This is a genomic window from Spirosoma litoris (assembly GCF_054776755.1).
In genome coordinates this window covers 57672-114740 of record NZ_BAAHBI010000061.1, presented here as the reverse complement: position 1 = coordinate 114740, position 57069 = coordinate 57672, and the positions used below count along the sequence as shown (strand labels likewise).

Sequence of the window (57069 nt, the reverse complement as noted above, 5' to 3'; positions counted from 1 at the left end):
GAAATCCTGTTTCATTTCGTTGTTTCTGGCCTTGCTTTGGCCCATTCTAACAGTCGCTCAACCGTTGAGTGGACAGCGTATTTTTTCATTCCTCGACCTGCCTACTCATGCTCGGGTAGCGGCATTGGGTGGACAAATCGCTACAGCCACAAGCCCCGATGGCTCTTATCACCTCAACAATCCTGCTTTAGCCGATTCGGTTAAGGATAACCAACTGGCTATTAGTCTGATGCCGTATCTGGCAGCGGCCAAATATTATACCTTACAATATGGCTTACCCATAAAGTCGCAGGGGAAATGGGCAGCAGGTTTGCAGTATTTAAGCTATGGTCAGTTTACCATGACCGACCCGGCGGGCAATACCACAGGCACCTTCTTGGCCAATGATTACGCCCTAAGCATCACCCACGCTCGTACCGAAGGTAACTTCACCCTGGGGGCAACGATTAAAGCGGTTGGTTCCAGTATTGAAATGTATTCGGCCTTTGGTATTCTAGCCGACTTAGGTGGGGTTTGGCGACATCCAAAAAAGTATCTCACCTTCGGCTTGGTCGCTAAAAATGTGGGATATCTGGTCAAAAATTACGGTTCCCTTGACGCCGATTTACCGTTTGATCTACAGGCCGGTGTAACACTCAAACCCGAGCACGCCCCCATTCGGCTCACGTTGACCGCACACCATCTTCAGCGTTTTGATATCAGCTATAATGACCCCAACCTGAATGTACGCTATGACTTGAGCGGCAATCCTATTCCGCAAACAACCAGTGTAACCGAGAAAATAGCCCGGCACCTCAATGTGGGCGTCGAGCTGCTGGTTCACCGAAACGTCAATCTGTTAGTAGGCTACAATCACCAGAAACACCAGGAAGGCAAGCTGACAACCGGCGGAGTGGGCGCGGGTATTTCTTTCGGAGCATCCGTGCAGGCAAAAGGCTTCCAGTTGACCTACGCCCGATTTACATCGGTACCCACTGCCGGAACTAGTCAGTTGTCGCTACGAATTGATTTGGATCGCTGGCTTAAGTAACCAAATAAATCCTATCACCTAGTTGATCTCACACAAATACTAGCTACTTTTAGTCAACGAAAAGCAACTCAATATGATAGCGGAAGAAATTCACAAGCGCATCTACACAGTTGACGAATACCTTGAATTCGAAAAGAATTCAGAGGTAAAGCACGAGTTTGTAGATGGAACTCTAATTGAGATGCCCGGCGAGTCAAAGAAAGCAAATGAAATCGGAGGTAATATTTATCTGATCTTCCGCGTAGCCTTGAAAGGCTTTCCTTTCAACGTATATAACCACGACGTTAAACTCCGTACTGTTCCTGGCCGAAAATATCGTTACCCGGATATTATGGTTGTTCCGACTGATGATGTTGATGATACGCACATCGTTCATCGTGCTGTAGTAACCGTTGAAGTAACTTCAGAAAACTCCTCGGGCGTTGACCACGACGAGAAATTCCACGAGTACATTGCCCTTTCCTCTATTGAGTGCTATGTGATTGTTTCTCAAGCCGAACCACTAGTCGAAGTTTACCAACGTACGGGGAGCAAATGGGAGTACGCTTTTTACACAAGCCTAACCGATTCTTTTGACATCCGCGCACTTGGCATTACCGTGCAAGTCGGTGATGTATATGAGGGCGTTTTCTGATAATTAATTGGAACGCAAATCTTTATGATTATTAAGATGTTTCTGAATTCTTGCCACCATAATGATCATAAAAATCTGCGTTCCAATGCAATTAAAACCGCCCAATTCGCTTCTGCAAGGCGTCCCGTGAGAGAGTAATCAGATGGCCAATGGGTTTACCTGCGCGGTAGGTGATTACCCGGAGATTAATCGGCCCTTCCGGCAAATCTACGGGTTGGGTATAACGGGTTGAAAACTGATCGGGCATGGTATCGTCGATCGAATAGAAAATATCCAGACCCGGCGCTTCACTAGCTAGTTCCAATCGCAGCTTGCCATCGTTCATGCTTGTTTTTACAATGGCATCGTAGATCGCTTTCGAGTAATTGACTTCGGCCAAATCAGCCCGCTCAAAATGGCTTTCCATACGTTGCACAAAGTTTGGCCAGTTTTTGACCTCTTTCGGCGACCAATACACTTCCGACAGTGCCCAGGCCCGTGGATACGTCATGTATTCAGCATACCGCAACGTAGGTATTTGCTCAGTCCAAAGGTTACCCTGTCCACCCAGAATGTATTTGGCGTCCACGCCATCTGGAACCGGTTCGTAACTGTAACTTTTCTGGGTTCGCAGGAAGGCATAAATTGGCGGATCAACCGTTGGGTCGCCCTGATTATAATCCAGATAAGCGAACGTAGTAGGCGTCATCACCACATTATGCCCTTCCTTGGCGGCCTCTATACCCCCTTTTATACCTCGCCAGCTCATAACAGTAGCTGTGGGTGAAATTCCACCTTCCAGAATCTCATCCCAACCCAACAGCTTTTTGCCTTTGGCTGTCAGGATTTTCTCCACGCGCCCCATAAAATAACCCTGCAAATCTTCAACGTGTCGAATGTTCAGTTGCTTCATCAACGCCTGGCAACCCGGATCATTCGCCCAGTAACCTTTGTAACACTCATCGCCACCAACATGAATGTATGGGTTTGGAAAGAGCGCGGCCACTTCGGTAAATACCTTATCTAAAAAATCATACACTTTCTCATCTGATGGGTTCAGCGTATTCTCGACCTTCATTTTGAACGTCCCATTACCGTACCAATCCGAAAACGCCGTTCCTGGATTAACGCTCACGATGGCTTTGGTGCAACTCAGTTCAGGATAAGCCGCTAAAGCTGCCATGCTATGGCCAGGCACATCAATTTCGGGAACGATGGTCACGTTACGGGCCTGCGCATAGGCAACCACCTCCTGAATATCGTCCTGCGTATAAAATCCACCATAAGGCGTTGGTTCGCCGGGTTGGGGTTCGGCACGGTCGCCAAAATGGCCCGCACGCGCTACCCGCCAGGCACCTACAGAAGTGAGTTTAGGGAGAGATTTGATTTCAATTCGCCAGCCGTTATCGTCAGTCAAATGCCAGTGAAAGGTGTTATACTTCAACTTGGCCAGCTGATCGATGTACTGTTTTACTTCGGCTTTTGTGAAAAAATGGCGGCTTACATCAAACATAATTCCCCGCCAGCCAAAGCGGGGGTAATCGGTAATTTTAACGGCAGGCACCGTCCAGTTCTTCGTAACCACAACCTTACCCGCAATTTCTTTGGGCAGAAGTTGAGTCAGGGTTTGTATGCCGTAAAACAATCCGGCTGGGCGGTTAGCTGTAATCACGACTCCCTTCGGTGAGGCTTCGAGCGTGTACCCTTCCTGACCCAGTTGCGCGTTAGGGGTTTCGGTCAGGTTTAGTTGAATCTTGCCCGTTTTACCTGGTTTTGCGGCTAATCCGAAGCCCGTTGGCGTATTCAGTTGCTGACTGAGCATGTCGGCAACGGCTTTTCCTTCGGCCTGATTATAGTGAATTGTGGTTCCTTTCGTAAGTGTAAATATGCCCGCTTGAGGCTGAACACTAACAGGTTGGGGAATTAAATTAATGGGCGACTGGGCCTGCGCCGTGACAATAAAAAGACTAAAAACTAGTAGTCGACTAAGATTCATGCTGCGTGTAATTGATGATTAAGAAGTAAAGTGAATTTGATTATGATTTTAATGTACGTGTCTAAAATCCAAATTTCGTCGTTCTTTTGGCACAATTTCAGGTTTCCTGTGTTTCTATAAAAGGGAGCGCAAATACGCTCCATTTTTTCAATGACCCACTCACTCAAAGACCTTACCCCCCGGCAAATCGTTGCCGAGTTAGATCAGTACATTATCGGCCAGCAAGATGCCAAGCGAAACGTAGCCATTGCGCTCCGTAACCGTTGGCGCCGAATGAACAGCCCCGCCGATATGCAACGCGAAATTACGCCGAATAATATCCTGATGATTGGGGCAACCGGCGTTGGTAAAACCGAAATTGCTCGCCGATTAGCGAAACTGGCCGATGCACCCTTTATTAAAGTGGAAGCGTCGAAGTTTACGGAAGTGGGCTATGTTGGTCGCGATGTCGAAAGCATGGTGCGCGATTTGGTCGAGCAAGCCGTCAATATGGTGCGGGCTGCTAAGAAAGAATCGGTACAAGCCAAGGCGCAACAGTTGGTTGAAGATGCCATTCTGGATATTCTGATTCCGCCCGTAAAGCCTGCCAATGGCCAACTTGGTTTCGAGAACGAGAAAAAAGATTCGGATGCCGAGCTCAACGAACGCACCCGCGAACGATTCCGAGAAAAAATCCGATCGGGTGAAATGGACGATCGAAAAATCGAGATCGATGTCCAGCAAAGTCAAACGCCCAATATCGGCATTATGGGTGGCTCGGTTGATGATCTGTCCATGATGAATATTCAGGAGATGATTGGCGGCATGATGCCCAAACGGGGTAAAAAGCGGAAAGTAAGCATTGCCGAAGCCCGCAAAATCATGCTCGAAGACGAAGCCGCCAAGCTCATCGACATGGACGAAGTGAAAGAAGAAGCCATTCGGAAAGCCGAAGATGCGGGCATTATCTTTATTGATGAGATCGACAAAGTAGCGTCTGCTCGCTCAGGCAATGGCGGAGGTGGCCCGGATGTTAGCCGCGAAGGTGTACAACGCGACTTGCTTCCGATTGTGGAAGGCAGTGCCGTAAACACAAAATATGGCGTCATCCATACCGATCATATTTTGTTCATTGCCGCTGGAGCTTTCCACGTAGCTAAACCCAGCGATCTGATTCCTGAATTACAAGGGCGTTTTCCGATTCGGGTAGAATTGCAAAGTCTGTCGGAGAATGATTTCTACCAGATTTTAAAAGAGCCGAAGAACGCACTAACCAAACAATACGAAGCCATGTTGCAAGCCGAAGACGTTAGCCTGACATTTCAGGATGATGCCCTTCGCGAACTGGCCCGGATTGCGTTTGAGGTCAACAGCGATGTCGAAAACATTGGCGCCCGACGCCTACAAACGGTGTTAAGCCACCTCATGAACGATTTTATGTTCGATATTCCGGACGTCATCGGCGCTAATGCACAAGTTGTTATCACCAAAGATTTAGTAAATGAACGGCTGAATGGGCTGGTGAAAAACCGGGACTTGAGCCAGTTTATTTTGTAATGACTTCTGTAGCGTGGACATCCTGTCCGCGTAGCCGAAGGCTAATTTTTAAGCTGAATTTTATTAGCCTTCGGCTACGCGGACAGGATGTCCACGCTACACCAATACCACAACCTGTTTAATAGCCCGATCAATATCCGCTCGCTTTCGATCAGGTAAATCAAAACGATTAAAAGGCGTTAACTGGAGAACAAATGTTTCTTCAACGGCTTCGTCATCAATAGGTGTGTACAGTTTGTAAGCGGTCACCTTTACGGGAATCAGCCCATGTCTGGTTTTGAAGCGGGTTACAATAGAAGCCAGCCATTTCTCAACTTCTTCAATTGAAATCCCATCGGCAGGCACAAACCGGACTTCGGCGTGATTGCGATCAACAAGTGTTTGATCTTCAGGCAAAAAATGACCCTCGCAACTTGAAAACGTGCGAATAAGCCCCGTACTGTTTACCACATCGACTAGTGGGCGAATTTTGGGTTCAATAGCTTCCATCAGGGCTCCCCGTCCAATAATGCCACCTCGTCGGCTTCGTCAATCTGGTGCGAGTTCAATGGAGCTTCCTTCCGCCATAACCATCCCAGGTACACAACGGCCACAAGGGCTAATACACCCGAAACGGCAAAAGACGCATCGATTCCCGACTCCCCGTCAAAGTGATTCAATACCCAGCCCGCTCCCAAAGCACCTAACCCAATGCCCGCTTCGAGCGCGATGTACATAGTAGCCATCGCTCGTCCCCGCGTTTTCTCGTCACTTAAATCAGCCGTCCAGGCGGTTACCGTTGGCGAATTCATCCCCCACGACATACCGTAGAAAATGGCCGCTGTCCAGAATAAAAACGTGGAATCGGTTAAGATTAATAACCCCATCGAAAACGCCAGCACGATTGTCGAAATAAACAGTACCGGAATGCGGCCGTAGCGATCTGATGTTCGGCTGAATACCAACCGAATAGCCAAGGAAGCCACGGTATATACCGTAAAAAACAAACCTTTGTTTGTAACGCCCAGCGACGCACTAAACGAGGAAATTACCGTCAGGATAACGCCCGATGAAAAGGATTGCAACAGCAGAACCAGAAAAGGAGGAATGGCATTCTTGTCGAAAATTTCGTCTTTCTTCAAACGAAGTAGTCCGAATCGAAAGGGTTGTGTCTGCTTGAGAGTTTCGGGCATTCGGAGCAGGATACCGATTGACATTAGTGCAAAAGCCGAAGACGTCCAGAACATAATGTTCATGGAAAAATCGGTGGCTAACCAACTGCCAATGGCTGGCCCCAACGACATACCCATTGCCGTAAACAAACCCAGCATACCCATTGCTTCGCCCCGGCGATTGGCCGGAACCACATCGGCTACGTAGGCCGAGGTAGCCGTAGGTTTTGTTCCTGTAGAAAAACCGTGAATGAGTCGGAGCGTTAGAAAACCCCAGACCGTGAGCAAATAGGGATAAAGCAAGCCACAAACAAAACAGACAACCGAGCCAAAGGCCATAACCGGCACACGCCCGACGGTATCCGTAATTTTTCCGCTGAATGGCCGCGACACACCAGCCGTAAACGTAAAGAGCGCGATAATTAACCCAACATATTCCCGCCCTCCCATTTTTTCCAAATAGGCGGGTAACTCAGGAATCATCATCGAAAAACTGGCCGAAAACAGGAAGTTACTGACCGAGAGTAACCAAAAGGAGAACGTGTAAAGAGAGGGGCCGCTGGGGCTACGTCGAGAGAAAAGTGAACGAACGTCCAAAGTGACTGGATTTGGTTCGCTCAAATTTACAATAGTTTTGACAGGATTTACAGGATAAAACAGGATTTAAGCGTAAGAATAATCCTGTTTTATCCTGTAAATCCTGTCAAAAAACTATGCTTTTGGAGATTACTTCGGTTCTGGCGTGCTATTGCCTCCGTCGACCACAAACCGCCATTGGCCGTTGCGCTGGCGTTTCCAGACCGTTACGTAAACACCATATTGGGCACTCCGTTTTCCGGCATCGTCTTTTTTCGTGAGCATCCATTGACCAAACGTATAGCCTAAATCACCCGATGTAGCCGCATCGGCCTTCAGGACTTGCCAGGTCAAAACGGGTCCATTAGCTGGCAGGCGACTCATCTGAGCCCTCAGCGAATCAAAACCAATCGTGGGAGCGGCCCCGTCGTTGAGTTTAATCACATCATCGCTAGCATAGGTCGTAAAGGCTTTCGCCATGCCCTGTTTTTCAGACATAATACTAAAATTCTGGTCTGCCTCCCGAATCTCGTCGATGGCTTTCTGACGGATGGCGGCCGCCGGATTCATGGAGCGTGGACTATCGACCTGCGTACGGCAAGAGGCTGTCAATCCTAAAAGTAGTATGAGTGATAATGCAGACTTCATGTGCAGTAGGATGATTAGTTGTGATTTGGCGTAAATTTGCACTTGAATTACGAATTACGATGTACGAAGTACGATTTGAGTGCGTGCATCAGTAATAAATCGTAATTCGTACATCGTAATTCGTAATTCAAGTCATGTCTCGTAATTTAAAAATTGCCCTTTTCCTCACCGTTTCGATCCTGCTAACGACGTTTTCGTTTTATTTCTGGCAGGTTTTCAGAAGTCCGAACCTTCAGGTAAACGATGGCGATAAAACGTTTGCGTTGCTCATTCCACGAGGAGCTACGTTTGAGTCGGTTATGGATACGCTAAAAACGCATAAGGTTATCAATGATGAGACGTCCTTTCGGTTTTTGGCCAAATTGATGAAATACCCTGAACTTGTCAAAGAAGGTCGGTATGAAATTAAGCCCCGTATGGGCAACCGGGAAGCGCTGGTTAAACTCCGTAGTGGCAATCAGGATGCCATGCCCGTTACCTTCACCAGCATGCGGCAAAAAAGCGATCTCATTCAGCGAGTCGGCAGCAAGTTTGAATTTGGCCCCGAAGCACTCGGCAAATTGCTCAATGATCCGGCTACCTGTCAGAAATTTGGCTTCGATACCACTACGATTGTTTGCCTGTTCTTGCCAAACACTTATGAAATGTTCTGGACAATTAAGCCCGAAGCGTTTCTGGAGCGTATGGGTACCGAATACAAAAAGTTCTGGACGCCCGATCGTCAGGCCAAAGCGAAAGCGTTGGGTATGAGTCAAACGCAAGTGCAGGTACTTGCTTCTATTGTAGCTTCCGAAACCAATAAACGTGACGAGCAACCTCGCGTGGCAGGCGTGTACCTGAACCGTCTGAAACGTGGCATTAAGCTGGAAGCCGATCCAACTGTAATTTTTGCCTTGCGTGATTTTACCATACGTCGGTTATTGAATAAGCAACTGACCGTCGATTCGCCGTATAATACGTATCGGTATGCGGGATTACCACCTGGCCCAATCAATCTGCCTGCCCCAGCTACCATCGACGCCGTTCTGAACGCTGAACAGCACGATTATCTTTATTTCGTGGTCGATGCTCGTTTCAACGGCTACCATACGTTTTCTAAAACCCTGGCCGAACATCTGGCCAACGCGCGTCTATATCAGCAGGCTCTGACACGCATGAAGATTATGAAATAAAAGGAGGAAAGGGAAGAGAGGGAAGAAGGAAAACAGGTCTGACCAGTACTTCCCTTTCCCCTCTCCTCCCCTTTCTCCCTCTCCTCCCTATTTTATGATTATCCACGACGTTACGAATATTCGGGTTCGTTATTACGACACCGACCAGATGGGCATTGTCTACTACGGGAATTATGCTCGTTTTTACGAAATCGGACGAGTTGAAGCACTCCGACATTTAGGGCTGGCTTACAAGAAAATGGAAGAGGATGGCATTTCGATGCCGGTCTACGATCTTACATCTCGCTTCATCCGTCCCGCCAAATACGATGATCTACTCACGATCCGGGTAACTATTCCGCAGCTTCCCAAAACCCGACTGATGTTTGATTACGAGATATTTAATCAGGAGGGCCAACTATTAAATACGGGCCAGACAACCCTCGTATTTGTCCGAACAGAAACCGGTCGACCTTGTGCAGCCCCACCAGAACTGGTTGAAGCGGCCAAACCTTTCTTTGATCAGTAGGTTTTAAAAGTTGACAGTCGCTAAAAAGCCTTCTCACTGGGCTATTATCGACTATTTGTATTGATGGTTGTACCCCACCTGCGACTAACGACTTTTAGCTTATGTTCGACAAACTTTTAGGATTTAAAGCATTACGAGGTGTTCGGGTCTGGCTACATGCCAATCATCCGTTCAATTCAAAAACGACCTGGTATTCGTTTTTAAAACGGATGCTCGCTCAGATTACCGACAACGACACCAGCGAGCGGGCCGCTTCTGTATCCTATAGTCTTATTCTGGCCGTTTTCCCAACCGTTATTTTCTTCTTTACCCTAATTCCTTATATCAGCTTCATTCCTGATCTTCAGAATCAGATCATGAAATTCTTCCAGGAATTGCTGCCCGGCGATACATTCAGTACAGTCGATACCACAATTCAGGATATCATTAGTCGGCCCCGAAGCGGTGTGCTTTCCTTCGGCTTTTTTCTGGCGTTGTATTCGGCCACCAGTGGATTAGTTGCGCTCATGCAAGCGTTTAACTCTTCTTACCATTCGGCCGAAAAGCGGAGTTTTTTTAAAATCAGAGCCATTGCTATTGGCCTCACCTTCACGCTAGCCTTTGCCTTGATTCTGGCCATTGTTGTTTTAATTATCGGCGGTATTGTAAGCGATTACCTCCTTCATTTTGGTATTCTGAACAACATTGTTTTCATCAATCTACTCGCTATTGGCCGGTATCTGGTTGTTTTTGCTGTGTTTGTGGGGACCATTACGGTCATTTATCGCTTTGGGCCGAACGTCGACATGAACTGGATTTTTATTATGCCAGGAGCCATTACAGCCTCGGTTCTGATTGTGCTGACTACCTTCGGGTTTTCCTATTACGTCTCCAATTTTGGATCGTACAACAAAGTATATGGCTCCATTGGTACGCTGATCGCGTTGATGATCTGGATCAACCTGATCTCGTTATTACTCATTCTTGGGTTTGAAATGAACGTGTCGCTCTACAATCTTGAAGGGGATAAACACCCGAGTGTAGCGGCAAAAACAACAAACGCCACCTCAGAGACTTGAGATGACGTTTGCAAAACCTAACCCATAAATGTAAAAGCACACGCTTCGGTCAAGCACCACGAATGGTACGACCAAAACGCGTTCGGTCAGAAAATCCCAAAAATCGCGCCAATCTTACAGCTAAGGGGAAAATATTTCAAAAATTTGACCGATAACGAACTGGGCATCTATCCGTCCAAAACATAGACATCTAACTATCAGGCCATTTAGGTAATTAACGGTAGCCGCAAGGGTCGCAACTTTTTTTTTATAACTATTTTGGCAAACGAGTTAAGCCACCCACCACTAAATTCTTGCCAAACTCAATTACTTCCTTGGGTGACAGTTATTTGTATCTGCTATAATCACCAGGATTATGTGTTGCAGGCGCTGAAATCAGTAGTTGAACAGGACTATCCAACTATAGAATTGATCGTCATTGACAATGCCAGCACCGACCTTTCCCCAACCCGTATTGGCGAATTTGCTCAATTATTTCCAACCATCCGATTTATCAGGAATGCGGTCAATGTAGGCTTAAATCGAGCATTCAATCAGGGATTGGCGCTCGCTCGAGGGCAATATATCATTGATCTTTCGGCGGATGATCTATTGTTGCCCAACCGCATAAGCAGGCAGGTTAACGCACTTGAGCAATTGCCAGCTAACTATGGCGTTGTCTTTTCTAATGCCGCCTACATTGATGCAGGTGGAAAAAAAACAGGTGTTCATTATCCCGTCGACAGCAACGGCCATACGCTTGTGGATGTCCCAACCGGATTTGTTTTCACGCACCTTCTGAAAGCTTATTTTATTTGTACACCAACCATGATGATGCGTCGAAACATGCTCACTGAACTGGGCGGCTACGATGAGACACTTAGTTACGAGGATTTTGATCTGTGGGTACGATCCTCGCGGACTTATCAATATGCGTATATCGATGAAATTTTGACCTTAAAACGGCTACTACCTACTGCGCTATCAACACAGGTTATACAACTCCATAACCCCCTTCTACCCTCAACGCTAATTGTTTGTCAGAAAGCCTTTATTCTATGCGATAACCCTGATGAATTTCAAGCTCTGGCCGCTCGAATCCAAACATTTATTCGGAAAGCATTTTATGCCCAGCACTTTGAGCTGGTTGCGCAATTTGGCCAGCTTCTTCAACAAATTACGCAACCTGATCTGTTAACCCGGCTCATTCTACTACTGAGCCGATTCCACTTCCCGGTCAATCTATTTTATCGAATTTACCGCCAATGGCAACCTGTTCGTGGTTGGCGAAACCGAGAGGGGTAGTTTTTCGTTAGTAGGTTACTATGTCTGCTGAATTTATTAAGCTTTATCCAAAAAATCCTGACCCACGCCGGATTGACCATATCGTGAAAGCCCTGCGTGATGGCGCTGTGATTATTTACCCAACCGACACGATTTATGGTATGGGCTGCGATATTCATAATGCCCGGGCAGTTGAACGAGTAGCCCGCATTAAAGGCATTAAGCCTACCAAAAACGACTTCTCATTTATCTGTTACGACCTGAGTCATATTGCCGATTATGCCCGTGTAAGCAATCAGGCATTTAAGTTGATGAAAAGTCTGCTTCCTGGCCCGTTTACATTCATTCTCCAAGCAACGAATAATGTACCTAAACTACTCAATACTAACAAGAAAACGGTAGGTATTCGTGTGCCAGACAATGATATTCCGCGTCAGATTGTCCATCAGCTTGGCAACCCAATTATTACGACATCGATTCGGGATGAAGATGAAATAATTGAGTACTCCACTGATCCAGAATTAATTTTCGAGAAATTTCAGAATCTGGTCGATATCGTCATTGACGGCGGCTATGGAGGCAACGTTCCTTCAACAATTGTTGACGCTACAGATGACGAGTTCGCCGTTGTCCGTCAAGGATTAGGTGAATTAGTGCTTTGAAAAGTTACAATAAGATTCTATACTTGCACCGTAGGGTTAATACTCCTTCAAACGGAGTCTAACCCTTTTTTTGCGAATCAACTTTTAACTCATTTTTATAGTATGCGCTTTTCTTTAGCCGCGCTCTCTTTATTAGCAGTTTGTCAGCTTACCAGCTGTTCTTCGCAATCGAAACAGGATGATTCGTCAAAAACGGGAAAACTTACTACCGAAGCCAGCGCGAAACCAGCCGAAACAGCACCAGACTCGTCGGGCAAACCAGCAGCAGAACCCGTTGCGTCAACCCGCGCTGTTAGCACCGGAGACTCTACCCTCGACTCGCTGACCTTTACTCCTCCCGCTGGCCCGTTGATACCTAAATATCGCATCTTCGCTTATTACGGCAACCCGCACTCCAAAAAAATGGGGATTCTGGGCAAATACCCGAAAGAGGAAATGCTGGAACGGCTCGACAATGAAATTAAGAACTGGCAAAAAGCCGATCCAGCTACCCCGATTCAGTCAGCCTTGCATTTAGTGTCCATATCAGCGCAGGGGGCTCCCGGAAAAGACGGGGGTTACCGACTCCGTATGTCTGACAAAACGATTAAAAAGGTTATAAAATGGGGGAACGACCATAAATCTATTGTATTTCTGGACATTCAACGCGGTCACGCTCCGCTTGGTCCTGAAATGGAATACCTAAAAAAATACCTGAAACTTCCGTTTGTTCACCTGGGAATCGATCCTGAATTTTCAATGGTAACGGGTGCCAAACCAGGCACCAAAATTGGGTCTTACGATGCTGCTGATGTTAACCAGGCAGTCCAATTTTTGAGCAAGATTGTTAAGGAAAACAATTTACCTCCTAAAGTGCTGGTCGTTCACCGATTCACCCAGGGGATGATTAAAAATTATAAAAACATCAAGCTCGATCCCAATGTCCAGATTGTGATGGATATGGACGGCTGGGGACCGCCTGTTCTTAAGAAGGACTCCTACCACGATTACATTCAGAAAGAGCCAGTCCAATATACCGGATTCAAGCTGTTTTATGAGAATGACTTTCGCAAACCAGGCTCAAGAATCATGACTCCAGAGGAAGTATTGGCCCTAACGCCCAAACCGATGTATATCCAATATCAGTAAATCAAACTCTTTGATAATCCCCGGATAATTTATGCCATTTCAGAACGGCATAAATTATCCGGGGATTATTATTTTATAAAATCCAGAAAAACAATCCAGCGTATTTATAGTTAATTAATTACTGATTTTCTGACAGTTATCGTCAGTCTTACAAAAACTTACCTGCGTGTAAGCTAATTACCTAAAATATAGTATAGGCTATTCTATAATTGCTTTCGTTTTTGTTCGTTAAGTTTTTAAGTGGTTGGTTTGAGTAATGATAGTATTGTATATCTTGCAACGGTTTGCTCTACTCAACAAGGTTTCCCATCTAGGTTAACCCTTCTCAATTTTCAGTCCAGTCTTTTTCATCTTTTACATACTACCTCTATCGTACATATCTACGATTTCCCTGATTTCACTGCCCTGGATAATTGTGTCCATACAGTTCTATTGACAAACAATAGCCATGTCAATTAACCGGCATGAGGGCCTCAAAAAACCAGATTTACGCCTGATTAACAAAGCGCTGGCAATGGCTAGCGGAAAATGGAGATTGTATATTATCCTGCTTTTGGGAGAGCAAACGCTCCGGTACACTCAGCTCAGTGAGTTACTGCCCGGCATCAGCGAGAAAGTCTTGGCTGGCGAATTAAAAGCACTGGTAGCACTGGGCGTAATGAAACGAAAGGCATATGCAGAAATGCCTCCGCGCGTAGAGTATAAGTTATCAAAGAAGGGCCGGTTAGCCTTACCGATTCTGAGCCAAATTCAGGAAATCGGTCAACTATTTAATTGATGTTATTAATGCGAACCCCATTAAAGTTTAAGAATACGAGTCGATCACTGTTTTACCCAACAGTCCGTAAACGAGTTGACGCCTATTTTACCGAGAAGTCTCTGTCGCCACATGCCAATGGCGCTATGTGGGCCAAGGCCAGTTTCTTTTTAGTTGGCTATGCTCTACTCTACGTCCTGATTATGTCGAACCAGTTTACCCTCTGGCCCATGCTGGTTATGGCTGTTGTATTGGGTATGTTCGGCGCATTTATTGGCTTCAATGTCTCCCACGATGGTTTACACGGTGCATTTTCGGCCCACAGTTGGGTCAATCGGCTGTTGGGTAACAGTTTTTATCTGTTGGGAGCCAATCCGTATATCTGGAAAATTACGCACAACGTTGTTCATCACACCTATACCAATATTCCCGGTCATGATGAAGATATTGACCTTGCCCCTGGTCTCGTGCGGTTAGACGCCGGCGAAGAGCTTCGTCCCTGGCATCGTTACCAGCAGTGGTATACGTTTCCATTATACGCACTGGCGTCCTTGTCATGGGTGTTCCGGAAGGATTATGTGAAATTCTTTAAGAGCGAAATTGGTCATCACGACAATTCATGCCATCCCCGTAGTGAGTACCTTAAGTTATTTGTCTCGAAAGCAACCTATTATTTCTTTTTTCTGGTGTTGCCTTTCCTGATACTTGATTTAGCGTGGTGGCAAATCCTTATTGGCTTTGTTCTGATGCACCTGGCCGAAGGTTTAGTATTAGGCCTTGTTTTTCAACTGGCTCATGCTGTTGAAGGTACTGATTTCCCCTTGCCAGATGAACACGGTGATATTCAAAATGCCTGGGCCATCCATCAGATGCATACAACGGCCAACTTCGCACCCCGCAGTGCAATGGCTGCTTTTCTGTGCGGAGGATTAAACCGACAGATTGAGCACCATTTATTTCCTAAAGTTTGCCATATCCATTACCCCGCCATTACCAATATTGTCAAGAGTACAGCCCACGAGTTTGGCCTTCCCTATCTGGAGAACGAAAGTTTTGGATCAGCATTGGCTTCACACTTTCGACTTTTACAAAAACTGGGTCGTCAGCCCGACGATGTAACCGTATCGGCAAAAGCACATTCGATGGCCCGCCCAAACCCAACGCCGATAGCGAAGCCTATTTTATCCAGTTCACGATAGCTGCGTTTTAACAGTGTTCAGTAACGTCATTTCTTCACTCATCCTCTACTCCCATTTCCTCTTCGCTTTATGGCTTCACAACAAGACCTCGACTTCACGTATACGACCATTGATAAGATTTTTCGCTTAAGCGTGGGGGAAACCGGCGACTATAGCGGGGCTATGTATAACGGAGATTTCTCTTTGACACTGGAAGAGGCACAACGTCAGAAACATGCCTTTATTGCCGATAGCCTGCGTGTTGGCAAAGGAACGCGTATCCTCGACATGGGTTGTGGCTGGGGCCCCTTTCTGACCTTTGTCAAAGGGCGTGGGGCCAATGGTCGCGGGGTGACCCTTTCTAAAGGGCAAGCCGAAGCCTGTCGGGCAAATGGTCTGGAGGTTGAGATTAAAGATTGCCGACTGATTACCCCCGCTGATTATGGCACGTTCGATGCGGTTAGCTGCATTGGCGGTATGGAACATTTCTGTTCGGTGGAGCAATATCAGGCAGGTCAGCAGGATCAGGTATATGCCGATTTCTTTACAAAACTCAATGATCTGCTACCTGTGGGTGGTCGTTTCTACATGCAGACCATGGTGTTCGGTAAAAATATGATTCCATTTGAGGAAATCAGCCTGGATGCCCCTAAAGACTCTCCTTCCTACGCGTTGGCACTCATGATTGCTCAATTCCCAGGTTCGTGGCTACCCTATGGCCCTGAGCAGGTAATTCGCAATGCCAAACCGTATTTTAAGCTCGTATCGCAAAGTAGCGGTCGGCTGGATTATATCGAAACCATTGGCCAGTGGCGCAAACGGTTCCGAGCGTTCAACTTACAGAAGTACTTTTTGTATGCTTCGCTTTTGCCTAAATTATTGACGAATAAGCCTTTTCAGGATTTGATTGCCGTATTCAGAGTAAGCCCCAATCGGGTTTGTTTTCAGAATGAGACTATGGAACACTACCGCCTAGTGTTCGAAAAAGTGTAATCAAGAAAGATTATACAGCACTTTTGTCCACAGAAGCACGGGAAACACAAAGAATTGAAAATTTCATTTTTAGAATTTTACATCTTTGTGCTCTCCGTGCTTCTGTGGACAAATTCATTATACTAGCCCTTCATCTACTATGGCCGTTCGCGTCGCTATTCACCACCACACTCAATACGACTACGATCGGGCGGTTTTTCTGTCTCCTCATTTTATCCGGCTTAAACCAGCAGCCCACTGCCCGGCTATTATTGAATCCTATTCACTAACGATTCGCCCAACGAATCATACACTCCACTGGCAACAAGATCCCTTTGGCAATTTTATCGCCCGCGTCGACTTCTGGGAGTCCATGCAATTGATGTCCATCGATGTGGAGATTGTGGCTACGTTAGCACCAGTCAATCCCTTCGATTTTTTTCTGGATACCTACGCTAATTCGTTCCCATTTGTGTATGAGGATCAGCTCAAAAAAGATCTCATGCCCTACCTGGAGACCGAAGAACAAGGCCCTTATTTAAGCCAATGGTTACAGAAGATTGATCGATCCAACCAGAATACGATTGACTTTTTGATTAATCTGAACAAGCAGGTTAACCAGGATATAGCCTATAGTGTCCGTATGGAGCCTGGTGTACAAACACCCGATGATACCTTAAAATTAGCCATAGGTTCCTGCCGGGACTCAGGTTGGTTATTGGTACAAGTTCTGCGAAATCTGGGTTTGGCCGCTCGTTTTGTTTCTGGCTATTTGGCTCAAGTAGGCCTGGAAAAAACGAAGGAAGCCAATTCCGATAATCCTGAAGAACGCAATTTGCTTGCCTTACATGCCTGGGCAGAAGTATATATTCCCGGTGCAGGCTGGATTGGTCTCGACCCCACATCGGGCATGCTGGCCACTGAGGGCCACATTCCACTGGCTTGTACCTCGACCCCAGCAAGCGCAGCACCACTAACAGGTACGGCTGGTCTTGCAGAAACCGTGCTTACCTACACCAATACATTGACGCGTTTACCTGACAAATCATCGACTTAAAAATAAGTATTTCAACTATTTACAATCATTTTGCCGAAAAACGTGTTGAATTAAAATAACCCTTGTTGTGTGCTTGCTTACCGGCAGTAAAATGCCAATACTAATGGAAGATTACGCCAATGCAAGTAGAAACAAGGTGCTCGTCACGATTAGTACTTCTCTCCTCCAGTTTGGGGCTTCATTAGCCTCTACTTACATTTCTAACCAATTTCAGGTACGCCAGCGTACATTGATTTCTATTGCCGGATTTGTTTAACAATTTTTTCAGCCGGTATATACCAGTCTCTATTCCTCCGTTCAACTCGTCTTGTTCTCGCTACTCTATTTACTTACAGTTTCACGCAGTTAAACCAGTTTAATTATGGCTAATAATCAGAATAAAAAAGTGGCGACCAAGGCTCCTAAAGTACATGGCGCCCCCAAAGTTCCTAAGTATGAACAGCGTGAATCAGCATCGCAGTTAGAATCATTACCTAGCAAAGCTCCATCAAAAGGTAAAAAATAAGCACCATGAGTCATCCGCTAAAGTTAACAGCCCAGGAACGTCAGCGCGCGGCTCATCAGCTAGCCGAAGCCAGCAAGAAGCCTTACATTGCCAAAGGTACGATCCGAACTATCTTATTTTTAACCGAAGAGCAAGCGGCTAAACGATCTGATCTGATTCCTCAATTTGGGCGATTGCCTTTGGGAAGTTAAGAATTCGCTATGCGGCTGTGCGATTACCCAAGCCTGTCATGACAATTATCTTTAATTACCTCTTTACCCAAATCGGCGATGGCTTTATAACCCGCGTTCCGATCCGTATTCAGCGGGGAGCATTGCTGAAGAAAGGCGTCAGTCTGGATGCCCTTAATTTAAATGGCGTCGATCTTCATCAATGGGTAGGCAAGAGCTTAGAAGTTGATATTCAGGAGGGAATCCATACGATTAATGGCTTGACAGACCGATAAATAGTTGAGTAGATCAATTTCCTTCACCCTATCTCATCCAATACACGCTTACATAAACCCTGCTTATAGCAGCAAAAAATGATACAAAAATTCATTGCTCAACTCGTCAGGATGGTCCAGCAAATTGGCTTTGGTGCGCTATCCGACCGGACGTTTCGCCCGGTGATTGTTCAGTCTCAACGGCCGGATAAGTCAATTAGAACAGGGCTTATACACGACAGGCACAGATAAAAGCCTATTCTTTTTGCAAAACCCTATCTAGTTATGTTATACACCTCTGATCAAATTAAGCAACGCTTAAATCGAGTACATCAATTGTTAAAGTCTCCCTTATTTGACCCAAAATCACTTGACGATAGTTTCTGGAAAGTAGTCTTCGCCGAGCTAATCATGGTCAGCGACGAATTGTTGCGTCAATCGTCGGAGCTAGGGCACCGCATTGATTTTTACGAGGGTGTCGGCGTTACGGGCAAGATCCAGGATATCACCTCACTAGTCGAATGGATGCGGGGACGCTTGCCTAAGTCAGTTGGCGATTTGGCGAGTCAATTGGCTACTCAACGCTTAAATCGCTATTTTGATCAGGGAACAGGCTATTTCGCCAATGGTTATTTTTTCACCGGCGAATTCGATGGCGAACTTGCTTTTTACATCGATGATCAACGAATTTATTTAAATCGTCAATTGGGTCGGGCTATTGAGGAAGCCGAGCAATTTTTAGTACATCTTAATTAAAAATAAAACAGCCCGATCTAAAATCGATCGGGCTGTTTTATTTAGTTCAGGAAATCGATTAACGATTTTCTACCAGGGCTTTGAATTCATCAACTGTGATATCCTGCGAGGCAGTTGTCAGTTGAGTTTTAGCATAACCAATTACTTTATCATCAAACACCCGGTTGAAGGTGCTGGTGTAATTCTGACCGTTGTTCTTCTCATCCATCAGGTAGTTACGAGCAATACGGTCGATGGTTTTGTTCATTTCTTCGTCTTCACTACCTGCAAAACCAAACTGCTCACGTACCATCTGACGAGTTGCATTCAATACTTCTTCGAAGTCAACTTTAATGTCAGCTTTATCAGCAATTTTGTTTTTGATGAGCTGCAGTTTAACCGACTTCGTGAAGTCGTCGTATTGCTCGTCAATTTGCTCTGGTGTAAACTTACCTTCGTTTACTTCCATCAACCAGTTTTTCAGGAACTCGTCGGGCAATAAAATCGGGGTGTTGTCAATCAACATTTTCTCAATGTCCAACCGCAACAGTTGCTCCGACTCACGCCCGTAGTTGCTCTTAATGATTTCAGCTACTTTCGTCCGGAACTGCTCTTCATTTTCAACAGCACCTACGCCAAGTACTTTATCAAAGAACTCCTGATTCAGCGCGGCAGGCTCATGCCGGGTGATGTCGTCAATGGCAAATGTGAACTCACCGGTCAGATCAGCGGCTTCTTCTTTTTTCACGCCGGTAGCATTGGCGCGGGCTTTTTCATCTGGGAATGCCTGTTCCAATACGAACGTAACCACATCCCCTTTTTTCTTGCCAACAAACTCGCCTTTAGCCTCTTCGGCCATCTGGTTCATTGGGAAAGCTGTTTTGGCTGTAAACTCACCACCGCTAATTTGCTTTAATTCGCCATAGATGGTGTCGCCTTCGCCCACTTCTTCGCCATGTGCATGGGCATGAAAACGCTCCTGCAACTCGGCAATCGTTGAATCTACTTCTGCTTCACCAGCCTGAATTTCATACTGGTTTACAGTTGGCAGATCACTAAAATCAATATCGAATTCTGAGGCAAGGCCCAGCGTATAGCTAAATGCGAAATCGGTTTGACTATCCCAATCGATCGCATCGGCGGAATCACGATCTGGAACAGGATCACCTACAACCTGCAGTTTATTTTCGCGGATATAGTCACTAACGGTTTTGCTCAGCATCGCGTTGATCTCATCGACCAAAATGCTTTTACCGTACATTTTCTGAACCAGCGAAGCTGGAACGTGGCCAGGACGGAAGCCCTTAAGCTGAACTTTACGGCCGTAATCTTTTAACTTTTTATCTACTTCTGGCTTATAGTCAGCTGGGGTCAGGGTAATTTTCAGCGAAGCATTAGTGTCGCTTGCTTTTTCGAGCGTAATATCCACGTTTGTGTCGGTTTAAAATGAAAGAGCGAAAGAGTGAAAAAGCGAAAGAGTGAATTGTTACAGACAACGCTCTTTCGCTCTTTCACTCTTTCGCTTTTAAACTTTGTACGGGCGGAGGGACTCGAACCCCCATGCCTTGCGGCACCAGATCCTAAGTCTGGCACGTCTACCAATTTCGCCACGCCCGCAGGTAGCCGTCAATGAATAATGTAGAATGAATAATATAGTACGCGTAACCGCCCTTATTCATCATGCATCTTACATTATGCATCGGTTTGGGACTGCAAAAGTACGAAAAGATTTTAACTCTCCAAGAAAAATTACAGAAGGTTTTATTTTTAGCTAATCTTCGCTCATTTTTCGTTTATTATTTTGTTATCTTGGTAGTAGAGTACAACTGAAGGGCAAGGCCCACCAAAGACACCCCTATGATGAATGCAGTCGAACGTCAATCTGATACCGAGCCCGTAATTGATTTAGAGCTGGAACGGCAGGAAATCCTGAAACGCTACCGGCGATTGCTGCGGGCGGCCAAGCCAATGCTCAAGGGAGATGACGCTAAACTGATTAAGAAGGCGTTTAACACCTCGGCAGAGGCTCACAAAAACATGCGTCGCCGGTCGGGAGAACCTTATATTTATCACCCACTGGCCGTTGCACAAATCGCTGTTGAAGAAATTGGTCTCGGAACGACGAGTATAGTAGCCGCCCTCCTCCATGATGTTGTTGAAGATACGGATACAACAATTGCCGACATTGACCGGGCCTTTGGCCCCAAAGTGGCCCGAATTATTGACGGCCTGACCAAGATCTCGGGCTTTTTTGAGTACGGCTCCTCACAACAGGCAGAGAATTTCCGGAAAATGTTGCTGACACTGTCAGATGACGTTCGGGTGATTCTGATTAAGCTCGCCGACCGGCTTCATAACATGCGAACGCTGGACTCGATGCCCCGCGATAAGCAGTTGAAGATTGCCTCCGAGACGATTTATATCTATGCTCCGCTGGCGCACCGGTTAGGATTATATACGATTAAATCAGAATTGGAAGATCTTTATCTAAAGCACGTAGAGCCGGAAGCCTATAAAGATATTGCCAAGAAACTACGAGAAACCCGACTCGCCCGCGATCGATTTATTGGTCGATTTATTGAGCCCATTGAGAAAGACCTCGCCGAAACAGGGATCAAATACATCATTAAAGGTCGCCCGAAATCGATTTACTCGATCTGGACCAAGTTGAACAAATCGAAAAAACCGTTCGAGGAAATTTACGATTTGTTTGCCGTTCGGATTATCCTGGATGTACCGCCCGACGAGGAAAAAGCAGCTTGCTGGCGTGCCTATTCTATCGTTACAGACCACTATAAACCTAACCCCGATCGGTTAAAAGACTGGATCAGTACCCCTCGCACCAACGGCTATGAATCGCTTCATACAACCGTTATGAGTAAGCTGGGGCAGTGGGTAGAAGTACAGATTCGTACGGAGCGGATGAACGAAATTGCGGAAAAAGGCTACGCGGCTCACTGGAAATATAAAGGTAACGATACGCAGACCGGCGCCGGGATTGAAGCCTGGATTAGCCAGGTTCGCGATATGATCGAGTCGGCGGGTAGTGGCGACAAAAAGGCTGCCATCGAGTTTGTCGACGATTTTAGGAGCAACCTATATAGCGAAGAGGTCTTCGTCTTTACCCCTAAAGGCGATCTTCAGGTGTTACAACGGGGCGCAACGGCCCTCGATTTTGCCTTCGATATCCATACCCAGATTGGAGCACGGTGCATGGCGGCTAAAGTCAACAATACGCTTGTGCCCCTAAGTTACGTCCTGCAAAATGGCGATCAGGTTGAAGTCATTACCTCGAACCGGCAAAAGCCCAACGAAGACTGGTTACGCTTTGTCGTCACCTCGAAGGCGAAGACGAAGATTAAAGACTTAATCAAGGAAGAAAATAAGCGTTACGTGACCGATGGCCGAGAACTGGTCAACAAGAAGTTGCGCTTACTTCGGATCGAGATGACCAATGAAATCATCAATCAGTTGCGGGCCTATTTTGGTTCTAAAACAACGGATGATTTCTTCTATCGGGTTGGTAAAGGTCACATTGATGTTGGCGAACTCAAGAAGTTCAAAGCCGATAAAGAAGCCAAGGAAAATCGCACCAATAAGCTCAATACCGATGCCCTTCCCGACGCAAAGGCGTTTGTAAAAGAACTCAAGAAAATTCACGGCGAGCGGGCTGATGCCGACATGCTCCTCATTGGCGAGGACATGGATAAGATCGACTATACGCTCTCGAAATGTTGTAACCCGATTTCAGGCGATGACGTTTTTGGCTTCGTAACGATCAACGAAGGCATTAAAATTCACCGGGTTACCTGCCCTAATGCCGTCGAATTGATGTCGAATCACGGAAACCGGATTATCAAGGCGAAGTGGACTTCCCAGAAAGAACTGGCTTTTTTGGCTGGCCTTCGAATTACGGGCACCGACCGGGTAGGCTTAATTAACGATGTCACTCGCGTTATCAGCAACGAGCTGCACATTAATATGCGCTCTGTAGCGATTGATTCGAAGGATGGGATTTTTGAAGGCAATATTCGGCTCTACGTCCACGATACAAGTCACCTCGAAATTCTGATGCGCAAACTAGAGCGCGTTCAGGGTGTCTTTGAAGTCGTTCGCTTCGACTCTTAATGTGTTTCTGGTTCAAGGTTTCATGTTTATCGAATAGAACATGAAACCTTGAACCAAACTTACTTACATTTGCACTTTCACCTAATCGGAACCGGATATGCCTGCGCCGACACAAACGAATTTAGAGGCTGCCCAGATGATTTTCAGGGCTTATCTCGAACGAAAGGGCCTTAGAAAAACGCCCGAACGTTTTGCTATTCTGGAAGAGATTTACAATCGCAAAGACCACTTCGATGTAGACGAATTGTATATCTCCATGAAGAATAAGAAGTACCGGGTTAGCCGGGCCACCGTCTACAATACCCTCGACGTACTCGTTGACTGTGATTTAGTCATTAAGCACCAGTTTGGTCGAAACCTGGCGCAATATGAAAAATCGTACGGTTTCCGTCAGCACGACCACTTGATTTGCACCGACTGCCATAAAGTAATGGAATTCTGCGACCCACGTGTGCAGAATATCCAGAACATGGTTGGCGATATGCTGAAATTCAATGTGATGCACCACTCACTGATCTTTTATGGTTCCTGCGCCCGCGATTTCTGCGAGAACAAAAAGGATATTCCAAACGAGACACAGGAGGTTGCTGTAGCCATGGAAGAGTAAATGAGTACTACCAACTGTTAAATAAGATGAATCCATATTCAACATTGGTCGACTTCATGCTGACACATATAAAGCCAGAAGATATTCTTCAGTTTAGGGCTTCAGAAGATATGCATGACTATTTTTATCTGCTACTGGATAAAGAAAAAAATGGTACGGCTACCCAAGAGGAAATAGGATTAATCAACGATATTATGAATGTAGAGCATATTATGCGATTAGCCAAAGCGAAGGCAAAGCAATATGCCCACCAATAACGTACCCGTTTCGGCAACGGTACGTAAACGCGTTGCTCAACAAGCATCATACACTTGTGAATATTGTCTCGCTCAAGATGAGGGTTCATTCATTGGATTTGAAGTAGATCATATAATCAGTCGCAAACACAATGGTTCAAATGTAGAAAGCAATCTGGCATACGCTTGCCCGGACTGCAATCGAAATAAAGGAACTGACATTGCATCCATTAACTGGAATACACAGGAAATTGTGCGCTTTTTCAATCCTAGAACTGATATTTGGGCCGAGCATTTTAGGTTATCGAGTGGGTTTATTGAGCCACTAACAGTAATAGGAAAAGTGACCGTTGATATTTTTAAGTTCAACGACAAGGTTAGACTACTTGACAGGGGTCTTTTTTAATTTATTCAAGAATGATCGATGTTTTATTAGGCCTCCAGTGGGGCGACGAAGGAAAAGGTAAAATTGTGGACGTACTGGCTCCACAGTACCAGGTGGTAGCCCGGTTTCAGGGTGGTCCTAATGCGGGCCATACGCTTGAATTCAATGGCTTAAAGCATGTGTTACACCAAATTCCATCTGGTATTTTTCGCGACGATATACTCAATATTATCGGGAATGGCGTAGTGCTTGATCCGATTGTATTTAAAAAAGAAATCGACGGACTGGCGAAGTTCAACCTATCCTTAACCCAGAATCTGCAAATTTCCCGCAAAGCCTCCATCATTATCCCAACGCACCGACTCCTTGACGCTGCTTATGAACAGGCAAAAGGTGAGTCGAAAATTGGATCGACGCTACGAGGTATTGGCCCAACGTATCAGGATAAAGTTGCTCGACTGGGTTTACGGGTTGGCGATGTTGAATCACCAAACTTTCGCGCCAAATACGACAAGCTGGTAGCGATTCATAAAGTCATTCTGGATCAAAACAATTTCGATTATTCGTCGGTATTGCCACAGGCGGAAGCCGAGTTCTTTGGTGCTGTGGAGTTCATGAAGGGCTTCCAACTGAGCGATAGCGAATATGCGGTAAACGATGCGATACAAAGCGGCAAGAAAATTCTGGCCGAAGGCGCTCAGGGTTCTTTGCTTGATATTGACTTCGGCTCTTACCCATTCGTAACCTCATCGAGCACGATGACTGCCGGAGCTTGTACAGGCCTGGGCGTGGCGCCCCGGCAGATTGGCGAAGTATTCGGTATTTTCAAAGCCTATTGTACCCGCGTTGGTAGTGGCCCCTTCCCTACTGAACTTTCTGACGAAACAGGCGAACGCATTCGGGCAGAAGGTCGCGAGTTTGGCGCAACTACGGGTCGTCCTCGCCGTTGCGGCTGGCTCGATTTGCCCGCTCTGAAGTATGCGATTATGATTAATGGCGTGACTCAACTAGTGATGATGAAAGTCGATGTGCTCAACATCTTCGACGAAATCAAGGTGTGTACGCACTATGAATTGCCTGACGGGACTACGACCGAACAGATGCCCTATGATCTTTGCGATACGGCGGTAACTCCTATCTACAAATCATTTAAAGGCTGGCAGACCGACCTGACGAACATGCGCTCTTTCGAGGAAGTGCCTGCTGAGTTGGCAGACTATGTGTATTTCCTGGAAGATGTGTTAGGCTTACCGATCAATTTCATCTCGACAAGCCCTGACCGTGAAGCCATTATCCATCGGCGCGCCGTGATTGCTTAACTGATATACATTAACTATACACAAAAAATGCCCTCGTATACACGAGGGCATTTTTTGTTGAAATAATCTGATAATCACATCCTTATATTGTGTTTATATAATTTTTTAATTACTTTCACTTTCCTCTGTAACTATCTTAACTTATGCTATTCAAAAAAAATATCAGTTTTGTGGACCAAATTGTGCGGGCCATACTCATTGTAGATTTGCTAGCACCTTGTTTGTTAGGGCTTTTGTCTGAGATTGTTTCTTACCTGTTCATTAGCTTTTCGATAGTCCTTCTTATTAGCTGTGTAACGCGTTATTGTTGGATTTACGATTTATTCAACATTTCAACCAGCAAACAAGAGATCAATTATTGAATAGTTAACTAGCATTGAGCTGAAGTCGCCCCTGTTCATAAACAAGCAGGGGCGACTTTTTTGCGTATTTTTGACCAACCGAATCAGGGGTGTCTCCAAATTATGTCCGCCAAGAATTTTTATCAAACTCTTTATCAAAACGATTCGCTCTTTAAACTCCCCGGCGAATCTTGGGATACATCGACCGTTTTACAGCCGAATTCGGTTGATACAGTTCTCCCTGTATCACCGGATGGAAAAGAGCCCCTTGATTTATTAGCCGAGTTGGATACGTTGTCCGCAGAGACATTGCTGGTTCAAGTGGACTCAAAAGTGATTATCCCTGTACCAGCGGAATCCATTGCTCCTCCAATTGTTGTGCAACCTGAACCTGTTGTTTTAATTCATACGCCAGAACCATTGCCTCAACCAGCCCCACGACCGACAACTCCTTCAGTACTGCTCCCTACTCAGAAACCTCGACTACCACAGCTCAACCATAAAGTTCTTTTATTGGCCGATGAAGAGTTAGACCCCAGCAACTTATTATTTCTGGAGAAAATTTTAAAAGCTGTCAATCTGAACATCGAAGGAGTCGATTTACTCAACCTGCATGGCGTGCGAGATATGGACTTCCCCGAACTATTGCGCGGCAAATACATCAATCACTTCATTACGTTTGGAGTACCCTTTGAGCGAATAAACCTCGATATTATGATGGATCGCTATTCGCCTGTTCGGTTCGAAGGCATTACGTTCCTGATGGCAGACTCGTTGCCCACGATAGAAGCGGATCAAAACTTAAAGAAACGACTCTGGGGGGCTCTTCAGCGGGTATTCCCTCGCTAAGAGCCAACTATCAACAACAATGTATTATTCCGGCAGCATCGAATTCAAATCAGACCCATGCGTGGGGTAAGCTAATAACGTACCAGCGAGGTCTTTTGCCGAAATGCCATGCTTCATGGCGAGTGTGAACAGGTTAATGAGATCATCGCTGCCCGAGCCAAGTAAATGCGCTCCTAGTAGTTGACCCGTATCCGCATCAACAAGCGTTTTGACCCCTGTATATGGTTCGTTAATACGTCGGCTAACATACCAGTCGGTCGTTTCCTGAAATAGCACCTTTACGTTTCGCCCCTGCTCCTTGGCTTGCTCTTCCGTTAACCCAACAGACGCCAGCGTCGGTACAGTGAAAACAGCCGATGGAATTGGCGCGTCATCATAGGTACATCGATTGCCCGTTAGGATATTATCAGCAACAATCTTCCCTTCATAAGATGCCAGGGGCGTTAAGGGCGGTCCTTTATCTGATGCATCTCCACAGACATAAACTGCAGGATTTGACTCACTTTGCAGGTATTTGTTGACGGTCACCCCTTTCTCATTCACATCAACATGCGCCTTCTCCAGCGCCAGTTCGGCAACATCGGCTACACGGCCAGCTCCATGAACCGCTAATTGCGTCGAGATCGAATGAATTTTCCTACTCTGTCGATAACTAACGGTAAGATTACCCTCTTTGCCTTTTACTGATGTTACGCTTGCTTCCAGAATGATCTTAATGCCGATCGCTTCCATAGCCTTTATTAAAAGCTTCACTAAATCGGTATCAAAAGCTTCTAGTGGGCGTTTGCCCTGATGAAGAATCGTCACTTTCGCGCCAGCACGAGCGGCAATATGCGCAAATTCAAAAGCAATGTAGCCGCCCCCAATCATCACGATTTTCTTTGGAAGCTGGGCCAGCTCCATAAAGCCAGTGCTATTTGTGAGCAACTCTTCTCCAGGAATGTTAAGTATTTTAGGGCGTTGGCCAGTTGCAATAACTATGTGGGTAGCTCGTAGCTCATTTTCCCCTACGCGGATCGTATTTGTTGATAAGAATGTAGCCGCCCCATGAAAGGAAATAATACCCTCATCCGCGAACTGTTTCTCGGTTCGATCTGGTATTGGTTCTGTAAATGTTTTTTTGAATTGAATCAGGTCTGGCCAGTTAATAGCAGCCTTGGCCTTGATTCCTTTTCCAACCAACTGTTCTGAACGGGCAATAACTTCGGCCGCTCCTACCAGCACTTTTTTAGGATCGCATCCACGTTGCGAACAGGTGCCTCCAAAAGGTAATTTATCGATAATGCCCACCGTTTTACCCGCCTGGCGAACAGCCTCAGCCACCGTTTTACCCGCCGATCCTGTACCAATAACAATAACATCAAAAGACTGCATAGAATAGTGTCTGGTAGTTTTTAGGATATAACTAGCAAACACAGGGTAATGGCTAAAAAGAAAACGGGGAATCTGGCAGATTTACCAGATTCCCCGTTTCAAAAGGTTCTATACATTAATTAAACTATCACAGCATACTCTTTACATACGCATCAATGATCGCTCGTTAGCAAGTATTAGTACATCAACTTGTGGGAGATATCAATAGACATAATTTAGACCTCAGTCTTCGATTTTTGAAGAAAATGTGGCAGGGTCTAATTTAGTACCTTTAAGCAGATTTTTGATTCGCTCAATTTTATGTGGAAAGAGAGGCTTATCGCCATATCGTTCATCTATTGTGGGATCAATAGTGAACTTCCCCTCGATTTTTCCTTTTAAATTCTTCATAGCCATCCGATTGTTTACTTAACTGGATTTACGAATTATAAACGCAATGTATTGTTTGCCAGTTTCAATATCAACTTCAATACCTTCCTGACTCCATCCCGAAATTAGTAGCTTTCCTGAAAATTCGTTATAAAATTGTGATACTATACGATTGTAAAGTAATGCTCTACGCGAGTCGCTTCCCATAAAGATTACAGTTTCTTTTGGATATTCCTCCAAGAATTGGACTAATGTTAATGCTACAGTTTTAATAACTTTTCGGCCATCTCCATTATCTGAAATTACCTCATCGTCAATTTTATTACGAATTGGATCAAAATCACCAAAACCAAGGTTCCAAAGATTAAGACCGTCCAGATAAGAGTACTCTACAATTTTCCGAATATGTCCTTTCCGACCTACGCTAATAAATTCGTAGCGCGACTTATTTTTAGAAACAGCAACATCATAACTTGGGTAATTCATGCAAAGCAATCTATCTGTCAGGCAAACATAGCTTAAATAAACAAAAAATGGGAGATTGACTATTTTAAAATAGTCAATCTCCCATTTTTTGTTTATTATTTCTACTACGCTACTGCTGCGTACAACTCTTCACGTTGTGCCTTTACTCGATCGTCAGAGATGAATTCGTCGTAGGTCATCAACTTGTCGAGGATACCAGCTGGGGTGATTTCGATGATACGCGTTGCAATCGTCTGTACAAACTGGTGATCGTGTGAGGTGAACAGAATCGGTCCTTTGAAGTCAATCAGGCCATTGTTCAACGATTCAATCGATTCGAGGTCAAGGTGGTTGGTAGGCTCATCGAGCATCAGAACGTTAGCGCCCGACAACATCATTTTCGATAGCATACACCGCACTTTTTCGCCCCCACTCAACACCGTAGCTTTCTTCAGCGACTCTTCACCCGAAAACAACATCCGTCCCAGGAAGCCTCGAATAAAGCTTTCATCTTTTTCAACCGAATACTGTCGTAACCAGTCAACTAAGTTGAGATCGGTCTGGAAGAATTTTTCTTTTTCAGCATCAGTCGGGAAATACGACATGGTGATGGTAATTCCCCAACGGAATGTACCCGAATCGGCTTTGCGTTCGCCAGCCAGAATATCCAATAAAGCCGAAACAGCCAGCCCATCGCGGCTATAAAGGAAAATCTTATCGCCCCGATTCATGGTAAACGATAGATTTTCAAACAGCTTCGTGCCGTCTTCAGAGGTATAGGTCAGATTGTCAACTGTCAGAATCTGATCGCCAGGTTCACGTTCGGGCTTGAAGTTTACGTACGGATATTTCCGTGATGAGGGCTGAATATCCTCTAGCGTGAGTTTTTCAAGCAATTTAGCCCGGCTGGTAGCCTGTTTCGATTTCGACGCGTTGGCCGAGAATCGCCGGATAAACTCTTCCAGTTCTTTCCGCTTATCCTCCGTTTTCTTGTTCTGATCCTGCCGTTGTTTCAGCGCCAGTTGACTCGATTCATACCAGAATGAGTAATTACCCGCAAACAGCTTCACTTTGCTGAAGTCAACGTCCACGATTTGTGTACAGACCTGATCCAGGAAGTGCCGGTCGTGGGAAACCACGATAACGGTGTTATTGAAATTAGCCAGGAAGTTTTCGAGCCAGATAACCGATTCGACGTCGAGGTTGTTGGTCGGCTCGTCAAGCAGCAGTACGTCCGGATTACCAAATAGTGCCTGCGCTAACAGTACCCGTACTTTTTCGGAGCCATTCAGATCGCTCATGAGCGAGTAGTGTACGTCTTCTTTAATGCCCAGTCCCGATAATAAAGTGGCCGCGTCTGATTCAGCATCCCAACCATTCATCTCAGCAAATTCCGATTCGAGTTCAGCCGCTTTTTCGCCGTCGGCGTCGGTAAACTCTTCTTTAGCATACAGGATGTCTTTCTCCTGCATAATGTCATACAGGCGTTTGTTTCCCATAATGACCGTTTGCAGAACTGGAAACTCATCGTAGGCCGACTGGTTCTGGTTCAGCACCGACATACGTTCGCCGGGAGTCATGGTTACTGAGCCCGTTTGCGGCTCAATTTCACCCGACAGAATTTTCAATAGCGTTGATTTACCAGCTCCATTAGCGCCGATAACACCGAAGCAGTTACCGGGTGTAAATTTTATAGTTACGTCGTCGAAAAGAACTCGCTTACCGTAGCGAAGTGAGACGTTTTGTACCGATAGCATGTCGTGGTTTTTCGTTCAGATTGAACCACAAAGATACTAAATTTTAGTGGGATTTAGGCAGATACGATGGAACGCAGATTACTAGGATGGTTATGATCTAAAACGATTTTTATCTGTGTAAATCATAATCATCTTAGTAATCTGCGTTCCATCTTTTATTTATCCCGAACACAGCGAAAGCCAAGGTTATTACTTCCGCTGCTTACTTCGCCTTTGCCCCGGCTACCTGCTTTGTACCGAATACAGTACTCATCGCTACATAAGAACGAGCCGCCCCGTTGTACACGCTTCACGGCACCGGGTTCATCGGGATCGTAACTGTCGGTTGGGCCTTGTGGATTATTAGTAACCAATTTTGTGTAGTAATCGGGTCGATAAAAATCCTGACACCACTCCCAGACATTACCGTCCATATCGTACAGCCCATATGGATTTGCGGGGAATGATTTCACGGGGGCGACACCCACAAAACCATCTTCGGTTGTGTTATGATCGGGGAAACTGCCCTGGTAAATATTGGCAACCCATTTACCAGCCGGTTTCAATTCATTTCCCCAATAGTACGTATGATTTCCTTTTCCACCCTGAGCGGCAAACTCCCACTCGGCTTCGGTTGGTAAGCGTTTTCCAGCCCACTTCGCATAAGCAAGCGCATCGTCATAACTTACATGAACGACGGGCTCGTTTTCATGCCCTTTGATCGAGCTATTAGCTCCCTTGGGATGTTGCCAACTAGCTCCTTTCACGTATTCCCACCACTGTAACGGATTCGTGAGTGATACTTTTTGAGCTGTTGGCTTAAATACTGCCGAACCAGGTACTAATTGCTCAACGGGCACATTAGGATAATCTGCCGGATTCAATGGCCGTTCGGCGATGGTTTTGTAACCCGTTGCCGCTACAAATTTGGCAAATTCAGCGTTGGTCACTTCGTGTTCATCCATCCAGAAACCTTTCACGTTTACGGAATGGACGGGCCGCGCATCCACAAACTCATCAGCACCCATTAGAAACGTCCCACCCGGAATCAGAACCATCCCTTCCGTAGTTCCAGTGCCCGATTCAGATCCGGAAGCAGCGTTCCGAATAGCTGCCGATCGCGATGGCATTCCCTTCGCAATACAGGCAGCGGCAGAATCGGCGGATGCCTTTGCCTGTTCTTCGGTTGATTTGCTAGACGTTTGGCAGCTGGTTAAGCTAAGTCCGAATAGGCAAGCGGAGAGGAGGAATCTACCCCACGGCAGCGGCCGACCGCCCAACTTCTCCCCTGAAAACAAGGGAGGGACTAAGTAAAAGGATACTCTAGTCCTATTTCCTAAAGTTAGGATTGATAAAGCTAGTGCCCCTTTTCTCCCCTCTCCTGAAAACAGGAGAGGGGCCGGGGGCGAGGTTATTTTTTCACTAGTTACTTTCCAAAATCTTAAGCGCTTCTTCATCCTTATACTTCAGAATCTCCTTCTTTAGTTTTCCTTTCAAATCAGCCGTAATCGCTTCATAACCTTTTGAATCGTACAAATTATGCAGATTGTGCGGGTCTTTTTTAATGTCATACAATTCCCAGAAATCTTTCGGTCCGTAAAACCGAGCCAATGTATACTGTTCGGTTCGAATGCCGAAATGCGGAGATACGTGGTGCGGCTGCGGGAACTCGTAATAATGATAATACGCTTCTTTTCGCCAATTCGTCTTTTCTCCTTTCAATAACGGCAAAAACGATTCACCCTGAATATACTTTGGAATAGTTGTACCCGTCAGGTTGAGTAACGTGGGCGCCCAGTCGATATTAGAAACCAGTTGGTTGATGTGCGTATGGGGTTTGATCACGCCTGGATACCGAATCACAAAAGGCGTTCTCAGGGATTCTTCGTAAATCCAGCGTTTATCGAACCAGCCGTGCTCACCCATGTAAAAGCCCTGATCGGATGCGTACACCACCACCGTATTTTTAGCCAGACCTGTTTTATCCAGATAAGCGAGCAACTCCCCAATATTCCGATCCAGCGAATTGGCAACTGACAGATAATCTTTCAGATAGCGCTGATATTTCCATTCGACCAATGCCTTGCCAGTTAGCTTCTTCGCATCAAACTCCTGACTGATTTTATCATAATAGGCCTGAAAAGGCTTACGTTGTTCGGGGGTAAACCGATTGTAAGTACCACTTTTCTCGTAGTCGATATGCACTTTCAGGTCTTCTTGCAGGCGCATGGTTTTATCAATCGTCATGTCCTGATCCTGAGCGGCTAAACGCCCTTTGTAATCATCGTAAAAGGTCGACGGTAACGGGAATGTTTTGTTATCATAAGCACCCAGATCGGGAATATCGGGCAGCCATTCGCGGTGGGTGGCTTTGTGTCCGACAACCAGAAAAAACGGTTTCGACTCATCGCGCTGCTTCAGCCAGTCGAGCGAAAGCTTAGTAATCACGTTGGTCACGTAACCCGGATACCGAACCGTCTCGTTTTTCGAATTCACAAAGTCTGAGTTGTAATAATGCCCGTGCCCTGGCAGTACATTCAGGTAATCGAATCCATGAGGAAGTGCCCCCAGGTGCATTTTCCCAACCCAGGCCGTCTGGTACCCATTTTTCTGCAATTCTTCCGGAAATACCGACTGCCGAACGTCAAATACTTTCTCGTTGAGTTTATAGCCATTCACGTGACTAAATTGTCCAGTCAACAGCGTAGCTCGGCTGGGTCCGCAAATCGAATTGGTGACGATGTTGGTATGCAGAATGGCACCTTCATTCGCGATCCGGTCAATGTTCGGTGTTTTAGCCAGCTTGCTCCCATAAGCGCTGATGGCCTGATGCGTATGATCATCCGAGAAAATAAAGATAATGTTGGGCCGGACGGCATTCGGACGAGCAAGGGGCGGTGGTGACGAAGGTGTCTCCAGCTTTTTTATCGAATACGCCGAGAGCGTTATGAAGGCTACTGCCAGAAGTAAGCCAGCTAGTAAATAGAAACGATTTGTTCTCATGTGTTTAAACGCAAAGGATGCGCAAAGATCTTTATTCTCTCCGCGCATTGGTAAGCACTAGCAACTTTGTTTTTACTTCCGTAAACGTTGATTCCGGTTCAGACGGGTCGGTAATCAAGCCGCTTCCTGGGGCGAAACGCCCGCTATATAAGTGCTGTTAGTTCCTGCCACGAGATCAGCCCAATTGCCAGAATGGCCAAAGCCAAACCAATTTTATTCGCAGTCGAAAGTTGCTCTTTAAAAAACAGGGCAGCCATCAGTGCAGCCACCAGAATAACGCCAATGTTATAAAGCGGATACACAAAAGCGCCGTTGCTACCAAAAGCCGACAACGCCAACAACAGGGTATAGAAGCTCAGAAAATTGGGTACGCCGAGCGTTACAGCGCCAATCAGACTCTTGACTTGAATTTTTTCTTTCCCTTGAATGATCCGTACAACTAGCATCAGCAATCCAGCTACAATAGCTCCCAGTACCATCGTCAGTGTTACCTGAATGGTTTTATCAGCAGAAGGAATGTAACGGATGTTCATGTAATTGATCATCGTATTGGTTGCTCCATAAAACAAAAACACAGCAACCGGCAACAATACATTGGCTCCCAACCGGCGCGATGTGGATTTAGTTGATGAATCTGCTTCAACAGTCGGCGGTTCCTTTTTATAGGTACTCAGTCCTACCGCAACAACGGCCAGAATCAGCCCCAGATAATTTAAGAGATCAAAAGTTTTACCGCCCGTCTGGAAAACGAAAAGGCTAAAACAGACCGGAATAACTAACGACAGGTTATTGGCTAACGATGTAGCCGTAATACCCATCCGCTGTGTAGACGCCCCCGACAGCAGAAAGGTCAAAATAAAACCCACGCCTAGTCCGAACGCCAGCCAGGTCCAGGTTTGTGAAAAATCGATGGCGAACGATTGGCCCGCGGGTAGCAACAACAGGCCCGTCAGAAAGCAAACGGGATAATTGAATACAATTGCCTGAAACGTATTGACTTCGTAACGAGGAAATATCCGAAAATTCAATAGCAACAGTACCGAAAGCAGGATACTAAGACCTAAAAAGAGCATGAGTACAAACGTGGGCTGGTAATTTTGGGGCGAAGTTAACTGCTCGATTCGGTTTGTTGGCGTATCTTTCCGTTACTCAACTGGCCGTTTTTTCATGAACTTGCGTTTACGTTTTCTAGTTGCTGTCCTGCTTTTTCCGGCTGCGCTTGCCTGGAGTCAGCCGACATTATCGATTGCACCTACACTGTCGCCAACGTTTTCCCACACTGTTTATAATTACCGCTATTTCTATCCTGAAAGTGATGGACAAATTGTAGAGCCGGTTTATATAAGTGGCAGTCGGTGGTCGACCGGTTTCTCGGCGGGCCTATCAATTTTGTATAATTACACTCCTGGCTGGTCGGTATCATCAGGCATCTGGTTCCAACAACAGAGCCTTCGGCAGGCGCGTCAAGCCATAGCAGGGCCCGGAACTGTGACAGTACATAACCGGGTGATTCGCTTTCCGCTTTTACTGAACTACTATTCGTCGACTCAGCGCTTATCTCCGTATTTTTCGCTTGGTGTCTTTGTTGATTTGCCAATTACCTCCCAAGTGGTTGTCCGACGAGGAGATGAACCAACGCAATATCTGCGACTTTTATCGTCGCCCCGCCCAATTTTCAATGGACTGCTCGGTGCCGGTGCCCGCTATAAAGTAAATAATCGCTACACGCTCATGGCACAACCTACCTGGACGTATAAGTTTGGTCAATTGGGTGGTGCTACTACCAATGATTCGGCTTTTGAGCTTAGTTTAATAACGCAATTGGCTTATACGTTTTAGTCAGGGATTCAAGGTCCAGTATTCGTGCGACAGGGAAACGCTTTAATAAGGGTTTTGACTCTTTCCAATAACTTTATTATATGGACTTGTACAATGACAACGAGCGATTCATTTCGATTCTTTCCGATTACGGCTTCAAAGTGACCTTTGGTAACGAGTCCGACACGCGATTCTTACGCAAGGCTTTACAGGCTCTGATTCAATCGCCCGTAGCAATTGCCAAAGTAGAGTTTATTGAAAGCGAGATTCCTGGCTTGACCAAAGACAGCCGTAGCGGAGTATATGACATAGCTTGTGTGGATGAAAAGGGTAATCAGTTTATCGTTGAAATGCAGTTGAGCAAGTACCCAGACCTCATTCAACGAATGAAATTCTACTCATTTTACCGATTAAATACGTTAATTCGGAAAGGGAAATATCGATTTGAAGGATTGCCGAGAATATACTGCATCGGCATTTTAGCGGTAAATATATTTCCACATATCACTGACTATCATAACGTTGCCATTCTGAAAAACGAAAAGAACGAACTGATTGACGACCAGACTACGTCTATAACCATAGAATTAGCTAAATTCAGGAAGCGTTTAGCCAGCGTTCAAACTGATTTGGACAAACTCATTTACACCATGAAGACGGTACACAAAGCTACTAAACCCAAGCAATTCCCACAGTTCTGGAATGAGGAATGGCTAGAAGCGGCTATCAAGGAATTGGACACACGGGCCATGACCCCGGAGAAACGGATGGCTTATGAAATGACCATTTCGGCCAATGCCCTAGCTGTTGAAAATGAAAATAGAAAGATTCAAGAGGCAGAAAAGCGTGCCAGAGAAACCGAGAAAGCTGAGACCGTTAGAAATGCACTGCAAATGGGACTGACTACGAACCAGGCAGCTAAACTGGCGGGAGTTTCGATTGAGTTTGTTTTTGAGATTCAAGAGAAGTTATCTAACGATTAAGCTCCCTTGCAACAGGAAGGACGACTCGAAGTCAAAGTTTTTAGACCAGTTGGTATGGACACCATCACATGTAATTGTTAGGTGTTTCAAAGAAGCGGAAAGTACATGTTTTCGGTCGACATGAAACGGGTCTTTTGGGGCGTTCCTATCCAGCTCCTACAGATATAAGAAACGCCCCATCTGGCTGCTTTACACGATCATATTGGGCTTGGCTGCGACACAAAAACGCCCCCGATTACAGCTCGATAGCAGATAACCGGATTTTAAATACTTAGTCAATTGAAGGAGAATTACTGTGCTTAGACCAGATAAACAACAAATTGAGGAAATTGCCGAGCAGTTAGACTGCGGCCTTCGTGCCTTTTGCCATAAGGAATCCGGTCAACTGGTCTTTATCATTGACAGCTCGAAGTTTCCAACCGCCGACTGGGAAGAAGAGGAACAGCAGGCCCAAGACGAGATAGAGACCAACCGGGAAGACTATCTGGAGATTGAAGCAATGGGTTCCAGGGAGTCGTATCAGGTGATGGTCGATTTTGCCAATCAACTGACCAATGTTCGTTTACAAGAGAAGCTGTTTCGAGCATTGGACAGACGCGGGCCGTTCCGGGAGTTCAAATATGAGATTGACAACTCGGGCGATTATCGGGCGGAGTGGTTTGCCTTCAAGAATCAACGGTATATCGATTGGGTCAGTCGGCAGTTAGCGGTTGATGAGTAAGGATAATTGTTCGGGTGCAGGATACTGTTCTTCATGACTGTTGCTGGTATTATCAGGCAGCCCATTAACCTTATCGACTGCATTACTTAAAATTTCTGGACTTTAGTGGCAGACCTCAGCTACCAACTCATCCAACCCGATCCGGTGCTTTCCGATTTTGTGGAAAGTTTCTGGATGCTTGCCAATCCCACTGATGTCGAAAAGGAAGTAATTGTTCTACCAGATGGTCGGTTCGATATTTTTTTCTCGTATTCAGCTAATGAGCCTTTCCATGTCACCATTGCTGGCTTAGCTAGTGAGCCTTCTCAAGGCACCATTGCTCCCGAATCCGTCATTTTTGCGATCAGTTTTAAATTACTGGCAATCGATTATCTCCTCGATACAACTATTTCGTCGCTGGTAAATAAGGTCGACTATTTACCGAACGACTTTTGGGGAATTACTAAAGACGATTTGCGTGATTTTAGCAGTTTTTGCGCCAAAATCTCCAACAGGATGATTGGCCAGCTAAAAGGCAATGTAGACGAGCGAAAACGAAATTTATTTGACCTGATATATAGCTCAGAAGGGGCTTTATCTGTCCAAGAACTTTCCGAATCCGTTCATTGGAATAGCCGTCAGATCAATCGATACTTTAGCCAGCGGTTTGGCCTTTCGCTGAAAACCTTTTGTACTATTTTACGCTACAAATCGTCGTTCACTCAAATTAAAGAAGGGAAGCTTTTTCCCGAGCACTATTTCACTGATCAGGCTCATTTTATTAAAGAGGTCAAGAAGTTTTCGGGGGTTACGCCAAAGGAACTCACCAAGAACAAAAACGACCGATTTATACAATTTTCAACATTGCCCCGAAAGTAGTTTTGCGTCACAATAAACGATTTCAGCTATGTTGATTACGAATAAACAAATAGCCATTGTGGGCGGAGGCCCCGGTGGATTGACGCTCGCTCGCCTGTTACAACAGCGTGGCGCCAATGTAAAGGTCTACGAACGGGATGTAAATAAAGATGTTCGGGTACAGGGGGCAACTCTTGATCTTCACGATGACTCAGGACTACTGGCACTTCAGGAAGCTGATTTGATGGATGCCTTCAATGCTAATTTCCGCCCAGGAGCCGACAAAATTCGCATCGTCGATAAACACGCAACGATCCTCTACGATGACGATACAACGGAAAACCACCAAACATCCCGGCCAGAAATCGACCGAGGGCCTCTAAGAAAAATTCTGCTGGAATCCTTACAGCCAGATACGGTTGTGTGGGATAGGTACCTCCTTTCGCTATCGCCTGTTGGTGATGGTTGGAAGCTTGATTTTCAAAACGGTACGTCCGCCCTTGCCGACATTGTTATTGCCGCCGACGGAGCCAATTCCAAAATACGTCCACTTATTACCCCTATCAAGCCTTTTTATTCAGGCGTTACCGTTGTTGAAGGCAAAGTCTATGACTCTGCAATCACAGTTCCGGGTGTTCATAAGCTTTTAAACGGAGGCAAAATATTTGCCATTAGCGACGAAAAAACATTGATTGTCAGTTCTAAAGGAGATGGAAGCCTTGTATTTTATACCGGCAGCAAAACCGATGAGAATTGGGCTCGCACGAGTGGCATCAATTTCAATGATAACGCACAGGTGTTGGCCTGGTTTCAACGGGAGTTTGCAGGCTGGGATAGTAGTTGGTTCGAACTATTCGAAAAAGCAGACGCTCCGTTCATACCCCGCCCACAGTATTGTATGCCCTTAGATCAGCATTGGAATACGCTACCGAATCTAACCATGTTGGGCGATGCCGCTCACCTGATGCCCCCTTATGCAGGCGAAGGCGTCAATATGGCTATGCTCGATGCATTAGAATTGAGCAAGTGTCTGACCATCAGTAAATTTCTGGATGTGCAAACAGCCATTGCCGAGTATGAAAAACAGATGTTGGTTAGATTTGCTCAAATTGGCGGAATCACATTAGAGCAAACGGCCTCTTTGCACTCCCAAAATGGGCTTTCCAACATGCTCAGTATGTTTGATGAATAAAGTTCTGATGAGACATCACCCTTGCAACAACGCCGGATTCTCAGCCAGTAGCCGCATTCGGTAGGCATTCATGGCGGTTCGGCCCAGCTGGTTAACGAGTCGATAGTTGACCACTACCCCAACCGCAGCCCCGATACCGGGAATCAATTGCGCCATTTTTGCCAGATCAATATAATCACGATACTCCTGCTGAAATGTTAGCCAATCGAATTGATTAATATCTTCCGGTAGTTGTCGACTATGTTCGGGCCAGTTGGCTACATACTCATAAATCACTTGCCGACGTTCCTGGCTCGAAAAAGCCAACTGAAAAATATACAGAATAAACACCCGTTCGCGGTAATCACTCACAGAAAATCCATACAAACTGGCGATCTCAAACAGCATTTTCATTTTCAGACCCAACAATATCGGAAAATCGGCCATGCTTAGCCAAAAGCCCCCAGCGCCTGTAACACCCCCTTCGGCAGCGCTGGTTTTCCGATAAAAATCAATTCGTCTGGCTACTGCCGAATCGCGCTGAGCCAGTGTTTCACCAAGCACAGGAGTACGCGTAAGAAACTCCGCCCCAAACAAAACGGCGCGCGTCATTTGCTTGATCGTGGCCGTAATAATAGCATGTACACGATTGGGAATGATGCGATTAATCCGATGTTGAAGCGATGTAGAGAGCTTACCAAAAGTTGATGGTGGCTTTTGCATAGCCTGCTGCCAGCGCGTCAATTCATTTCGAACAGCTTGTTCGTAAGCGGTCATACGATAATTTTTTTAGAGAAAAAGTAGTATCTTCATCGAATTAAAACACCTATGAGTCTGTTGTCAATATACATCCTCATAAACCCATAAACACACTTATTTGTCGGTATGAAGAATGTTCTTTTGCTTCTGGTTGGTTTAGTAGTTATTTATTTTGCTACCACTGGACTCAAATCTACCCGTAACGTTGTAACTGCGGCCCCTGTCTCGGCCCCTAAAACGGTTAAAGCTGTTGGACGCCTTGCCATCTACGACGAGCTTAACTTAAGTCAAACCGGTTTACAACGAGCTGTTTTCGAATATGCGCTACGTGGTTGGCAGAAAATGGATACGGCCAAATCGATGCTGACGATTGTTGATCTAAGCCAGCCTTCAAGTCATAAACGGCTATACGTTGTCGATTTGTTCAACAAAAAGCTGGTTTTTAACACCTATGTAGCCCACGGACGCAATTCCGGCGATCTGGTTCCCAATCAGTTTTCGAATACGCAATCATCGTTCCAGAGCAGTTTAGGCTTTTACCAGACGCTCAATACCTACATGGGTAAACATGGTCTTTCGCTGCAACTAAAAGGGTTGGAAAAAGGCTTTAACGACAATGTCTTTAACCGAAATATTGTACTGCACGGTGCCGATTACGTTTGTGAAGACATCATTCGTAAAACAGGTCGATTAGGTCGGAGCCAAGGGTGCCCAGCTGTGCCGTACGCCGATTCTAAAGGGATTATTCAGGCAGTTAAAGGCGGTTCGTGCTTATTTGTGTATGCCCCTAACTCCGACTATCTGAAACAGTCAGCTTATTTGTCAAGCGCATATACATCTTTGTAAAACCGTAATTTTCCGGTTGCGTCGACATCGGCAATGTTATAGGCAATAAAAACTGGGAACGGCTTTGGAATGCTCAGTGTGCGCGGTTTCTGGTCGACCAGGCATTTAGTCATAAACGCAGCATCGAAGGTCTGACTTCCTAAAATCAGATTCGCTAGTTCAACTGGTTTCTGCACCCGAACACAGCCATGACTTCGCCAGCGATCGGCGGTTTGCGTAAATAAGTCCCGACTATTGGTATCGTGCAGGTAAATGGCCAGTGGATTAGCCAGATCAAATTTTAATAGCCCCAGCGAATTCTCACAACCTGATGCCTGCCGAACACGGTAGGGAAAATTAGTTGTCGATAAGCCATCCCAATCTATTTCTTCGGGGTCGATTTCCTCATTCTTCTCATTCAGGATCTGAAGATTTTGATTGTAGATGAACGCAATGTTCCGTTTCATGCGAGGTAGCATTTCATCCAGTGCAATGTTCTGTGGTACATTCCAGTACGGATAGGCCACAATATCCTGCACATAGGTTGTCATACAGGGTGTGCGCTTATCGGGCTTTCCTGCAATAACCTGCATGGGCAATAGCCGTTCGCCTGCTCGACTAAATACGTTCAATTCACCCGCCGGAATATTGACGAGTACAAACCGGTCGGCATCGAAGCGATTGACGTACCGATAGAAATTAAGCGTCTGTCGAATTAATCGCAGTGAGTCAGCCAAGGCTGGATTCGATTTGGCTAATTTTCGCAGGCGACTATAGTGCCCTACCAACTGATTGTAAGGCCCAAACGGCGCAAGCTTTACCAAAGCTGTGGGCTTACTAGCCTCGTATACATTTTGAGTCCAACTAGAATCAACTGCTTCTTTTAATCCGCTAAACTCCAGACGGGAGGGCTTTTTACCATAGCGAATTTCGAGAAGTAGATCAGTCAGTTTTGCTTCGGTTTCAGCTTCCGGAAGGCCAGCTTTAGCTCCAAATCGAGTCGTATCAATGCCAACCGAATCGGCATAGCGGCAAACAAGATGTAGCGTTACGAGTGCTTGTTTTGCTTTCTTTTCCGCTTGTTGACGAGTCTGTTCAACTTTAGCCTGCTCTTTCTTTGTTGCTTTCTGTTTAATAAACCACTTACCCACAAAGAATAGGAGTACAAGACCGGCTACCACCGCAACACCAATTCCAATTCTTCGTTTATCCAGGTTATCCATGAGTATTATTGCGTTTTACTTATATTCCAAACTGAGCAAACCTACCTTTGTTTTTTCTGAATTATCCAACAACGAAACGGGCAACCCTGATTGAGTTGCCCGTTTCGTTGATTAGCTATACGCCGGCTTGTCAATACTCGGCTTAGGGTTGGGGTTTCGATTTGGGTGCGTCATCCGCACGTTGGCAGCTATGTTGTCGCCATCCATATAGTCTTCTTCCAACGCATCAGGCTCTAACTCCTCTGGGTCGATCTGACTACCTGGGCCACTGGTTCCTTCAATCGATTGGTTTGCCAAACCGGCGGGCGAAATGGCTTGCTTAGCCCGGATGATGTCTTCTTTTTCCTGATTTTCCATAACAATCTTACCTGTAAAGTTCCTACCTAATCATTAGTCTATCAAACCAGTAAGCTAGACTATTGTTTTTTAAACTCTGGCGCGAGTATGTACTCATGCCTGTTAATAGAGCAAGCATTCGCTTGCGTCAGTGGATACTGACTTATTAATAGGCACGAGTACATACTCGCGCCAGAGTTTAACATCATTTCGTGCCTGGCATCAATACGGAATCAATTGAATACACTACGCCATTGGTTGCTTCTGCGTCCCCTTGATCGATGGTGGCGGTGTTGCCTGCTCCGTCGGTGATGCTTAGCGTTTCACCTTGCTTGCTTACGGTTAGAGTGCCTCCCGTTACCGTTTTAAGCTTCTGTCCATCCTGCAACTGATCGGCCGTATATTTACCCTTCACAACGTGATAAGCTAACAACTTCTGTAGCTTAGCTTTAGCAGTAGGTTTCATTAACTCATCCAGCGTTCCGACGGGAAGTTTATCGAAGGCTTCATTCGTAGGTGCAAACACCGTGTATGGGCCTTTACTACTCGCCTGCTCTGTCAGGCCTGATACACGCATAGCCCTAAACAAAGTCGTGTGCCTGGCCGATCTGGCAGCACTGATCGCCAAGTCTTTATTCGTTACCGAATGACTTGGTTTCAATACCGAATTGGCTTCGGATGTCGTACTGGTGGCCAGTTGGCCCGCCGAATTCTGTGTTTGCGCATTAGCCGCTACAAACAAACCAGAGAGCAGTACACACGCCACTACTCCACTCAAACCGAGTTTCTTTTTCATGCTAATTGAGTCTAGTTGGAAAATGAAACATACAGCTTATCACAAGATAAGCCCGAAGCAACTGCCCCGATTTATTGAGTAAACGGTAGGTTAACGGCAGAAAATTGCCCAAAAAGTCAGAAAATGAGCGAAAGGGACAACGTTATTTATTTAGAGAAAACGCCCTTTGCAATAAGGTATGGAATCAACAGCCAAAGGAGGCCTTTGATGAGGAAGAAGAAAAAGCCCAGCCAGCCAACGCGCTTGAGCCAAAATTTGAAGCGCTCATTCATAAAGCAAAGATAGCGATTTCTGGCTGTTGCCTTCTACACACATCTGGACTACTGGAAGGAGATTATAAAGATGACCAACGGATTTTCATCGTCAAGGAATGGAGGATATTCTAGCCAAAGAAAACGCCTTGCGAGACGTAATCACAGTCTGGCTTAACCTACTGGAAGCGTCATTTTACGAGGGTCCCAGCTAGGCTTAAATCAGACAGAAAGTAAAAAAATTTTCTATCAACCAAACTTATCAGGGCTAAGCGAGCTTATCAATTAAATCTAAACCACAAGCACCTTTATTTCTTCGCTTGTTGTCGGTGAAGAACGAACCTTGTTCACTAGAAAACCATATGAACATTACAAAAAACAAAGTAGCTTCTATTCACTACACACTTCGTGATAGTAGTGGTAACATTTTAGATTCTAGCCAGGGACAAGATCCATTATACTATCTACATGGGGCTAATAACCTCATTCCGGGTATGGAAGAAGGGCTGGAAGGCCGTACGAAAGGCGATCATTTTCAAATAGACGTTTCTCCTGAGAAAGGGTATGGTAAGCGCGATTCCCGATTGGTAGAAGCTGTTCCTCTTCGGGCATTTGGCGGCCAGAAAATTGAAGTTGGGATGCAATTTGAGACCAATGAGGGCCAGGTTGTTACCGTAACTGAAGTTGGCCCTGATACGGTAACGGTCGATGCTAATCACCCCCTTGCCGATCAGAATCTTTATTTCGATGTCGAAGTAATCGACGTTCGGGATGCCACAGCGGATGAACTAACGCATGGCCATGCGCATGGTCCAGGTGGCCATCACCATCATTAAAAGAAGGGAGAAAGGAGGAAGGGGGCGAGAGGGAGTAAAGGGAAAATAGACCAATCCTTTCTGTCCTCTCGTCCCCTTCCTCCTTTCTCCCTTATCTTTGTACCATGGCACAGATTGGTACAAATACGCGGTTAGCAAAGGAGTTTCTGGAAGCAGGAAACGTGGTGGGTATCCCTACCGAAACAGTATATGGATTAGCCGGAAATGCATTTAATCTGGATGCTGTCCTGAAGATTTTCCAGGTCAAGAATCGCCCTTCTTTCGATCCGCTCATTATCCATACGGACTCGCTCGAAAAGCTCGACCAGTTTGTAACCGACATTCCTGAGCCAGCCCGAAAACTGGCCGAGACCTACTGGCCCGGTCCGTTAACACTGCTTCTTCCTAAACGTGACTTAATTCCAGACCTCGTTACGGCAGGTTTACCTTCCGTTGCAGTTCGGATTCCAAATCATCCGCTTACGCTTGATTTACTACGCTCGCTCGATTTTCCCCTGGCCGCACCGAGTGCTAATCCATTTGGCTACATCAGCCCGACTACCGCACAGCATGTCGCCGATCAACTGGGCGATCAGATACCTTATATTCTGGATGGAGGTCCGGCAGGCGTTGGTATTGAATCAACGATTGTAGGTTTTGAGAACAACCAGGCTACCGTCTTTCGGCTAGGCGGTATGGCTTTAGAACAAATCGAGCAAGTAGTCGGGCCCATTTCCGTACAAACCCATTCGACCTCGAACCCGAAAGCGCCAGGCATGTTAAGCAGTCACTACGCCCCTCGCAAACCGCTAATTCTAGTCGCTGCGGGGCATACTCCTGAACCGAATGAGCAGGCAGGTGCTTTAGTGTTTCGGGAGCCATTCGGCGGCATTTCGACTGAACATCAGCGAGTGCTCTCCCCTACAGGCGACCTGAACGAAGCGGCTAAAAATCTCTTCGCGTACCTGCGTGCTTTAGATACGCTCCCCATCGACATTATTTACGCTGAACCCCTACCAAATCAGGGACTAGGTTGGGCCATGAATGATCGACTCCGGCGGGCGAGTGTACACTAAATCTCGCCACGCTCGATAGCCTTTGCTGCATTATCCGCCAACTCAATAATCATGGGCAGCAAATGCCCAAAGCGAGCGTCTTTCGTGTGCCCCTGTTTCCAGCGAGTGTAAATCTGCTGGGCAATTACGGCGTTCTTATACAGTCCGAACACGTAATAAAATAGGATTTGGCTCAGGTCACGCCCGCTCTGTTCGGCATAACGGGTCACCACTTCCTGCCGGGTTAAATTACCGGGTAGCCAGGTCAGGTTAAAATTTTTATACGCTGGGCTGTCTTCCGCTTCGGACCAATAGGCAAGCGTAGCCCCCAAATCCATCAGTGGGTCGCCGACCGTTGCCATTTCCCAATCCAATACGCCTTTAATGAGCGGTAGTGGATCGCCCGTGGCTTCGTTGGAAGCGAACAGAACATTGTCGAATTTGTAGTCGTTGTGCAGAAAAGCAGACGCTTGATCAATAGGGTAATTCTGTTGAAGCCAATAGCCAACGTGGTTCATGGATTCAATTTTGTCGGTTTCGGCAGTCCGATAGCGTTGGTTCCAGCCTTCCACTTGCCTTTGTACGTAGCCGTTTGGTTTGCCCAACTGGATGAGCCCCGTTTTCTCAATGTCTAAACGATGAATAGCCACCAAATTATCGACCAATGCCTCCGATAACTCACGCATCCAGGCAGGATCGAGGTTTAATGTTGGGGCCATGTGCGCACGCAAAATGATGCCTGAAATGCGCGTCATGATATAAAATGGCGCGCCAATTATATCCGCTGACTCGCAGTAGACAATAGGCTCTGGAATTTTATCGTAATGTCCTTTTAACAGCGACAATACCCGAAACTCTCGACCCATGTCGTGCCCTCCTTTAATGTTGGCACCAAACGGCGGTCGGCGCAATACATACTCCTGATTGCTGGTTTTAAGCCAATACGTCAGATTGGAAAAGCCGTTTGCAAATTGACGTACTTCCTGAATTTCGCCTACCGAAGGAGCAACCTGCCGGAGGTACTCATGCAACAGATTCAGGTCAAGTTCTTCGCCAAAGCGAACAGCGCGGGGCGCATCGAGAGAAAGCATTTGATATAGGATGTATGATATAGGGTATATACTATCCAACCCTCTTAATCAATCATTTATAGTATTTTAAAGTGATGATTCAGCCGCCATCATTTGCCGAAACTGGCGCAGTTCTTTTGCTTTTTGCTTAATGTCCAGGCCGTATTTTTTCAGAATATTGGTTGCCAGATTTTGTTTGTGTACTTCGTCGGCTCCGTCCCAGATACGTGCTCCTCGTTCATGCCGATACATAGCCGAAAGCACGGTATCATCGGTAACGCCTAGGGCGCCGTGTACCTGAATAGCCCGATCGAGTACGCGCAGAAAAGCATTGGCTACATAGAATTTTATAGCTGAAACAGCATCGCGAACATTGCTAACGCCCACTGTATCAATCATGTGAGCGGTATTGAGCACATAAAGTCGACAAGCGTCAATTTCGGCTCGGCTTTCGGCAATGAAATCCTGAATAAACTGCTTTTCACCCAGCATAACACCCTCTTCAATCTCACGGGTGGCAGCCCGTTTGCACATCAGATCCAGCGCTTTTTCGGCATTACCAACCCAGCGCATGCAGTGGTGAACGCGTCCAGGGCCCAACCGTTCCTGTGCCAGTCGAAACCCCATGCCTTCGCCTGCAATCACGTTTGCAGCTGGAACCCGACAGTTGGTATACGTCACTTCGGCATGGCTAAACCAGCCTTCACCCGCTTCGCCAAAAACGGGAATATTTCGTTCAATGTTGAAGCCAGGCGTATCGGTTGGAACGATAATCATACTGGCTTGCTGGTGCGGGGCGGCATCCGGATTTGTCACAGCCATTACCACCGCAAAAGCAGCACCATCGGCCGAGGATGTGAACCACTTACGGCCATTAATCACATAGTCGTTTCCATCACGTGCAGCTAAAGTAGCCATCCGAGTAGGATTTGAACCCGCAAAATCGGGTTCGGTCATTGAAAAACAAGAACGAATTTCGCCCGCCATCAGCGGTTTCAAATACCGTTCTTTCAGCTCTTCCGAAGCGAATTTGTGAAGCAATTCGGTGTTACCGATGTCCGGTGCCTGACACCCAAACACATAATGCCCGAAAAAGGGCGCGTGTGCCAATGCTTCACTAATCTGGCCAAATTCGCACAACGTAAGTCCGTGCCCCCCCTCCTCTCTTGATAGATGCAGTCCCCACAAACCGGCAGCTTTGACTAACTCCCGTTTCTGATCGAGGATGGGAATAATAGCGCCAAGATTATTATGCGAAAATCCGTCTTCGAGCGGAATCAATTCAGTTTGAACAAATTCCTGAACTCGTACTAATAAGGGTCTGACTCGCTCGGTCGTGAAAATCGTTTCCATATTGGAAAAATAGGGGATTTTTATTGATTCGTCATAGTCAACTCCGCACTCCTCCCCTGTAACCCGCCCGTATGAACGGCCACAACGGTTGCGTTAGGTGGGAAGAATCCTTTTCGGGCCAGATCATAAATACCATAAAGCATTTTTCCGGTATAAATCTGCTCAAGCAAGACACCTGTTTTTCGTTCGAACGTCTGAATGAATTGGATCAACTCAGGCGTGGTTTTAGCATATCCACCGAAATGATAGTCGTTCAATTGCCGCCAATTGCCCTGCTTATCGACATCCGAAATTTTCAACGCCATTACGCCTAAGATGCTTGTTTCTTTGAGTGCCGACTGTGCCAGTCCTTCTACAGTACCACCTGTGCCAACTGGGCAGCATACAAAATCGGGCGTATAGCCTAACTGTGTACTAATTTCTGGAATAATTTCAGCCGTACCTCGAATAGCCAATTCGTTCGTACCGCCTTCTGGCAAACTATAGCAAGGTCCGAATTCGGCAGATAACGCATTTAGAAAATCAGGCTCCCCTTTCCGTCGATAATCGGTTCGGCTAATAAACTGTAACTGCATACCGCTTTGTTGGCAAAAAGCGAGGGTTCGATTGAGCGGCTTACTGGCAAGCTCCTCGCCCCGAACAAGACCAATCGTTTTAAAACCGAACACATGGCCAGCCGCAGCCGTCGCATATAAATGATTGGAATAGGCTCCGCCAAAAGTTAACAAGGTTGAAAACCCCTGATTGCGGGCGGCCAGAAGATTATACTTGAGTTTACGCCACTTGTTGCCCGATACCTGCGGATGCAACAGATCGTCACGTTTTAGGAATAAACGGATCGTAACGGGTTCAGGAAAAGGATTCTCTACTGCCTGAAGTGGCGAGTTTCCCACCAAATGAGCTAACTGGCGGGCAAGTTCGTTCATAATCCGTAATTTTGTCTTGTACAAACCTAGGAGGTTTGAAGAAATCTTATAGGTTTTAGTTGAGAAAATGGCAGAACTAGACGACGAATTACCAGAAGACGACGAATTATACGAACACCACCGAATCGTGGTGGATAAAGGCCAGGGACTATTGCGGATTGATCGCTTCCTGATGGATCGATTGCCAAACGCAACCCGTACCAAAATTCAGGCAGCCATTGATGCCGAATCGGTTCGGGTAAACGATAAACTCACCAAAGCCAGTTACAAAATAAAGCCGTTGGATGTTATAACGATTTCGTTAGCTCATCCACCTCGTGATACCGACGTCAAGCCCGAAAATATCCCGATCAACATTGTCTTTGAAGACGACGACCTGCTGGTCATCAATAAGGTTGCGGGCATGGTTGTTCACCCCGCTCACGGAAACTGGGATGGCACACTGGTCAATGCATTGGTCTATCACTTTCAGAATCTTCCCACATCGCGTAATGGAGAAATCCGTCCAGGTTTAGTACACCGAATCGACAAAGACACGTCGGGGTTAATGGTAATTGCCAAAACCGAGTATGCCATGACGCATCTGGCCCGACAATTCTTCGAACATTCGATTGAGCGCACCTACAATGCCCTTACCTGGGGCGTTCCCAATCCGCTTGATGGTACCATTACGGGTTTCATTGGTCGATCAATAAAAGACCGGAAAGTACAGGTGATTTACGACGATGAGACCAAGGGGAAATGGGCCATTACGCATTATAAAACCTTGGAAGAGCTACGTTATGTTGCGCTAGTACAGTGTAATCTCGAAACAGGCCGCACCCATCAGATTCGCGCGCATCTGAAGCATATTGGGCATCCATTATTCAACGATGCCATGTATGGCGGAGATCGTATTTTAAGGGGCAATCCGGTTGGAAGTTACAAGGCCTTCGTTGAAAATGCCTTCAAGCTTTTACCCCGGCAAGCTCTCCACGCTAAATCATTGGGCTTTACCCACCCCCGAACGAAAGAATGGCTCCAGTTCGACTCGGACCTACCCGATGATTTTCAGGCGGCCCTTAATAAATGGAGGAAGTGGAAAATGATGAATGATGAATGATGAATTTTACCCACTTTGCCCTACTTGTACCATGAAAAAGAATAATATTGTTCTTGATAAGAGTTTTCGTTTTGCCATTCGCATTATCCGACTTTATCAGCATCTTAAAGACACTAAAAAAGAATTTGTTCTAAGCAAACAGATGCTACGATCCGGTACATCGGTAGGAGCAAATGTACGTGAAGGCAATAATGCAGAAAGTAAAGCTGATTTCATTCACAAAATGGGCGTTGCTCAGAAAGAAGCAGACGAGACATTATATTGGCTTGAGTTATTAAATGCAACAGACTATCTAACTATAGCCGAATTTGAAAGCATTTATCAGGATGCAAACGAATTACTAAAATTAATTCGTAGCATTATTCTTACAGCAAAAAGTAATCGCTGAAGGCAACATCATTCATCATTCATCATTCATCATTTAAAAATGATTTCAATTCGACCTGGCACCCTTGAGGATATCCCTGAAGCGTTTGCTTTAGTTATGGAATTAGCTGTTTACGAACGAGCTGCCGATCAGGTTAGCAACACCGTTGAACAAATGGCGCTTGATGGCTTTGGCCCCAACCCTCTTTTTGGGATGATTATGGCCGAAGACTCAGACACCAAAAATATTGTCGGCATGGCCTTGTACTTCTTCCGCTATTCGACCTGGAAAGGCAAGCGTCTGTACCTGGAAGATATTATTGTGACGGAAGATTTTCGAGGCTATGGCGTAGGAAAACTCCTGCTGGATGCTACCATTGAAACGGCCAAAGAAACCCATTGCACTGGTATGATGTGGCAGGTTCTGGACTGGAATGAGCCTGCTATTGGCTTCTATAAGCAGTTTGGTACCCGCTTCGACGACGGCTGGACGAACTGTCATCTGGATTTTTGAGCAGGGAGCAAGGTGCCCGGAGCAGGGCTATCGGCTTGCTAGAATCCCTGCTCCAAGCTCCCGGCTCCATGCTGTTCACCCAAACCCCATGCCCTTCGCCCAAAAACCCCTATCTTTGCGATTCGAGAATAGTGACTAAGTATGACGGAACGTCAACAGAAGGCTCTGCGTATCGCTGGCTGGATATTTCTGAGTATTTTTTTATTGGCCTGTGTAGGTGCTGGCGTGGCTTATTTCAAGCGCGAAAGCCTGTTAAAAACTGCCCTCGAACGAGGAATCCGTAAAGCAAAACGGGATTATCATCTTGATGTTCGGATTGGCTCAGCCAAATTTACCGGATTAAGCTCGCTGGCGTTTACGGATATTTCAGTCGTGCCTGAACAACGCGACAGTCTGGCTCGTATCCAACGGGTTGAACTGGCAGTTCGGTTCTGGCCGTTACTGGCTGGTAAAATCGGCTTGTCGGGCATGACCCTCGAAAATGGCCTTGTTCAGGTTGTAAAGCGTGATTCGCTCACGAATATTGACTTCCTGCTTCACAAAAAACGCGACTCTACAGCAACTGCTGACCCTTCGGCTGAATCATCCCAACGTACAAATCTGGCTGATGTAACCGAAAACCTGATCGACAATATTCTGTCTAAGATTCCCGATGACTTGAATATCAGCAATCTGGAGTTTCGGGCTATGGATACGGACGATACTCTAAGTTTGCTCACGCAAACAGCGGTTATTAAAGACGAAGACGTAACCTCAACGCTAAAACTAAACGGCAATCAGGCAACCTGGCACGTGACAGGCACCGCTGATCCTGCCGGTCGGGAATATAATCTGGCCTTGTATGCCGAAGGGAAGCCAATTGAACTCCCTTATATTCAGAAGAAATTTAACTTAAAACTCCAGGCCGATACCCTACGGGCCGAACTTCATGAGGTTGATCGTTCGGGCGGTGAGTTTCGGCTTGAAGGAGCGGGTTCTGTTCAGAACTTGCGGATTAACCATCCGGCCATTGCCCGTGCCGATGTATTGGTGCCCCGTGCGGCCATGGATGCCCACCTGTTTGTTGGCGAAAACTATGTGGGTATCGATAGCTCATCAACCTTACACTTAGGAGAAGTCAGCGCTCATCCTTTTTTGAAATATACGCTCAAGCCAACAAAGATCTATGAGGCCCAGTTACATACAGGCCCTATGGACGCTCAGGCCCTCTTTAATTCATTTCCGCAGGGACTGTTTGAATCGCTGGAAGGCATGAAAGTATCGGGAAAGCTCAGGTACGATGCTGATTTCCAACTAGATTCATCCTTACCCGATTCTGTAAAATTCGATTCGGGTCTAACCTCCGAAGGCTTCCAGATTCTGCAAATGGGCCGCACGGATTTCGCAGCTATTAACCAGCCGTTTGTTTATACCCCTTACGAGAAAGGTAAACCCGTTCGGGATATTGTTGTTGGCCCCGAAAACCCAGATTATACCCCTATCGATCAGATTTCGCCTGATCTGCGGAATGCATTATTAACCTCAGAAGATTATAATTTCTTCACGCACAAGGGCTTCAACGAGAAAGCCTTCCGCGTCTCTATTGCGACCAACTTTAAAGAGAAATCATTCAAGCGAGGAGCCAGTACGATTTCGATGCAGTTGGTAAAAAATGTCTTCCTGAATCGAAATAAGACGATTTCCCGTAAAGTTGAAGAAATCCTGATTGTCTGGCTGATCGAGAATCAGCACATCGTTTCCAAGGAGCGGATGTATGAAGTCTACCTCAATATTATTGAGTGGGGAAAAAATATTTACGGCATTGGTGAAGCCGCTCGCTATTACTTTGCCAAAAGTCCCTCTGAACTTGATCTGGGCGAGAGTATTTTTCTAGCCTTTGTGGTGCCCCGCCCTAAAGCTGCTTTAAACTGGTTCGTACCCGATGGCACTCTTCAGGTCCGAAACGTACGTGGGTACTTTAGACTTATTGGTCGGATTATGTCCCAGCGAGGTCTGACGGCTCCTGATTCAGGCGCTTATGGCTTCTACAGCGTTCGCCTTCGCGAAGGACTTCGTCGTCAGGTTACTCCTGTAGACTCCTTATTCCAAAGCGACAGCCTGATGACAGATCCGGCAGATATTGATGCCGACGACGACAGCGAAGGGGGTACCGGAATCGGGAACTTCTTCCGCCGGTTATTTAAAGGCAAAAAGGCCGATGAGAAACGGACGGATGAGGAGCAATCGACTGTTCAGCCTGAACGCCGATCAACGCCTGACGTCATCACGAACGAACCAGCCCCCACCGACACAGTTAAAACCCGCAAGCAACTTCGGCAGGAACGACGAGAGCAAAAGCGACGGGAAAAAGAAGCGAGAAAAGCGCTGGAAGCCAATAACCCCTAACGATCCTTATGAAAGCACTGGTTCGATTAATTCTGCTTGTCGTTATTTTCGGCGGGATTGCTCTATTCGTTATCTCAAAACTGAATCATACATCCCTAACGCCCAAGACGATTGATTTAGGGGTCGATTGTTCTGAAATAGACAATGTACTGGTAACGTCGACGGTTAACGTGGTTGTAAAAAACCACTCATCCCGTTCTCATAAAGATGTGTCGGTAAAAATAATTGCCTTCGACGAAGCCGGAAATCAGCTTAAAGAGAAATATACCACGTTTACCCGAACACTGGCTCCCAACAGTAGTTTCGATAAACCCGTTACCTTACCAGCCGAGACCAAGCGGTGCGATTGCAAGATCGTTAGCTCACAACCAGAGTAATAGGTTTCCAAGGCGTCTTATTTTCCCGTAATCGTAACAGCTTTACCCAAGTACACATCTTTATCCAACTGATCAAGCAGAAAAGCAGCGACATCGGCACGGCTGATTTTGGGTAAGGCAAACAACGAAAAGGGTAAATGTTCACCCAACCGATACTTGCCCGTAAGCGGAGCGTTTGTCAGCCGGGTTGGCCGGGCAATGACCCAATCGAGTTTGCTCTGACGAATGGCTTGCTCCTGTATTTCCTTCTCAGCGATTACGCCACTCAGGAACGTTTTGATAAACAGCTTACTGGGGAGAGAGGCTTCTTCATAACTCGTGCCTACGCCCAACGACGATACGACGAGTAGCCGTCGAACACCCGCCTGCCGCATGATGGTAATCAAATTTTTCGTACCGTCGGCTACCACATGATCGTTTTGCCCGGGTCGACTGCCGAGTGCACAAAACACCGCATCCTGACGCCTGACGGCGTGGAGAAGGGTATTGGGCTTGAGCACATCCCCAGTCAATACCGTTAGATTTGGGTGCTTAATGGACAGTTTGGTGGGATCGCGCACGAATGCTGTAACAAAATGGCCTCGCTGAAGTGCTTGCTCAACGGCCTGCAAGCCCGTATCTCCTGTAGCGCCTACGACTAATAGTTGCATAAAAAATGGTTGATTGGGTAGCTTTACAACCTGATGACACGTAAAACTGTTTATAGCTTACTATTTATTTAGTATTTTTGTAAGCTTCTACTATCTTTAATTTACACACATTAGTTACACACATGGATTATAAACTAGCCGACTTGACGGACATCCGATTTGGTGTGTATGAAAAACCGATAGAAATAGGTCCGATTATTTACCTTCAGGCTAAACACTTTACCGACTCCGGGAGCTTAAAAACAGATCAGCTCGATTCATTTCTTTCTCAGAATAATCAATTGGAAAAGCATCTTCTTCAGAAAGGTGATGTACTACTAGTCGGGAAAGGAAATCGTATCTTTGCCTGGTGTTATCACTCCGATATAGGGCCAGCTATTGCTTCAACTATTTTTTTTGTGATTCGCCCTAAACTCGACCAAATCCTACCAGACTATCTTAGTACTTATCTTAATCTACCTGCCTGTCAGGCTTACTTTCAGCAATTGGGAGCAGGTAGTTCGATTCTCTCGATTCGAAAAAATGAGCTGGCTGAATTACCAGTCCTCTTACCCAACATGACCACTCAACAACACATCGTTAACCTTCAGCAACTGCACGTACAGGAAATACAGCTTCTGGAATCGCTCATTCTGCAAAAGCAAGCACTGCTTTTAAGTTCAATTAACTCATTATTAACCCGATAGTTCATGCTCCGCATAGTCACCCAATCTGAAATCAATAACATCGTCTGGAAGGCCTGTGATACCTTTCGTGGTACCATCGACCCATCTCAATATAAAGACTATGTCCTGACGATGCTGTTTGTCAAGTACTTATCGGATGTATGGAAAGACAAGCTTGCATTTTATCAACAGCGTTATGCAGGTAATCAGGAGCGTATCGACCGTGCTTTGCGAAACGAACGCTTCAATGTACCTGCTCATTGCACCTTCGAATACCTTTATGAGAACCGTAATGAAACTAATCTCGGCGAACTCATCAACATAGCACTCGAAGGCCTGGAAGACGCCAATCGACAGAAACTCGACGGTGTTTTTCGTAATATTGACTTCAACTCCGATGCCAATCTGGGCAAGCCTATCGATCGTAACCGGCGGCTTAAAAACCTGCTTGTCGACTTCTCGGCGCTCGACCTTCAACCATCTCATCTGGAAGGTAACGACGTTATAGGCGATGCCTATGAATACTTGATTGCCCGATTTGCCAGCGATGCGGGCAAAAAAGCCGGGGAATTCTATACGCCCGCCGAAGTATCCGAACTGCTTGCCCGACTCATTGACCCACAACCAGGCAACCGGATTTACGACCCAACCTGTGGCTCTGGCTCGTTGCTCATAAAGGTGGCCAAGCAGATTATACGGCATGGCGGTTCCGAAAATTTCTCCCTATATGGTCAGGAAAATAACGGGAGCACCTGGGCATTGTGCCGTATGAATATGTTTCTGCATGAAATGGATAATGCACATATCGAATGGGGCGACACGCTTAATAACCCACGTCACCTCGAAAACGATACGCTCATGCGGTTTCATATTGTCGTAGCCAATCCGCCCTTTAGTCTCGATAAGTGGGGAGCCGAGAATGCACCAGCTGATCAGTTTAATCGATATCACCGGGGCATTCCACCCAAGAGTAAAGGTGACTTTGCTTTTATCGGTCACATGATCGAAAGCGCGTATCAGGATAGCGGGCGTGTGGGCGTTGTGGTGCCTCATGGCGTATTGTTTCGGGGTAGTACCGAAGGCACCATTCGGCGGCAGCTCATCGAAGAAAACCTGCTCGAAGCCGTTATTGGTTTACCAGCTAACCTGTTTTACGGTACAGGTATACCAGCGGCTATCCTGATTTTTAGCCGGGCAAAAGGCAATAATCACGACGTTTTGTTTGTGGATGCCAGCCGAGGTTTTGAAAGTGGTAAAAACCAGAATCGTCTGCGCGAACAGGATATGCAACAAGCGCAGGAGGTGTACGCGCAATTCCGCCAAAATCTTCCCCTCGCCCCAACAGCTAAAGGGCAGATTCTGATCGATAAGTATGCCTACCGGGCCACGCTGGCCGATATTCAGGAAAATGATTTTAACCTCAATATTCCCCGCTACGTCGATACATTTGAAGAAGAAGCTCCCGTCGATATGGCGGCTACGAAAGCTGAAATCAGCCGATTGAAAACTGAACTAGCCTCTGTGGAAGCCCAGATGGAGGCTTATTTGGCCGAACTGGGTTTATGAGCTATTGCCCGAACTACCTCTTTACTAAACCATAACTATCAACTAGTTAATCCTAAAACTCCGTTGATATATGGCGAATTTATCCGACCAATTTACCGAAGTTATTACCTTAATTCATCAGGCACGAAGCCGGGTTATGCAACGGGTCAATGCCGACCTGATTGATTTATACTGGTCTATAGGAGCTTACATTAGCCGAAAAATAACTGCCAGCGAATGGGGCCAGGGTGTAGTGAAAGAGTTGGCCGCTTACATTAAGCAGCAACAACCTAATGCCAGTGGTTTTTCGGATAAGAATTTATGGCGGATGAAGCAGTTCTATGAGACCTACGCCAACGCCCCTGAAAAACTCTCAACACTGTTGAGACAAATTTCGTGGTCGGCCCATCTGCATATTCTGAGTCAAACGAAAACAGCAGAGGAAAAGCAATTTTATGTGCTTATGACTGCTCAGGAAGGCTATTCGGTGCGTGAACTCGAACGACAAATTGACAGTGGATTGTATGAACGCACCATGCTGGCCAATACCCAACTGCCTCCGGCCGTGCGGAAACTTCCTCAGGACGTAACAAACGTTTTTCGGGATAGCTACGTCCTGGAATTTCTGGATTTGCCGACTCGCCATAGTGAGGCCGATTTGCAAGCTGCGCTGATCCAAAACCTGCGCAAGTTTCTGCTCGAAGCCGGGCGGCATTTTACGTTTGTAGGCGAAAATTACCGCGTA

At 46.1% G+C, this 57069-nt stretch carries 61 protein-coding genes and 1 tRNA gene (2 of these 62 running past the window's edge); 41 read left to right on the top strand and 21 right to left on the bottom strand.

The window, feature by feature from the left end; translation table 11 throughout:
- Positions 1-1030, top strand: the 3' portion of a protein-coding gene (porQ, locus tag ACYVGR_RS31330; RefSeq protein ID WP_460963912.1) for a type IX secretion system protein PorQ. 2 nt of this gene lie to the left of the window's left edge; the window shows 1030 of its 1032 coding nt (coding positions 3-1032); only part of the start codon is in view: it crosses the left edge, with 1 base visible at position 1; its stop codon occupies positions 1028-1030.
- Between the two features lie 73 nt (positions 1031-1103).
- Positions 1104-1664: a Uma2 family endonuclease gene (locus ACYVGR_RS31325; protein WP_460963911.1), complete on the top strand. Its 561-nt coding sequence runs from the start codon at positions 1104-1106 to the stop codon at positions 1662-1664.
- A 91-nt stretch (positions 1665-1755) separates the two neighbouring features.
- On the opposite strand, the gene ACYVGR_RS31320 is transcribed toward ACYVGR_RS31325, so the two are convergent.
- Complete coding sequence (locus ACYVGR_RS31320; RefSeq protein WP_460963910.1) at positions 1756-3639, bottom strand: beta-N-acetylhexosaminidase; 1884 nt, start codon at positions 3637-3639, stop codon at positions 1756-1758.
- A 150-nt stretch (positions 3640-3789) separates the two neighbouring features.
- Here ACYVGR_RS31320 and hslU point away from each other — a divergent pair, with 150 nt between their 5' ends.
- The gene (hslU, locus tag ACYVGR_RS31315; RefSeq protein WP_460963909.1) at positions 3790-5175 is read left to right on the top strand and encodes an ATP-dependent protease ATPase subunit HslU; all 1386 of its coding nucleotides are present in this window, start codon (positions 3790-3792) and stop codon (positions 5173-5175) included.
- A gap of 96 nt (positions 5176-5271) precedes the next feature.
- Here the strand turns inward: hslU and ACYVGR_RS31310 are convergent, their stop codons facing one another.
- The 3 genes from ACYVGR_RS31310 to ACYVGR_RS31300 all read right to left on the bottom strand — a co-directional run bounded on the left by ACYVGR_RS31310 (position 5272) and on the right by ACYVGR_RS31300 (position 7550).
- The gene (locus ACYVGR_RS31310) at positions 5272-5664 is read right to left on the bottom strand and encodes a hypothetical protein (RefSeq protein WP_460963907.1); all 393 of its coding nucleotides are present in this window, start codon (positions 5662-5664) and stop codon (positions 5272-5274) included.
- Positions 5664-6923: an MFS transporter gene (locus ACYVGR_RS31305; protein WP_460963906.1), complete on the bottom strand. Its 1260-nt coding sequence runs from the start codon at positions 6921-6923 to the stop codon at positions 5664-5666. The genes ACYVGR_RS31310 and ACYVGR_RS31305 overlap by 1 nt, the downstream gene beginning before the upstream one ends.
- A gap of 129 nt (positions 6924-7052) precedes the next feature.
- Positions 7053-7550, bottom strand: coding sequence for a YybH family protein (locus tag ACYVGR_RS31300; RefSeq protein ID WP_460963905.1), 498 nt, complete (start codon positions 7548-7550; stop codon positions 7053-7055).
- A gap of 134 nt (positions 7551-7684) precedes the next feature.
- Here ACYVGR_RS31300 and mltG point away from each other — a divergent pair, with 134 nt between their 5' ends.
- The 14 genes from mltG to ACYVGR_RS31230 all read left to right on the top strand — a co-directional run bounded on the left by mltG (position 7685) and on the right by ACYVGR_RS31230 (position 18990).
- Positions 7685-8722, top strand: coding sequence for an endolytic transglycosylase MltG (mltG, locus tag ACYVGR_RS31295; protein WP_460963903.1), 1038 nt, complete (start codon positions 7685-7687; stop codon positions 8720-8722).
- 94 nt (positions 8723-8816) lie between these two features.
- Complete coding sequence (locus ACYVGR_RS31290) at positions 8817-9230, top strand: acyl-CoA thioesterase (protein ID WP_460963902.1); 414 nt, start codon at positions 8817-8819, stop codon at positions 9228-9230.
- A 101-nt stretch (positions 9231-9331) separates the two neighbouring features.
- Positions 9332-10288, top strand: a complete 957-nt coding sequence (locus ACYVGR_RS31285) for a YihY/virulence factor BrkB family protein (protein WP_460963901.1) — start codon at positions 9332-9334, stop codon at positions 10286-10288.
- A gap of 318 nt (positions 10289-10606) precedes the next feature.
- Complete coding sequence (locus ACYVGR_RS31280) at positions 10607-11572, top strand: glycosyltransferase family 2 protein (protein WP_460963899.1); 966 nt, start codon at positions 10607-10609, stop codon at positions 11570-11572.
- Between the two features lie 20 nt (positions 11573-11592).
- Positions 11593-12213: an L-threonylcarbamoyladenylate synthase gene (locus ACYVGR_RS31275; RefSeq protein ID WP_460963897.1), complete on the top strand. Its 621-nt coding sequence runs from the start codon at positions 11593-11595 to the stop codon at positions 12211-12213.
- 102 nt (positions 12214-12315) lie between these two features.
- Positions 12316-13341, top strand: a complete 1026-nt coding sequence (locus tag ACYVGR_RS31270) for a hypothetical protein (RefSeq protein ID WP_460963895.1) — start codon at positions 12316-12318, stop codon at positions 13339-13341.
- A 448-nt stretch (positions 13342-13789) separates the two neighbouring features.
- Positions 13790-14119, top strand: coding sequence for a winged helix-turn-helix transcriptional regulator (locus ACYVGR_RS31265; RefSeq protein ID WP_460963893.1), 330 nt, complete (start codon positions 13790-13792; stop codon positions 14117-14119).
- An 8-nt stretch (positions 14120-14127) separates the two neighbouring features.
- A complete protein-coding gene (locus ACYVGR_RS31260; RefSeq protein ID WP_460963892.1) occupies positions 14128-15297 on the top strand; it encodes a fatty acid desaturase family protein in 1170 nt (389 codons plus the stop codon).
- Positions 15298-15366: 69 nt separating this feature from the next.
- On the top strand, positions 15367-16269 hold the full coding sequence (locus tag ACYVGR_RS31255; RefSeq protein ID WP_182463790.1) for an SAM-dependent methyltransferase: 903 nt from the start codon (positions 15367-15369) through the stop codon (positions 16267-16269).
- Positions 16270-16408: 139 nt separating this feature from the next.
- Positions 16409-17305 carry a transglutaminase family protein gene (locus tag ACYVGR_RS31250; protein WP_460963891.1) on the top strand — a complete coding sequence of 299 codons (897 nt, stop codon included), beginning with the start codon at positions 16409-16411 and terminating at the stop codon, positions 17303-17305.
- A gap of 361 nt (positions 17306-17666) precedes the next feature.
- Positions 17667-17810 carry a hypothetical protein gene (locus ACYVGR_RS31245; RefSeq protein WP_460963890.1) on the top strand — a complete coding sequence of 48 codons (144 nt, stop codon included), beginning with the start codon at positions 17667-17669 and terminating at the stop codon, positions 17808-17810.
- Between the two features lie 5 nt (positions 17811-17815).
- On the top strand, positions 17816-18001 hold the full coding sequence (locus ACYVGR_RS31240) for a hypothetical protein (RefSeq protein WP_460963889.1): 186 nt from the start codon (positions 17816-17818) through the stop codon (positions 17999-18001).
- A gap of 38 nt (positions 18002-18039) precedes the next feature.
- The gene (locus ACYVGR_RS31235) at positions 18040-18255 is read left to right on the top strand and encodes a hypothetical protein (protein WP_460963888.1); all 216 of its coding nucleotides are present in this window, start codon (positions 18040-18042) and stop codon (positions 18253-18255) included.
- 264 nt (positions 18256-18519) lie between these two features.
- The gene (locus tag ACYVGR_RS31230; RefSeq protein ID WP_460963887.1) at positions 18520-18990 is read left to right on the top strand and encodes a hypothetical protein; all 471 of its coding nucleotides are present in this window, start codon (positions 18520-18522) and stop codon (positions 18988-18990) included.
- Positions 18991-19048: 58 nt separating this feature from the next.
- Here the strand turns inward: ACYVGR_RS31230 and tig are convergent, their stop codons facing one another.
- Together tig and ACYVGR_RS31220 are read right to left on the bottom strand one after the other, a co-directional pair.
- Positions 19049-20398 (bottom strand): trigger factor, encoded by a 1350-nt coding sequence (gene tig / locus ACYVGR_RS31225; RefSeq protein ID WP_460963886.1) that lies wholly within the window; start codon positions 20396-20398, stop codon positions 19049-19051.
- Between the two features lie 106 nt (positions 20399-20504).
- A tRNA-Leu gene (locus tag ACYVGR_RS31220) sits at positions 20505-20586 on the bottom strand.
- Between the two features lie 240 nt (positions 20587-20826).
- On the opposite strand from ACYVGR_RS31220, the gene ACYVGR_RS31215 reads away from it, so the two are divergent.
- The 7 genes from ACYVGR_RS31215 (at position 20827) to ACYVGR_RS31185 (ending at position 26834) form a co-directional block, all read left to right on the top strand.
- Positions 20827-23097 carry a RelA/SpoT family protein gene (locus ACYVGR_RS31215; RefSeq protein WP_460963885.1) on the top strand — a complete coding sequence of 757 codons (2271 nt, stop codon included), beginning with the start codon at positions 20827-20829 and terminating at the stop codon, positions 23095-23097.
- Between the two features lie 97 nt (positions 23098-23194).
- Complete coding sequence (locus ACYVGR_RS31210; protein WP_182463797.1) at positions 23195-23704, top strand: Fur family transcriptional regulator; 510 nt, start codon at positions 23195-23197, stop codon at positions 23702-23704.
- A 56-nt stretch (positions 23705-23760) separates the two neighbouring features.
- Positions 23761-23961 (top strand): hypothetical protein, encoded by a 201-nt coding sequence (locus ACYVGR_RS31205; RefSeq protein WP_460963884.1) that lies wholly within the window; start codon positions 23761-23763, stop codon positions 23959-23961.
- Entirely contained in the window at positions 23948-24346 is a 399-nt protein-coding gene (locus ACYVGR_RS31200; protein WP_460963883.1) for an HNH endonuclease, read from the top strand. The genes ACYVGR_RS31205 and ACYVGR_RS31200 overlap by 14 nt, the downstream gene beginning before the upstream one ends.
- Positions 24347-24357: 11 nt before the next feature.
- Positions 24358-25644: an adenylosuccinate synthase gene (locus tag ACYVGR_RS31195; RefSeq protein ID WP_460963882.1), complete on the top strand. Its 1287-nt coding sequence runs from the start codon at positions 24358-24360 to the stop codon at positions 25642-25644.
- A gap of 143 nt (positions 25645-25787) precedes the next feature.
- Positions 25788-26006, top strand: a complete 219-nt coding sequence (locus ACYVGR_RS31190; RefSeq protein WP_460963881.1) for a YgaP family membrane protein — start codon at positions 25788-25790, stop codon at positions 26004-26006.
- Between the two features lie 102 nt (positions 26007-26108).
- A complete protein-coding gene (locus tag ACYVGR_RS31185) occupies positions 26109-26834 on the top strand; it encodes a hypothetical protein (RefSeq protein ID WP_460963880.1) in 726 nt (241 codons plus the stop codon).
- 24 nt (positions 26835-26858) lie between these two features.
- Here ACYVGR_RS31185 and ACYVGR_RS31180 read toward each other — a convergent pair whose 3' ends face one another.
- From ACYVGR_RS31180 to ACYVGR_RS31150, 7 genes are all read right to left on the bottom strand, one after another.
- Complete coding sequence (locus ACYVGR_RS31180; RefSeq protein ID WP_460963879.1) at positions 26859-28208, bottom strand: dihydrolipoyl dehydrogenase family protein; 1350 nt, start codon at positions 28206-28208, stop codon at positions 26859-26861.
- Positions 28209-28430: 222 nt separating this feature from the next.
- Entirely contained in the window at positions 28431-28598 is a 168-nt protein-coding gene (locus ACYVGR_RS31175) for a hypothetical protein (protein WP_460963878.1), read from the bottom strand.
- Between the two features lie 18 nt (positions 28599-28616).
- Positions 28617-29063 carry a DUF6934 family protein gene (locus ACYVGR_RS31170; RefSeq protein ID WP_460963877.1) on the bottom strand — a complete coding sequence of 149 codons (447 nt, stop codon included), beginning with the start codon at positions 29061-29063 and terminating at the stop codon, positions 28617-28619.
- Positions 29064-29167: 104 nt separating this feature from the next.
- Positions 29168-30799, bottom strand: a complete 1632-nt coding sequence (locus ACYVGR_RS31165) for an ABC-F family ATP-binding cassette domain-containing protein (RefSeq protein ID WP_460963876.1) — start codon at positions 30797-30799, stop codon at positions 29168-29170.
- Between the two features lie 155 nt (positions 30800-30954).
- Positions 30955-31908, bottom strand: coding sequence for a formylglycine-generating enzyme family protein (locus ACYVGR_RS31160; RefSeq protein WP_460963875.1), 954 nt, complete (start codon positions 31906-31908; stop codon positions 30955-30957).
- 292 nt (positions 31909-32200) lie between these two features.
- Positions 32201-33781 carry a sulfatase family protein gene (locus ACYVGR_RS31155; RefSeq protein WP_460963874.1) on the bottom strand — a complete coding sequence of 527 codons (1581 nt, stop codon included), beginning with the start codon at positions 33779-33781 and terminating at the stop codon, positions 32201-32203.
- A 143-nt stretch (positions 33782-33924) separates the two neighbouring features.
- Positions 33925-34854, bottom strand: coding sequence for an EamA/RhaT family transporter (locus ACYVGR_RS31150; RefSeq protein ID WP_460963873.1), 930 nt, complete (start codon positions 34852-34854; stop codon positions 33925-33927).
- A gap of 94 nt (positions 34855-34948) precedes the next feature.
- Between ACYVGR_RS31150 and ACYVGR_RS31145 the strand changes: the two genes are divergently transcribed.
- The 5 genes from ACYVGR_RS31145 (at position 34949) to ACYVGR_RS31125 (ending at position 39332) form a co-directional block, all read left to right on the top strand.
- On the top strand, positions 34949-35620 hold the full coding sequence (locus ACYVGR_RS31145) for an outer membrane beta-barrel protein (protein WP_460963872.1): 672 nt from the start codon (positions 34949-34951) through the stop codon (positions 35618-35620).
- Between the two features lie 80 nt (positions 35621-35700).
- Positions 35701-36582: an Rpn family recombination-promoting nuclease/putative transposase gene (locus ACYVGR_RS31140; protein ID WP_460963871.1), complete on the top strand. Its 882-nt coding sequence runs from the start codon at positions 35701-35703 to the stop codon at positions 36580-36582.
- A 295-nt stretch (positions 36583-36877) separates the two neighbouring features.
- Positions 36878-37303 (top strand): UPF0158 family protein, encoded by a 426-nt coding sequence (locus ACYVGR_RS31135; protein ID WP_460963870.1) that lies wholly within the window; start codon positions 36878-36880, stop codon positions 37301-37303.
- A 105-nt stretch (positions 37304-37408) separates the two neighbouring features.
- Entirely contained in the window at positions 37409-38161 is a 753-nt protein-coding gene (locus tag ACYVGR_RS31130) for a helix-turn-helix domain-containing protein (protein WP_460963869.1), read from the top strand.
- A gap of 28 nt (positions 38162-38189) precedes the next feature.
- Positions 38190-39332 carry an FAD-dependent oxidoreductase gene (locus ACYVGR_RS31125; protein ID WP_460963868.1) on the top strand — a complete coding sequence of 381 codons (1143 nt, stop codon included), beginning with the start codon at positions 38190-38192 and terminating at the stop codon, positions 39330-39332.
- 15 nt (positions 39333-39347) lie between these two features.
- Here ACYVGR_RS31125 and ACYVGR_RS31120 read toward each other — a convergent pair whose 3' ends face one another.
- Complete coding sequence (locus tag ACYVGR_RS31120; RefSeq protein WP_460963867.1) at positions 39348-40088, bottom strand: EcsC family protein; 741 nt, start codon at positions 40086-40088, stop codon at positions 39348-39350.
- Between the two features lie 108 nt (positions 40089-40196).
- Between ACYVGR_RS31120 and ACYVGR_RS31115 the strand changes: the two genes are divergently transcribed.
- The gene (locus ACYVGR_RS31115) at positions 40197-40916 is read left to right on the top strand and encodes a murein L,D-transpeptidase catalytic domain family protein (protein WP_460963866.1); all 720 of its coding nucleotides are present in this window, start codon (positions 40197-40199) and stop codon (positions 40914-40916) included.
- Here the strand turns inward: ACYVGR_RS31115 and ACYVGR_RS31110 are convergent.
- From ACYVGR_RS31110 to ACYVGR_RS31100, 3 genes are all read right to left on the bottom strand, one after another.
- Positions 40886-42118, bottom strand: a complete 1233-nt coding sequence (locus tag ACYVGR_RS31110) for a L,D-transpeptidase family protein (protein ID WP_460963865.1) — start codon at positions 42116-42118, stop codon at positions 40886-40888. The genes ACYVGR_RS31115 and ACYVGR_RS31110 overlap by 31 nt on opposite strands.
- 111 nt (positions 42119-42229) lie before the next feature.
- Positions 42230-42475, bottom strand: coding sequence for a hypothetical protein (locus ACYVGR_RS31105; protein ID WP_460963864.1), 246 nt, complete (start codon positions 42473-42475; stop codon positions 42230-42232).
- A 184-nt stretch (positions 42476-42659) separates the two neighbouring features.
- Positions 42660-43250, bottom strand: a complete 591-nt coding sequence (locus ACYVGR_RS31100) for a fasciclin domain-containing protein (RefSeq protein ID WP_460963863.1) — start codon at positions 43248-43250, stop codon at positions 42660-42662.
- 104 nt (positions 43251-43354) lie between these two features.
- Between ACYVGR_RS31100 and ACYVGR_RS31095 the strand changes: the two genes are divergently transcribed.
- From ACYVGR_RS31095 to ACYVGR_RS31085, 3 genes are all read left to right on the top strand, one after another.
- Positions 43355-43636: a hypothetical protein gene (locus ACYVGR_RS31095; RefSeq protein WP_460963936.1), complete on the top strand. Its 282-nt coding sequence runs from the start codon at positions 43355-43357 to the stop codon at positions 43634-43636.
- Between the two features lie 227 nt (positions 43637-43863).
- Positions 43864-44337, top strand: coding sequence for an FKBP-type peptidyl-prolyl cis-trans isomerase (locus ACYVGR_RS31090; protein WP_460963862.1), 474 nt, complete (start codon positions 43864-43866; stop codon positions 44335-44337).
- 104 nt (positions 44338-44441) lie between these two features.
- Entirely contained in the window at positions 44442-45392 is a 951-nt protein-coding gene (locus ACYVGR_RS31085; RefSeq protein ID WP_460963861.1) for an L-threonylcarbamoyladenylate synthase, read from the top strand.
- Here ACYVGR_RS31085 and ACYVGR_RS31080 read toward each other — a convergent pair.
- The 3 genes from ACYVGR_RS31080 to ACYVGR_RS31070 all read right to left on the bottom strand — a co-directional run bounded on the left by ACYVGR_RS31080 (position 45389) and on the right by ACYVGR_RS31070 (position 48720).
- The gene (locus tag ACYVGR_RS31080; protein ID WP_460963860.1) at positions 45389-46462 is read right to left on the bottom strand and encodes a phosphotransferase family protein; all 1074 of its coding nucleotides are present in this window, start codon (positions 46460-46462) and stop codon (positions 45389-45391) included. The genes ACYVGR_RS31085 and ACYVGR_RS31080 overlap by 4 nt on opposite strands.
- A gap of 66 nt (positions 46463-46528) precedes the next feature.
- Positions 46529-47794, bottom strand: coding sequence for an acyl-CoA dehydrogenase family protein (locus ACYVGR_RS31075; RefSeq protein WP_460963859.1), 1266 nt, complete (start codon positions 47792-47794; stop codon positions 46529-46531).
- A gap of 20 nt (positions 47795-47814) precedes the next feature.
- Complete coding sequence (locus ACYVGR_RS31070) at positions 47815-48720, bottom strand: 1-aminocyclopropane-1-carboxylate deaminase/D-cysteine desulfhydrase (protein WP_460963858.1); 906 nt, start codon at positions 48718-48720, stop codon at positions 47815-47817.
- A 67-nt stretch (positions 48721-48787) separates the two neighbouring features.
- On the opposite strand from ACYVGR_RS31070, the gene ACYVGR_RS31065 reads away from it, so the two are divergent.
- The 5 genes from ACYVGR_RS31065 (at position 48788) to ACYVGR_RS31045 (ending at position 53464) form a co-directional block, all read left to right on the top strand.
- Positions 48788-49822: an RluA family pseudouridine synthase gene (locus ACYVGR_RS31065; RefSeq protein WP_460963857.1), complete on the top strand. Its 1035-nt coding sequence runs from the start codon at positions 48788-48790 to the stop codon at positions 49820-49822.
- Between the two features lie 31 nt (positions 49823-49853).
- A complete protein-coding gene (locus ACYVGR_RS31060) occupies positions 49854-50210 on the top strand; it encodes a four helix bundle protein (protein ID WP_460963856.1) in 357 nt (118 codons plus the stop codon).
- A 39-nt stretch (positions 50211-50249) separates the two neighbouring features.
- Complete coding sequence (locus ACYVGR_RS31055; protein WP_182463834.1) at positions 50250-50702, top strand: GNAT family N-acetyltransferase; 453 nt, start codon at positions 50250-50252, stop codon at positions 50700-50702.
- A gap of 141 nt (positions 50703-50843) precedes the next feature.
- Positions 50844-53087 (top strand): transglycosylase domain-containing protein, encoded by a 2244-nt coding sequence (locus tag ACYVGR_RS31050; RefSeq protein ID WP_460963855.1) that lies wholly within the window; start codon positions 50844-50846, stop codon positions 53085-53087.
- An 8-nt stretch (positions 53088-53095) separates the two neighbouring features.
- Positions 53096-53464 carry an FxLYD domain-containing protein gene (locus ACYVGR_RS31045; protein WP_460963854.1) on the top strand — a complete coding sequence of 123 codons (369 nt, stop codon included), beginning with the start codon at positions 53096-53098 and terminating at the stop codon, positions 53462-53464.
- 17 nt (positions 53465-53481) lie between these two features.
- Here the strand turns inward: ACYVGR_RS31045 and ACYVGR_RS31040 are convergent, their stop codons facing one another.
- Positions 53482-54114: an NAD(P)-dependent oxidoreductase gene (locus ACYVGR_RS31040; RefSeq protein WP_460963853.1), complete on the bottom strand. Its 633-nt coding sequence runs from the start codon at positions 54112-54114 to the stop codon at positions 53482-53484.
- Positions 54115-54236: 122 nt separating this feature from the next.
- Between ACYVGR_RS31040 and ACYVGR_RS31035 the strand changes: the two genes are divergently transcribed.
- From ACYVGR_RS31035 to ACYVGR_RS31025, 3 genes are all read left to right on the top strand, one after another.
- Complete coding sequence (locus ACYVGR_RS31035) at positions 54237-54800, top strand: restriction endonuclease subunit S (RefSeq protein WP_460963852.1); 564 nt, start codon at positions 54237-54239, stop codon at positions 54798-54800.
- 3 nt (positions 54801-54803) lie between these two features.
- Positions 54804-56345, top strand: a complete 1542-nt coding sequence (locus tag ACYVGR_RS31030) for a type I restriction-modification system subunit M (protein ID WP_460963851.1) — start codon at positions 54804-54806, stop codon at positions 56343-56345.
- A gap of 70 nt (positions 56346-56415) precedes the next feature.
- Positions 56416-57069: the 5' portion of a PDDEXK nuclease domain-containing protein gene (locus ACYVGR_RS31025; RefSeq protein ID WP_460963850.1), read on the top strand. It continues 351 nt past the right edge of the window; 654 of the gene's 1005 nt are visible here — the first part of the coding sequence; it begins with the start codon at positions 56416-56418; the stop codon falls past the right edge of the window.

Bases quoted from the DNA above. Each gene is read 5' to 3' on its own strand.
- ACYVGR_RS31040 (WP_460963853.1), bottom strand. From the start codon at position 54,114: ATGCAACTATTAGTCGTAGGCGCTACAGGAGATACGGGCTTGCAGGCC.
- ACYVGR_RS31035 (WP_460963852.1), top strand. From the start codon at position 54,237: ATGGATTATAAACTAGCCGACTTGACGGACATCCGATTTGGTGTGTAT.
- ACYVGR_RS31205 (WP_460963884.1), top strand. From the start codon at position 23,761: ATGCTGACACATATAAAGCCAGAAGATATTCTTCAGTTTAGGGCTTCA.
- ACYVGR_RS31300 (WP_460963905.1), bottom strand. From the start codon at position 7,550: ATGAAGTCTGCATTATCACTCATACTACTTTTAGGATTGACAGCCTCT.
- ACYVGR_RS31260 (WP_460963892.1), top strand. From the start codon at position 14,128: ATGCGAACCCCATTAAAGTTTAAGAATACGAGTCGATCACTGTTTTAC.
- ACYVGR_RS31195 (WP_460963882.1), top strand. From the start codon at position 24,358: ATGATCGATGTTTTATTAGGCCTCCAGTGGGGCGACGAAGGAAAAGGT.
- ACYVGR_RS31115 (WP_460963866.1), top strand. From the start codon at position 40,197: ATGAAGAATGTTCTTTTGCTTCTGGTTGGTTTAGTAGTTATTTATTTT.
- ACYVGR_RS31145 (WP_460963872.1), top strand. From the start codon at position 34,949: ATGAACTTGCGTTTACGTTTTCTAGTTGCTGTCCTGCTTTTTCCGGCT.
- ACYVGR_RS31180 (WP_460963879.1), bottom strand. From the start codon at position 28,208: ATGCAGTCTTTTGATGTTATTGTTATTGGTACAGGATCGGCGGGTAAA.
- ACYVGR_RS31030 (WP_460963851.1), top strand. From the start codon at position 54,804: ATGCTCCGCATAGTCACCCAATCTGAAATCAATAACATCGTCTGGAAG.
- ACYVGR_RS31085 (WP_460963861.1), top strand. From the start codon at position 44,442: ATGGCACAGATTGGTACAAATACGCGGTTAGCAAAGGAGTTTCTGGAA.
- ACYVGR_RS31310 (WP_460963907.1), bottom strand. From the start codon at position 5,664: ATGGAAGCTATTGAACCCAAAATTCGCCCACTAGTCGATGTGGTAAAC.
- ACYVGR_RS31245 (WP_460963890.1), top strand. From the start codon at position 17,667: ATGGCTAATAATCAGAATAAAAAAGTGGCGACCAAGGCTCCTAAAGTA.
- ACYVGR_RS31255 (WP_182463790.1), top strand. From the start codon at position 15,367: ATGGCTTCACAACAAGACCTCGACTTCACGTATACGACCATTGATAAG.
- ACYVGR_RS31270 (WP_460963895.1), top strand. From the start codon at position 12,316: ATGCGCTTTTCTTTAGCCGCGCTCTCTTTATTAGCAGTTTGTCAGCTT.
- ACYVGR_RS31110 (WP_460963865.1), bottom strand. From the start codon at position 42,118: ATGGATAACCTGGATAAACGAAGAATTGGAATTGGTGTTGCGGTGGTA.
- ACYVGR_RS31275 (WP_460963897.1), top strand. From the start codon at position 11,593: ATGTCTGCTGAATTTATTAAGCTTTATCCAAAAAATCCTGACCCACGC.
- ACYVGR_RS31230 (WP_460963887.1), top strand. From the start codon at position 18,520: ATGTTATACACCTCTGATCAAATTAAGCAACGCTTAAATCGAGTACAT.
- ACYVGR_RS31060 (WP_460963856.1), top strand. From the start codon at position 49,854: ATGAAAAAGAATAATATTGTTCTTGATAAGAGTTTTCGTTTTGCCATT.
- mltG (WP_460963903.1), top strand. From the start codon at position 7,685: ATGTCTCGTAATTTAAAAATTGCCCTTTTCCTCACCGTTTCGATCCTG.
- ACYVGR_RS31210 (WP_182463797.1), top strand. From the start codon at position 23,195: ATGCCTGCGCCGACACAAACGAATTTAGAGGCTGCCCAGATGATTTTC.
- ACYVGR_RS31185 (WP_460963880.1), top strand. From the start codon at position 26,109: ATGTCCGCCAAGAATTTTTATCAAACTCTTTATCAAAACGATTCGCTC.
- ACYVGR_RS31325 (WP_460963911.1), top strand. From the start codon at position 1,104: ATGATAGCGGAAGAAATTCACAAGCGCATCTACACAGTTGACGAATAC.
- ACYVGR_RS31050 (WP_460963855.1), top strand. From the start codon at position 50,844: ATGACGGAACGTCAACAGAAGGCTCTGCGTATCGCTGGCTGGATATTT.
- ACYVGR_RS31045 (WP_460963854.1), top strand. From the start codon at position 53,096: ATGAAAGCACTGGTTCGATTAATTCTGCTTGTCGTTATTTTCGGCGGG.
- ACYVGR_RS31080 (WP_460963860.1), bottom strand. From the start codon at position 46,462: ATGCTTTCTCTCGATGCGCCCCGCGCTGTTCGCTTTGGCGAAGAACTT.
- hslU (WP_460963909.1), top strand. From the start codon at position 3,790: ATGACCCACTCACTCAAAGACCTTACCCCCCGGCAAATCGTTGCCGAG.
- ACYVGR_RS31200 (WP_460963883.1), top strand. From the start codon at position 23,948: ATGCCCACCAATAACGTACCCGTTTCGGCAACGGTACGTAAACGCGTT.
- ACYVGR_RS31285 (WP_460963901.1), top strand. From the start codon at position 9,332: ATGTTCGACAAACTTTTAGGATTTAAAGCATTACGAGGTGTTCGGGTC.
- ACYVGR_RS31140 (WP_460963871.1), top strand. From the start codon at position 35,701: ATGGACTTGTACAATGACAACGAGCGATTCATTTCGATTCTTTCCGAT.
- ACYVGR_RS31235 (WP_460963888.1), top strand. From the start codon at position 18,040: ATGACAATTATCTTTAATTACCTCTTTACCCAAATCGGCGATGGCTTT.
- ACYVGR_RS31265 (WP_460963893.1), top strand. From the start codon at position 13,790: ATGTCAATTAACCGGCATGAGGGCCTCAAAAAACCAGATTTACGCCTG.
- ACYVGR_RS31105 (WP_460963864.1), bottom strand. From the start codon at position 42,475: ATGGAAAATCAGGAAAAAGAAGACATCATCCGGGCTAAGCAAGCCATT.
- ACYVGR_RS31070 (WP_460963858.1), bottom strand. From the start codon at position 48,720: ATGAACGAACTTGCCCGCCAGTTAGCTCATTTGGTGGGAAACTCGCCA.
- ACYVGR_RS31175 (WP_460963878.1), bottom strand. From the start codon at position 28,598: ATGAAGAATTTAAAAGGAAAAATCGAGGGGAAGTTCACTATTGATCCC.
- ACYVGR_RS31125 (WP_460963868.1), top strand. From the start codon at position 38,190: ATGTTGATTACGAATAAACAAATAGCCATTGTGGGCGGAGGCCCCGGT.
- ACYVGR_RS31165 (WP_460963876.1), bottom strand. From the start codon at position 30,799: ATGCTATCGGTACAAAACGTCTCACTTCGCTACGGTAAGCGAGTTCTT.
- ACYVGR_RS31075 (WP_460963859.1), bottom strand. From the start codon at position 47,794: ATGGAAACGATTTTCACGACCGAGCGAGTCAGACCCTTATTAGTACGA.
- ACYVGR_RS31155 (WP_460963874.1), bottom strand. From the start codon at position 33,781: ATGAGAACAAATCGTTTCTATTTACTAGCTGGCTTACTTCTGGCAGTA.
- ACYVGR_RS31065 (WP_460963857.1), top strand. From the start codon at position 48,788: ATGGCAGAACTAGACGACGAATTACCAGAAGACGACGAATTATACGAA.
- ACYVGR_RS31250 (WP_460963891.1), top strand. From the start codon at position 16,409: ATGGCCGTTCGCGTCGCTATTCACCACCACACTCAATACGACTACGAT.
- ACYVGR_RS31100 (WP_460963863.1), bottom strand. From the start codon at position 43,250: ATGAAAAAGAAACTCGGTTTGAGTGGAGTAGTGGCGTGTGTACTGCTC.
- ACYVGR_RS31170 (WP_460963877.1), bottom strand. From the start codon at position 29,063: ATGAATTACCCAAGTTATGATGTTGCTGTTTCTAAAAATAAGTCGCGC.
- ACYVGR_RS31120 (WP_460963867.1), bottom strand. From the start codon at position 40,088: ATGACCGCTTACGAACAAGCTGTTCGAAATGAATTGACGCGCTGGCAG.
- ACYVGR_RS31090 (WP_460963862.1), top strand. From the start codon at position 43,864: ATGAACATTACAAAAAACAAAGTAGCTTCTATTCACTACACACTTCGT.
- ACYVGR_RS31240 (WP_460963889.1), top strand. From the start codon at position 17,816: ATGAGTCATCCGCTAAAGTTAACAGCCCAGGAACGTCAGCGCGCGGCT.
- ACYVGR_RS31290 (WP_460963902.1), top strand. From the start codon at position 8,817: ATGATTATCCACGACGTTACGAATATTCGGGTTCGTTATTACGACACC.
- ACYVGR_RS31160 (WP_460963875.1), bottom strand. From the start codon at position 31,908: ATGCCATCGCGATCGGCAGCTATTCGGAACGCTGCTTCCGGATCTGAA.
- ACYVGR_RS31150 (WP_460963873.1), bottom strand. From the start codon at position 34,854: ATGCTCTTTTTAGGTCTTAGTATCCTGCTTTCGGTACTGTTGCTATTG.
- ACYVGR_RS31215 (WP_460963885.1), top strand. From the start codon at position 20,827: ATGATGAATGCAGTCGAACGTCAATCTGATACCGAGCCCGTAATTGAT.
- ACYVGR_RS31320 (WP_460963910.1), bottom strand. From the start codon at position 3,639: ATGAATCTTAGTCGACTACTAGTTTTTAGTCTTTTTATTGTCACGGCG.
- ACYVGR_RS31055 (WP_182463834.1), top strand. From the start codon at position 50,250: ATGATTTCAATTCGACCTGGCACCCTTGAGGATATCCCTGAAGCGTTT.
- ACYVGR_RS31190 (WP_460963881.1), top strand. From the start codon at position 25,788: ATGCTATTCAAAAAAAATATCAGTTTTGTGGACCAAATTGTGCGGGCC.